Consider the following 57,671-nt stretch of genomic DNA (forward strand, 5'->3'; position numbering starts at 1 on the left):
CGGCCGGGCTTGGTCGTGTACGGACGTGGAGCCCGGCACCTGTGGGCTGCGAAGCGTCAACCACCCGGCGTGCCGCATGAGCGCCGCCAGGAATCTGCCCTCTTCAGGGGGCAGAGGAAGTCAAATCGCCCAGACGCTGCCCGTGTCGATCTACATGCTGCGCAACTACCTGTCGACCATCCCGGTCAGTCTGGAGGAGGCGGCGGCTGTCGACGGCTACACCCGGCTGCAGACCATCCGCAAGATCGTCCTGCCGCTGGCCGCGCCGGCGGTGATGGCCAATGCGCTGTACGTGTTCATGATAGCGTGGAACGAATTCCTGTTCGCCCTGCTCTTCCTGGTCGAGGACCGGGCGGACTGGACGGTCTCGTTGGGTCTCGCCCAGCTGTCCGGCGGCATTGAGGTGAGCAAGACGGTGTTGATGGCCGGATCGGTCGTGCTTACCCTGCCGATTGTGATCATCTTCTTCGCCGCCGAGCGCCTGTTGACCGAGGGACTGACCGCGGGTGCCGACAAGGGCTAGGCCGGCGGGCAGCCAGAGCTCCGCCGGCCATCTGCTCTGGCTGGTCCGTACGGGCCGGGCCCGCACCCGCGCCGAACTGCAGGGCTACACCGGCCTGTCCCGCTCGACCGTGACGCAGCGCATCGACGCGCTGCGGGCCGCCGGTTACCTGCGCGCCGCGGGCGTGGAGGGATCGACCGGCGGCCGACCGGCCGAGCTGCTCGAACTCGACACCGGCCACGGCGTGGTGCTCGTGGCCGACCTCGGCGCCAACCACGCCCGAGCGGCCGTCGTCGACCTCAACGGGCGTCTGCTCGCCGAGGAGCACGAGCCGATCAAGATCGGCGTCGGCCCGGAAGCGGTCCTGGCCTGGGTCGACGCCGCCTTCAGCCGGCTGCTCGACACGGCCGGCTGGCAGCCCGTGCAGGTACGCGGCATCGGCGTGGGCGTGCCCGGCCCGGCCGACTTCGAGGCCGGCCTGGTCGCCCAGCCCCCGATCATGCCGGGCTGGGACCGCTACCCGATCGCGGAGCGACTGCGCGACACCTGGAAGCGGCCGGTGTACGTGGACAACGACGCGAACCTGATGGCGCTGGGCGAGCAGACGACGCACTACCCCGACTGCCCGTCCCTCGTACTGGTCAAGGTCGCGACCGGGATCGGCGCCGGCGTCGTCGTGGACGGCCACGTCTACCGCGGCATCGACGGCGGCGCCGGGGACATCGGCCACATCCGCCTGCACGACCATCCGCAGGCCCGCTGCCAGTGCGGCCTCTACGGCTGCCTGGCGGCGGTCGCCAGCGGCCTCGCGATCGCCCAGCGCCTCACCGCCGGCGGCACCCCCACCTCGTCCGGCGCCCAGCTGGTCGAACGGATCCGCTCCGGCCACGCCGAGGCGGTGCACCTGGCCCGCACGGCGGGCAAGCTGGTCGGCGAGGTGCTGGCGACCGTCGTCTGCCTGCTCAACCCCGGCGTGCTGATCATCGCGGGCGACCTGGCCGACCTGCACTTCGTGGCCGGGGTGCGCGAGGTGCTGTACCAGAGCGCGCTGCCCCGCGCGACCCGCCGCCTCGAGGTCACCACCAGTCGGCTCGGCGCCCGCGCGGCGGTCACCGGCGCACACGCCATGGTCATCGAGCAGGTGTACGCCCCCGAGGTCGTCGACGCCGCCCTGGCGGCCGGACCGTCATGACCGACCCCGTCACCGCCCCTGCCCGCCGCGCCGCCGTCGCCGCCTCGTCCGGCGCGGCCGTGCCGCCCCCGAAGTGGAGAACGAGCCGTGGAACGCGACAGCACCCGTTACCTATCAGTGCGCTCTGGTGAGCATGTGATTGGTAGTCCTGCCTTGCGGTGGGACGGTCCCGGTCTGACCTGCTGGGGCGGTGCCGGGTTGACGTTTCACGGCCACCTGCCCCGTGAGCGGGGTCTTACGGTCGGCTCCACGTCCGTTTGGCGACTCCCGGCCACTCCGGGCGTCGACCACCTCATGCGCGAGCGCGGCGAGGTTGCGTGCGGCGTTCAGATCCCGGTCCAGAACCAGGCCGCAGGTGGCGCAGGTGTAGGTACGCTCGGCCAGGGCCAGCTTGGCTTTCACCGCGCCGCAACCCGAGCAGGTCTTCGAGGACGGATACCAACGGTCGGCCACGATCAGCCGACCCCCGTTCCATCCGGTCTTGTAGGTGAGTTGTCGGCGTAGTTCGGCGAACCCGGCGTCGGCGATGTGCCGGGCCAGGCGCCGGTTGGTCAGCATCCCGGACACGTTGAGGTCCTCGACCACGATCGTGCCGTGCTCACGGGCCAGCCGTGTGGTGAGCTTGTGCAGCCCGTCGCGGCGCAGGTTCGCCACCCGGGCGTGCGCGCGAGCGAGTCGGGCCTGCGCTCGTTGCCACCGCTTCGACGGCCGTGCTCCGGTGCGCCGGTCCGGGCCTGCCTTGCGGGACAGGCTACGGCCCAGCCGGCGCAGGACGCGCTGCGCACGGTGCAGGTGGCGCGGGTTGGGCACACACTCACCGGTGGACAACACGGCGAGATGGATGATCCCGACGTCAACGCCAACCACTGACCCGGGCTGGGCGGGCTGCAGGTCGAACCGCTCGACCTCCACCGTGAACGCCACATACCACCGCCCGCCGTCACGCCGCACGGTCGCCGACATGATCCGGGCGGTGCCCGCCTCCACGCGGCGGGCGAGTTTACGAGCCGACTCGTGCAGCTTCAGACGACCGAGCCGCGGCAACACAACATGCTTACGGTCCGGCTCGACACGGATGGCACCGGTGGTGAACCGCACCGACGGTGTCGTCCGGCGACGGGACTTGAACCGCGGGAAACCGACCGGTCGTCCAGCCCGCTTCCCGGTTCGGGAATCGGCCCAGTTGTTCAACCCGCGGGCGAGGGCGTCCAGACCGGTGTTGAACGCTTCCTTCGAGCATTCCGTCCACCACGGCGCGACGTCCTGCTTGGCGGCGTTCCATGCCTTGCGCAGCGCCGGAAGTGACCACGACACCGTCGGGGTCAGCTGGTCATCGGGCACACCGTAGGTGCGCTCGGCGGCCCGCTGGTCCATGACCGCCTTCACCCGGGCAAGCGCCCAGTTGTAGGCGACACGAGCCGCTCCCGCATGCGCGAGAACCATCCGCTCCTGCCCGGCAGTAAGATCCAACGCGAACCGGTACGCCTGAACCGTCCTCACGACACGTCACCCGCAGCGGCGGCCTCGACCGCCCGGCGGACACCAGCAGATCCTGCCCCGTCACCCACCCAATGACGCAGACGACCCGACGGCTCAGATCGGCGCGCTGACCCCCCACCAGACACCGACACAGACGACAAACTACCCAACCCTGACGGCCGAAGCCAGCGACTCACCGACCATGTTGGACCACCCGACCCGACAAGCCGGCCGCATACCGACGCCGAACGGCGACACACGAAACGCCCTCCGACGCCGCCCATTCCCTCATGCCAACGGACAACCACAGCATGCCCAAGAAGCTAAAGCTGCCTCGCTTGCCACCTGGTGGCATCCCCGCGGCGTACCCGATTGTGGACGCCGGGCCGACGGAGGCCGGCGCGACCTTCCGCGGATCCGGGTCGGGGGCCCGGCCGTAGAATCGCAGCCGTGCCCGAGATCGTCCAGTTGCTGGCCTCGCCCGTGCACCGCTACGGGGGCCGGCCGGCCGACGGTCCGGCCCCCGCGCCGCCCGACGAGATCGTCGAGGAGGTCGAGATCCGCGCCGGGTTGGGCATCGTCGGCGACCGCTACTTCGGCCGGCCGGCGCACCGCGACGCGAGCATCACGCTGATCGCGCGCGAGTCCCTGCCACCCGGCGCCGACCTGACGCAGGTGCGGCGCAACGTCCTGACCGTCGGCATCGCCGTGGACGAACTGGTCGGGTCGGTGCTGGTCCTCGACTCGGGGCAGGGGCCGGTCAGCCTGCGGGTGCGCCGGGCTGCCCCGCCCTGCGCCTGGATGGACGTCGCCGTCGGCCCGGGCACCTGGAAGGCGTTGCGCCGCCGTGGCGGGATCCGGTGCGCGCCGCTGACCGACGGCACGCTGCGGGTGGGCCCGGTCGAGGTCGCCGTCCTCCGCTGACCGGCGTCTGCCCCCGCTGCCGGTGACGGCCGCGCCCCGGGCGTTCCCGTCGGCGCGAAATCAGGTGTGACAGATGTGCGGGTATCGCCGACCAAGAATGTTATGCATCGACGTTTTGCCATTGGTCGATGGTGCACCGTAGCATGTGGACGGAGATGAACGTGCATGTTAAAGTCGGCCCTCGCGGATCATCCGGGGTCTGGTCGGACAGGAGACTGAGGGCTGACCGTGTATGAGACATCTCTTCCTGTGAAGAAAGTCCAGCTCGAATAGTCAACGCTTCCGGCGTGGCCACGATGCCGCCGCCGGAACAGTTCCGTGCCGTGTCGAACTCCGCGCCCGCGCCGGCGACCAGATGCGTTCGAGCCAGCCTGACGCTGCTCCCGCCCGTGCCCTGAGCAGGAGTTACTCCTACGGCTCGGGCCGTCGTTCCTTGCCACGGGCTGGTCACCGCCGCGGGCCGAGTGAAGGGCAGAGAAAGGCAATGGACACCTCCCTCTTCGCAAAACTGATCAACCGGAGCCGCCCCGCACTGGCGATCGCGACCGACGTGGCACGGGGACCCGGAATGTGGCCCGGAATGCAGTCCAGGGAGTACGCGCGGATCGACGTCGACCGGGTCAAGGATCCCGACCCGTGGCGCTGGGGTTCGACGCGAGGGGAATGAAGCGGCGTCGGGAGCGGTCGCGGCCGGTGCGGCGGGCCCGCGGGCGCAGCCGGCACCCGGGCCGCCGCGCGCGGTTCCCCGGGCCGTCGTCGCGTTCGGACCGTCGTCAGGCCATCGTCAGCAGGTCGTCGAGCTGGGGGATGGGGGCGGAGGCGCCGCTGTCGGTGAACGAGCCGATCCAGCCGTCCTCCTCCTCGAAGAACCGGATCACGCAGAAGTCCGGGACGGCGCCCATGTCGAACCAGTGCGTTGTGCCAGCGGGGACGGAGAGCAGGTCCCCGGCCTCGCAGACGGTGGCGTAGACCCGGTCGCCCAGGTGGAGGTAGAAACAGCCCCGCCCGCCGACGAAGAAGCGCACCTCGTCCTCGGCGTGGGTGTGCTCGTACAGGAACTTCTCCCGCGCGGCGCGGGCGGTCCGCTCCCACTCGGCGTTGTCCGGCTCGGGGCGCAGCGCCGCCACGTCGACCAGCCGGTACCCGCCGGCCGCGCAGATCTCGCCCACGTCCTCGCGGTACACGTCCAGGACGGTCTGGGCGTCGGCGCCGGCGGGCAGTGGCCGCACCGGGCGGCGGTGCAGGGTGATGCCCCGCTCGGCGAGTTGCCGGGCCATCACGTCGACGTCGGTGGTGCGGAGCAGGGTCCGCGTCCCGCTCTCGTCGAACACGTGCAGCAGGCTCATCTCGTTCTCCTCGTCGTCTCCGCGGGGTCAGTCCCGGACCACGTGCAGCGCCAGCACCGGTCGGTCGTCGAGGGTCTTCCGGCCGGCCAGCGCCGCCAGCTCCACCACCACCGCGTACCCGGCGACGTCGCCTCCGGCGGCGCCGACCAGCCCGGCGGCGGCGCGCAGGGTGCCCCCGGTGGCCAGGACGTCGTCGACGAGCAGCACCCGCTCGCCCGGCCGGATCGCGTCGACCTGCATCTCCAGCCGGTCGGTGCCGTACTCCAGGCCGTAGCCGACCGACCGCGTCGCGCCGGGGAGCTTGCCCGGCTTGCGGACCAGCACCAGCGGCCGACCGGTGAGCGCGGCGACGGCACCGGCGACCGGGAACCCACGCGCCTCCAGCGCGACGATCCGGTCGACCCGCCCCCAGGGATGGGCGCCGACGGCCTCGGCGGCGGCCCGGAGCAGGGCCGGGTCGGCGTAGAGGCCGGCGAGATCCTGGAACGCGATGCCGGGCGCGGGGAAGTCGGGCACCACCCGGATCCGTTCGGCGACGGCCGCGCCGATCGCGGCCGGCCCGGGCCCGGTCGCGGCGGGGACCGTGGGTGCCGTCCGCCGGGCCGGTCGGGCCGCCGCGCCCCCCGGCCGTACGGCGCGTTCGGTCACCACGGCGGTGACCAGCTCGTGCGGGGTGACGTCGAAGGCGGGATTGAAGACCCGGGTGCCCGGCAGGGTGATCGGGGTGCCGGCCAGCGCGTTGACCTCCTCGGCCGGGCGTTGCTCGACCACGATCGCGGCGCCGTTCGGCGTGGCGGGATCGACCGTGGACTCCGGGGCGACCACGACGAACGGCACCCCGTTGCGGGCGGCGGCGCAGGCCAGCGCGTACGTGCCGACCTTGTTGGCCACGTCGCCGTTGGCGGCGACCCGGTCGGCGCCGACCAGGACGCAGTCGATGTCCTGGGTGGCCAGCGCCGCCACGCCCGCCGAGTCGGCGCAGAGCCGGTGCGGGACCCCGGCGCGGTCGAGTTCCCAGACCGTCAGCCGGGCGCCCTGCAGCAGCGGCCGGGACTCGTCGACGAAGACCTCGGCGACCATTCCCGCCTCCGCGAGGTCCCGGATCGTGCCGAGCGCCGTGCCCCAGGCGACCGTGGCGAGGCCCCCGGTGTTGCAGTGCGTGAGCAACCGCAGCGGTCGGTCGGGGCACAGCGCCCGGACGAGGTCGGCCGCCCGGCGGGCGGCGGCCCGGTTGATCCGTTCGTCCTCCTCGAGGACCGCCAGGGCCTCGGCGAGGACGGCGTCCGGTCCCTCGGCCAGTCGCGCCGCCGCCCGCCGGGTGCCGACCTCCAGGTTGACGGCGGTCGGGCGGGCGGCGGCGAGCCGGTCGGCGTCGGCGCGCACGGCGGCGGCGAACCCGGCCCGCCGGTCGGGGGAGTGCCAGGAGTCCCGGTGCCGGTGGGCGGAGAGCGCGACGCCGAGGGCGCCGGCGACCCCGATGGCGGGCGCGCCGCGGATGGCCAGTCGCCGGATGGCGTCGATCACCTGGTCGACGGTGGTGAGGCGGAGCGTGCGGAACGCGTGGGGCAGGGCGGTCTGGTCCACGGCGACAATGGCGTCGTCGGCCCAGCGGATGCTCCGTCCGTCGAGCACGTCCGGTGCGTTTCCGGGGGTGTCGGCGGGCGTGGGGACGTCGTTTTCCACGGCGTGTTCCCTTTCGGCGACGGTGGTCACCACAGGCGTCCGGTCGTGGCCGGGGTGGTCACGGGTAGACATGGAAACCGCGTCCGCTCTTTCGGCCGAGCCAGCCGGATTCGACCATGCGCCGCAACAGCGGTGGGGCGGCGTAGAGCGGCTGCTGGAACTCGGCGTACAAACTGTCGGCGACGGTCACCAGGGTGTCGAGCCCGATCATGTCGGCCAATGCGAGTGGACCCATTGGGTGACCACATCTGGCCACCATCGCGGCGTCGATGTCCGCGGCGCTGGCGAAGCCGCTTTCCAGCATCCGCATCGCCGACATCAGATACGGCACGAACAGTACGTTGACCACGAAGCCGGCGCGGTCCGGGGTCCGGATGACCGTCTTTCCGAGTCGTTCGGTGAGGAACTCGGCGGTGCGGGCGCAGGTCTGCTCGGCGGTCAGCAGCGAGCCGGTCAGCTCCACCAGTGGCATCACGGGGACCGGATAGAAGAAATGGGTTCCGACCACCTGCCCGGGACGGCCGGTGGCGCGGGCGAGCCGGGCGATCGGAATGGACGACGTGTTGGAGGCGATCAGCGCGTCGGCGGCCAGGGCGCGGTCGAGTTCCTGGAGCACGCGCAGTTTCGTCGGCTCGTCCTCCACGACCGTCTCCACGACGAGATGACGATCGGCCAGGGTGTCGAATTCGGTCTCGAACGCGATCCGATCCAGGGCCTGTGCGGCCTCGTCGGCGGTGATCCGGGATTTGTCCGCCGCCCGGGCGAACGCGCGTTCCAACCGGGCCCGCCCGTTCTTCGACGACTCCGGGCTGGACGAGACGATGACGACGTCGAGCCCGGCCAGGGCGCACGCCTCGGCGATGCCCGCGCCCATCTGACCGCAGCCGACCACGCCGACGCGTTCGACGCCGCTCATCGGCCGACCTCGCCCGCCGGGGCGTGCGGGGCCGCCCAGCGCAGCAGGCACGCGCCGATGGACATGCCGCCGCCGAAGCCGGCCAGCAGCAGCAGGTCCCCGTCGGCGAGGTCGCCGGCCCGGTTCGCCCGGTCCAGGGTCACCGGCACCGAGGCGCTGCCGAGGTTGCCGAAGTCGGTGTACGTGCGGTGCAGGCGCGCGTTCGGCAGGCCGAGCCGTTGGTCGAGGTCGGTCAGGAGCACCCCGTTGGGCTGATGCGGAATGAAATGACGGACCTCCTGCGGGGCGGTGCCGGTCCGACTCAGCAGAGTCGCCACCGCCGGCGGGACTTCGTCGATAACGAACTCGCGTACCGCCCGCCCTTCCATCCGGAACAGATGATCACCGCTGGTGATCGCGTCATGTGTTATGGGTGACCGGGTGCCGCCGGCTTCGATCCGGATCAGCCGGTGTGCGTCGCCCCGACTGCGGAGTTCGAAATCGATCACCCCGTACCGGTCGGGGACGGCGCCGACAACCGCCGCGCCCACCCCGTCACCGAGCAGAATTGCCGTGCGCCGGTTGCTGAAGTCGAGGCTGCGCGAGTAGAGATCGGCGGAAGCGATCAGGACGCGGGCCTCCGGGCGGGTCAGCAGCAGCCCGCGCGCCAATGCCAGCGCGTAGACGAAGCTGCTGCACGTGACGTTGATGTCGAAGCACGCCGCCCGGTGGGCGCCGAGCAGATCCTGCACGAGGTACGAAGTCGGGGGCAGGGGATGGTCCCCGGTCGACGTCGTGACAATCAGATAATCAATGTCGGCGGCATTTGTGCCGGCCTGGGCGAGGGCCGCGACGGATGCTTTTGCCGCAAGGTCGGAGGTGGCCTCGTCCGGGGCCGCGAAACGGCGATTCCGGATGAGCGTCTTCCGTATTATCCATTCCGGGTCGACCCCGACGCGGGCCGCCAGATCCTCATTTCCCACCTCCTCTTTCGGAAGGTAGGAACCGGTGCCCAGTACGCCGACTGAAATGTGAGCCACGGATTTCTGTTCCTCTCGCCTGTCGAGCCTGCGTGACCCGGGGTCGGGTGGGAGCGCAGGTCTGGCCGCCCCGCCCGGCTGCTGGCCGGGCGGGGGCGTGCGCGGACGTGGATGCCGAGCTCGTGGCCCGTTCCGGTTCCGTACGCCAAGGGTGGAACACATCTGGAGCGTTATCCAGTGCAGCGTCATCCTGGTACTTCGGAAACCCCCAATCCGCGATGTACCTGATGCGCGGGTCAGCCGTCGGCGGGTCATGTGGTATAGGTTGCCGGCCCGCGCCGATAACTACCCTCCGTATAGACCAGTGTTAGTGGCACACCTACCCCCGAGGTTGCATAATGAGGCGTGGCATATCCGGCTCACGGCTGGGTAGGATCCGATTCGCCGCCTGGCTGCAGAGCTGCTTGCGGGGAAATTGGAGGTTTTCGAGTGGAAATCGACAGCGGTGAACGTCTGCGATTCCCGGACCAAGCCAGGGCGGGGCATATTGCCGACGCGGTGAGCAGCGACGTCGTTTCCGGCGAGCCCGTCTGGATCATCCTCGACGTCGAGGGCACCGTCGTGCCCACCGAGTACGTGCACGCGACCCTCTTCGACCACGCCCGGGCGGGGCTGGCCGGTTGGATCACCCGGAACCTCGACACTCCGGCGGGCCGCGACGCCCTCGCCGCCGTCCGCCGGGCGGCCGGGCTGGCCGACTCGGCGGGCCCTGACGAGATCATGACCGTCCTGCTCGCCTGGATCGACCAGGACCGCAAGGAACCGGCGCTGAAGGTCCTGCAGGGCCACGTCTGGCAGGAGGGCTACGCCAGCGGCGAGCTGCGTACGCCGCTGTTTCCGGACGTGATCCGCGCGCTGCGCCGTTGGCGGGCGGCCGGGCATCGGCTCGGGATCTTCTCGTCCGGATCTGTCGCGGCCCAGCGCGCGGTCCTCTCCCGCACCGACGCGGGCGACCTGCGGGACCACTTCGCCGTCCACTTCGACCCCCTCGGCGTCGGGGCCAAGCGCGAACCCGACGCCTACCGCGCCATGCGCGCGCGGCTCACCCCGGCCGGCCGCGCCGGCGACGGCGGAGCCGACGGTGCGCCCCCACCCGTCTTCCTCTCCGACGTGCCGGCCGAACTCGACGCCGCCGTCGCCGCGGGCTGGCGCGCGGTCGGGGTGGCCCGCCCCGGCGAGCCCTACGGGAACGCCGACTTCGGACCGCACCAGGTCGTCCGGGGCTTCGACGACATCGACGGGGTGCGGCGGTGACCGCCGTGCCGGTCCGGGCGCCCGAGGTGGGCGACGCCGGACGGATGCTCGCCGCCGAGTCGGCCCGGTACGCGGCGCTGGGCTGGATGCGGGGCACCTCGGGGAACCTCTCCGTGCGGCTCAGCGCCGACCCGCTGGTCCTGGCGGTCACCGCGAGCGGGCTCGACAAGGGCGAACTCACGGCGGCGGACATCGTGCTGGTCGACCGGGACGGCGCCGCCCTGCCCGACCAGCCGGGGCCGGCGCGGCGACCCTCGGCCGAGGCCGGGCTGCACGCCCGGATCGCCGCGGTCACCGGGGCCGGGGCGGTCGTCCACCTGCACGCCCTCCCGGCGGTGCTCGCGGCCGAACGCTGGCCGGCCGGCGTCCCGCTGCGGGACCACGAACTCCTCAAGGGCCTCGGGCGGGGGGCCGACGGTGACCTGGTCACCGTGCCGGTCGTCCCGAACTCGCAGGACATGCGGGTGCTCGGGGACGCCTTCCAGAAGGTGTGGCGGCCGGACGTACCGGCGCTGCTCGTGGCCCGGCACGGCGTCTACGTGTGGGGCGACGATCTCCGCGCAGCCCGCCAGTACCTGGAGAGCCTCGAGTGGCTGCTGCGCTTCGTCACGGCGGCCGGATAGGGCAGACAACGATGGCCGAATGGTGCGAGGAGAAACCGATGTCTGATGCGTTTCCGTCGTGGAAGGTCCATCCCGCCGTCCCCGCGACCCGACGACCGCCGTCCCCGCGCCCCGCGCCGGCCGCCCAGGGCGGCCTGCGATGAAGGGCGCCGAGGGCGGTCGGCGCTTCTGGCGGCCGGACCTGTACATGCACGAACTCGGCCGGTTCCTCAGCGTTCGGCGGCAGCGCACCACCCCCGAGGTGGTCGGCCTGCCCACCGGGCGTCGCCGCCGCACGCCGGGCCTGCGGCGGGAGGAGGTCGCCGTGTTGGCCGGGGTGAGCCCGACCTGGTACACCCGCCTGGAACAGGGGCGCACCGCGGCACCGTCGATGGATCGCCTGCAGCGGCTCGCCGAGGTGTTCCGGCTCTCCGAGGACGAGTGGCGCTACCTCTACAAACTGCGCCGCCGCAACGAGTACCCGGAGCAGGAGCCGCCGCCGCGGCAGGTCGTGGAGCGGATGGCCCGGCAGGTGAACCAGTCGGTCGACCCGTACCCGATGCTGCTGATGAACGAGTACCAGGATCTGCTCGGCTGGAACCCGGCGGCAGTCGAGTGGTACAGCGACTTCGCGCGGCTGCCGCCGGCGCGGCGCAATCTGCTGTGGTGGGTGCTCACCGCGCCCGAGGCGCGGGAGAAGATCGTCAACTGGGCCGAGAACGCCGCGTGCATGGTGGCCCGGTTCCGGGTGGAGACGGCGAACTGGCTCGGTGAGCCGCGGCTGACCGAGCTGGTCGGCGTGCTGCGCGAGGTGAGCCCGCTCTTCCGCCGGCTGTGGGACGAGCACCACGTCACCACCGGCTCGACCCGCCGCTACACCGCCCGTCACCCCGAGCGGGGCGTCGTCGACATGCAGGCGGTGGTGTTGCAGGAGGCGCACGGCTCCTTGAACATCACGTACTTCCTGCCGGTCGACGAGAGCGCTCTGGCCGCGGACGAGAGTGGGTGGACCGCGCCGGCGCGGCTGGTCGCGTCACGCTGAGCGAGCCGCCGGTGGGGGGCGTCGGGCACGGGCCGGCCGCGCGGAGGGGCCGGCCCGAACCCGACGGTCGGGTCAGACGAGGCTGCCGTTGTTGCTGCCGATCTGCGCGGCGTTGGAGATGACGTGGTCGATCATCCCGTACTCCTTCGCCTCCTCCGCCGTGAACCAGCGGTCACGGTCGGAGTCGCGCTCGATCTCCTCGTAGGTGCGCCCGGTGTGGAAGGCGATGCGCTCGATCGTGGTCCGCTTGACGTAGAGCATGTTCTCCGCCTGGATCGCGACGTCGGCGGCCGTGCCGCCGATGCCGCCGGAGAGCTGGTGCATCATGATCCGGGTGTGGGGCAGCGAGTACCGCTTGCCCGGGGTGCCGCAGCAGAGCAGGAACTGCGCCATCGAGCCGGCGAAGCCCATCGCGATCGTGGCCACGTCGTTCTTGATGTACTGCATGGTGTCGTAGATCGCCATGCCGGCGCTGATCGAGCCACCCGGCGAGTTGATGTAGAGGTGGATGTCGCGCTCGGCGTCCGCCGCGGCGAGCAGCAGCATCTGGGCGCAAATGGTGTTGGCGGACGCGTCGTCGACCTGGGTGCCCAGGAAAATGATTCGCTCCTGGAGGAGCCGGTTGAACACCTGGTCGCCGAAGGACGACTGCTGCTGCTCGGCCCGCATCTGGTAGTCAAGCCCGGTCATGAACCCTGCCTTCTCGTTCGTCGCGTCACTGCTGGTTTCCCGAACGTTATGCTGCCGTACGTCGAAACCAATTCCCAACAGGTTCTGCTGACGGGAGATCTGCTGACAGCAGAAGCCGCCGCGCCCGAGGCGGCGCGGCGCGTCCGGATGCCGCGCCGACAGCGAACCGGCCGCCGCGGGCCCGGCGGGGCCCGAGCGGTCGGTCCGCCCGGCCGGGCCGGTGGTCAGCGGTGGACGGTGCCGCCGCGCCGCCGCCTCCCCACGGCGCACCTCCGCGCCGACCTGGTCGAGCAGGTCGTCGAGGGTGACCGCGAGAGCGCGGCAGACCGCGGCCAGGACCTCGGAGGACAGCTCCTTACGCCCCAGCTCCACCTCGGACAGGTACGGCACGGAGACGTCCGCGGCCGTCGCCACGTCGCGGAGCGTACGCCCCTGGGCCAGCCGGATCCGGCGCAGGACGGTGCCGATGGCCTGGCGCAGCAGGGGCATCTCGTTCCGCCCTTCCGCCGAAAGGTCATGGGCCGGCGCCTGCGGTAGCCGGCCGGCAGCGCCGCACGCGGGCAGGTCGCACTCTAGCACGCTTCGATCGATGGAATGCCTTCTCCTGCTGTTCCGTCCGATCGGTTTCCCGTCCTGGTAACGCCCAGCATGGTCGCGGAAAGACCAGGTTTCCTGTGCGCTGGATAGGAATCCCGGAATGGCCGAGTCTTGCAACATCCAGGCGGCGCGGGGCGTCAGCCCGCCGATTCCGGATTCTGGCCAACGACCTTGGGAGCCCTTTTTGTCTGCCATGCTTCCTGTTCCGCTGACGGCCCACCAACAGGACATCTGGGCGGCTCACTCGCGTTTTCCGGAACTCAACCAGTTCAACTGCTTCATCTACGACCGGTACACCGGCGAGGTCGACCTGGCGCTGCTCGCCGACTGCCTGGTCCGGGCCGTCGAGCGCAACGACGCCCTCCAGCTCCGCTTCGACGAACGCGACGGGGAGCCGTACCAGTGGCGCCAGGCGTGGACCCCCGAGGTCGAGGTGGTCGACCTGCGCGACGCGCCGGACCCGGCCGCGGCCTGCGCCGAGTGGATGCGCGAGTCCTTCTGCCACCCGTTCGACCTGCGCCGGGACCCGCTGATCCAGCTCCGCATCCTGCGCGAGACCGACACCGTCACCTACGCCTACGTGCAGTACCACCACATCCTCACCGACGCGTGGGGGATCAACCTCTACATGTGGCAGGTCCGCACCGACTACGCCCACGTGCTGCGCACCGGCGCGCCGGCGCCGCTGGACCCGCCCTCCTACCTGGCGTACGCCGAGCGGGAGCGTGGCTACCCGGACAGCCCCGAGTACGGGGCGGCCAGGGACTTCTTCCGCACCTACCTCGACGGCGCCGAACCGGCGCTGTTCGGCCGCCGCGCGCCGAACGGGGCCCGGCGTTCGGTCACCGAGACCTTCCTGATCCGGCGGGAGGTGATCGACCGGATCCGGGCCCGGGGCGAGTCCCCGTTCGGGTTCGTCTCCGCGGCGATCTCCCTCTACCTCTCCCGGGTGCTCCGGGCCGACGAGGTCATCCTGGGCGTGCCGGTCGCCAACCGGCTCGACGCCACCGAGCGGGACGTCGTCGGTCACTTCGCCAACACCCTGCCGATGCGGCTCGCGCCCAGCCCCGACAAGACCATGCGCGAGCTGGTCGCCGAGGTCCGCTCGGCCACCCGGGCGCTCAAGCGGCACGAGCGCTTCTCCCTCGGCTCGCTCCTGCGGGCCCTGCGCCGCCACGGCGCCGGCCACCCGCAGCTGTTCGACGTGACGCTGTCGTACATGCGCTGGTCGCCGCCGGTGGAGATCCCCGGCCTGCGCTACCGGACGGTGGCCCAGAACCCGCCGCACGACCTGGACACCCTCGCCGTGCTGGTCAACGAGATGGACGAGGTCAGCGACGTCGCCGTCGAGGTCGGGTACGCCGTCGACGTCTTCGACGACGACCTGCCGCCCGCGGCCGTGGCCGGGCACCTGAGCGCGATCATCGAGCAGGCCGCCGCCGCGCCGGACGCGCCCCTGCGGACCATCGACATGCTCTCCGACGCCGAGCGGCACACCGTGCTGCACGCGCACAACGACACCGCGGCCCCCTTCCCGGACCAGGCCACCCTGCCCGGGCTGATCGCCGGGCAGACCGCCCGCGCCCCGGAGCGGGTCGCCCTGGTCGACCAGTTCGGCGCGGAGACCACGTACGCCGAGCTGGACGCCTGGACCGGGCACCTGGCCGCCGCCCTGCGGTCCGCCGGGGTCCGGCCCGGACACCGGGTGGCCGTGCTGGCCCGGCGCGGCCCGCAACTGGTCGCCGCCGTGCAGGCCGCCCAGCGGGCCGGGGCGGCGTACGTCCCGGTGGACCCGGACCACCCGCCGGCCCGCGTCGCGTACCTGCTGGCGGACAGCCGGCCCACCGCGGTCCTGGTCGGCGACGACGTCGCCGTGCCCGACCTGCCGCAGGGCTGCGCCGTGCACCGCGTCGGCCGGCCCGGACCGGCGGCCGGCCCCGCCGCGCCGACGGGCCCCACCGCCGACGACCTCGCGTACGTCATCTACACCTCCGGCTCCACCGGCCGTCCCAAGGGGACGATGGTGGAGCACCGGTCGGTGGTGAACCGGCTGACCTGGATGCAGCGGAAGTACCCGATCGGGGCCGACGACGTTCTGCTGCAGAAGACGCCGGCCACGTTCGACGTGTCGGTGTGGGAGCTGTTCTGGTGGGCGCTGGCCGGGGCGCGGCTGGCGCTGCTGCCGCCCGGCGCGGAGAAGGACCCCCGGGAGATCCTGCACCACGTCGCCGAGCGGCGGGTCACCGTCATCCACTTCGTGCCGGCGATGCTCGGCCCCTTCCTCGACCTCCTCGACGGCTCCCCGGAGCTGGCCGCCCGGGCGGCGAGCCTGCGGTACGTCTTCTGCTCCGGCGAGGCCCTGCCCCCGGCCCGGGTGGAGCAGTTCAACCGGATCTTCGCCGGGGCGTCCGCGCCGCTGCTGGTCAACCTGTACGGGCCGACCGAGGCGACCGTCGACGTCTCCTGGTACGACTGCCCCACCGGCGCCGGGCCGGTCGAGCGGGTGCCGATCGGGCGGCCGATCGACAACATCCGGCTCTACGTGCTCGGTCCCGGTGACCTGCCGCAGCCCGTCGGCGTCCCCGGCGAGCTCTGCGTCTCCGGCGTCGGGGTGGCCCGGGGCTACCTGGACCGGCCCGAGCTGACGGCCGAGCGGTTCGGGACCGACCCGTTCGTCCCGGGGCAGCGCCTCTACCGCACCGGGGACCTGGTCCGCCGGCTCGCCGACGGCACCCTGGAGTACCTGGGCCGCCTGGACGGGCAGGTGAAGATCCGCGGCAACCGGGTCGAACTGGGCGAGGTCGAGCAGGCGTACGCCGCGCTCCCGGCGGTGCGGGACGTGGTCGTGGTGGACCGGCAGGCCCCCGGCCGGGGCACCCACCTCGTCGCGTACTACCAGGCCGACGAGGAGCTGGACCCGACGTGGCTGCGCGAGCAGGTCGCCCGGGTCCTGCCCGAGTACATGATCCCGGCGTACGTCCGGCGGCTCGACCGGATCCCGCTGAGCGCCAACGGCAAGGTCGACCGGCGGGCCCTGCCCGAGGTCGTGGCGGCCACGGACCGGGCCGGCGCGGACGCGCCCCGCAACGCCGTCGAGGCGACGCTGCTGGAGGTCTGGACCCGGGTGCTGAACGTCGGCGCCGTCGGCGTGCACGACAACTACTTCGCCGTCGGCGGCGACTCGATCCTCATGCTCCGGGTCCGGGCCGAGGCGGAACGGCGGGGCCTGTACGTGCGCCTCGGCGACATGGTCCGGTACCCGACGATCGCCGGGCTCGCGCCGCACGTCGGCACCGCCCCGGCCGAGCCGGTCACCGGCGTTGCCCCGTTCGCGCTGGTCTCCGACCGTGACCGGCCCCGGCTGACGGGGGCGGCCGACGCGTACCCGACCGGCCAGGTCAGCCTCGGCATGCTCTACCACAGCCGAGAGCACGAGGTGTCCGCCGTCTACCACGACGTCTTCCGGTACACCGTCAAGGTGCCGTGGGACGAGGCGGCGTTCCGGGCCGCGTTCGCCGCGCTGCGCGAGCGGCACCCCGTCCTGCGCGCCTCCTTCGACCTCGCGGGCTACTCGGAGCCGCTGCAGGTGGTGTGGCCGGACGCCGACCCGGGGCTGGAGATCGTCGACCTGCGCGAGACGGCCGAGGACGTCGCCGAGCGCGCGGTGCTGGCCCACGTCGAGCAGCGGCGCTTCCACCGGTACGAGTTCGAGCGCCCGCCGCTGTACCTGTTCCGGGCCCACGTCCGCCCCGAGCACGTCGACCTGGTGTTCAGCTTCCACCACGCCCTGCTCGACGGGTGGAGCGCCGCCAGCCTCGTCACCGAGCTGCTCACCGACTACCTGCGCCGGACCGGCGTCGAGGTGGCCCCGCCGCCCCCGGCGCCGACGGTCTCCGTCGCCGACCACGTGGCCGCCGAACGGCGGGCCCTCGCCGCGGAGGGCACCCGCGCCTACTGGCGGGACCTGCTCGCCGACACCGAGCCGACCCGGCTCGACGGGTGGCGGGCCCACGAGGCACCCGCGCCGCCGGAGCTGGTGATGCTGCACGTCCCGCTGCCGCCGCGGACGGAGAAGGCCGTGCGGGAGCTGTCGGCGAGCCGGGGCCTGCCGGTCAAGTCGATCCTCTTCGGCGCGTACTGCCTGACGCTGCGGCTGTTCGGCGGACGCGAGGACGTGGTGACCGGGATGGTCACCCACGGCCGCCCGGAGCTGGCCGAGGCGGAACGCATCGTCGGGATGTTCCTCAACACCATCCCGGTGCGACTGCGCCCCGGGCAGGACACCTGGCTGGCCGCCGCCCGGGACGCCTTCCGGCAGGAACAGGAGAGCCACCCGCACCGCCGGTACCCGCTCGGCGCGATCCAGCGCGACCGGGGCGGCTCGGTGCTGGAGACCGCCTTCAACTACGTGCACCTGCACGTGCTGGCGCCGCTGCTCCGGCTGCCCCAGGTGGAGCTGCTGGACCTGCGGGTCTGGGAGGAGACGAATTTCAGCCTGCTGGTCAACGCGATCGTCGACCCGGTCGACGACCAGATCACGCTGCGGTTCGACGCGGACGGGGCCACGGTCAGCCGGGCCCAGGCGCAGCTCTTCGCGGACACGTACCTGCGGCTGCTGGACCGGCTGACCACCGCGCCGGACGAGGCCCCCGACCTGGGCTTCCTCGCCGCACCGGCCCCGCTGGCGGAGCCGGGCGAGCCGCTCGACGTGGTCACCCGGTTCCGCGACCAGGCGCGGCGGACGCCGGACGCGGTCGCGGTCAGCGGGTACGACGGCGCCTGGACCTACCGCGACCTGGCGCTGCGGGTCGACCGGGTGGCCCGGCGGCTGCTCGCGGCCGGCGTCCGGCCGGACGAGGGCGTCGGTATCGTCATGGACCGCTCCCCGGAACTGGTCGCGGTGCTGATGGGGGTGGCGCGCTCCGGGGCGGCGGCCGTCCCGCTCGACGTCACCTACCCCCGCGACCGCCTCGCCGTGATCGTCGGGGACGCCCGGCCGCGCTTCGTCGTCGCCGACGCCGGCTACGCCGACCTGGCGACGGAGCCCGGGACGCTGATCCCGGCCGACGAGATCCTCGCCCCCGACGCGGCCGACGGCACCGAGGTGCCCCCGGTCGCGGTGGACCTGGAGAGCGTCGCCTGCGTCCTGTTCACCTCCGGCTCCACCGGGCGGCCCAAGGGCGTGCAGCTCACCCACCGGCTCTGGGCGAACTACGTGGACTGGCAGGTGCGCGCGACCACCGGGGCGCCCGGCGCGGTGACGTTGCAGTTCGCGCCGCTGAGCTTCGACGTGTCGTTCCAGGAGATCTACTCCACCCTGGCCGGCGGGGGCAGCCTCCGGATCGTCTCCGACGCCGACCGGCGGGACCCCACCGTCCTGCTGCGCCTGCTCGACTCCGCCGGGGTCGGCCGGGTCTTCCTGCCGTACGTGGCGCTGCAGCAGCTCGCGGAGGCCGGCGACGCGCTCGGCGTCCGGCCGCGCGAGCTGCGGGTGATCATCTCCTCCGGCGAGCAGCTGCGGGTCACCGACGAGATCCGCCGGTTCTGCGCCGCCCTGCCCGGCACGGTGCTGGAGAACCAGTACGGCCCGACCGAGACGAACCTGGCCAGCACGTACCTGATGAGCGGCGATCCGGCGACGTTCCCGGCGCTGCCGCCGATCGGGCTGCCGATCGACGGGACCGAACTGCACGTGCTCGGCCCCGACCGCCGGCCCCGCCCGGTGGGCGCGGCCGGGGAGATCTACCTCGGCGGGGACTGCCTGTCCCGGGGCTACCACGACCGGCCGGACCTGACCGAGGAGCGGTTCGTGCCGCACCCGTTCCGCCCCGGCGCCCGCCTCTACCGCACCGGCGACCTGGGCCGGCTGCTCCCCGACGGCAACGCGGTCTGGCTGGGCCGGATCGACACCCAGGTGAAGATCCGGGGCTTCCGGGTCGAGATCGCCGAGGTGGAGCTGGCGGTGCTGCGGGCCGCCGAGGGGCACCCGGGCGTCCGCGAGGTCGCCGTGGTCGCCCGGCGGCGGGAGGGCCTGGACGCGTACCTGGTCGCGTTCCTCGTCGGCGAGGCCACCGACGAGGAGCTCGACGACATCCGCCGGCGGACCCGCGCGCAGCTGCCCGAGCACATGGTGCCCAGCGCGTTCGTGCCGCTGGCCGGGCTGCCGCTGACCCCGAGCGGGAAGCGCGACGACGCGGCCCTGCGGGCGATCCCGCTGACCGCCACCGCCGCCGGCACCGGGCGGGCCCCCCGCGACGGGTACGAGCGGGCGCTCTGCGAGATCCTCGCCGACATCCTGGAGCTGCCCGAGGTGGGCATCGACGACAACTTCTTCGACGTCGGCGGCACCTCCGTCAGCGCCATGCGGCTGGTGGTGACCATCGAGAAGCGGTACGGGGTGAGCGTCCCGCTCGCCGCGCTGATCACCACGCCGACCGTGGCCGAGCTGGCCGAGCGGCTACGGGAGCGGTCGGCGCACCTGACCTTCGACCCGGTGGTGCCGATCCGGACGACGGGGTCGCGCCCGCCGCTGTTCCTCGTCCACCCGCTCGGCGGGAACGTGCTCTGCTACGTCCGGCTCGCCCGGCACCTCGGCCCGGGCCAGCCGGTGTACGCGCTCCAGGCCGCCGGGGCCGACCCCGGGACGGAGCCGCTGGGCAGCGTCCCGGAGCTGGCGGCGAGTTACCTGGCGGCGATCCGCCGGGTCCGGCCCGACGGGCCGTACGTCCTGGGCGGCTGGTCGTTCGGCGGCTTCGTCGCCCTGGAGATGGCCCACCAGCTCCGCCGGGAGGACCCGGCCGCCGTCGACCGGATCCTCCTGCTCGACTCGATCGCGATGGGGCCGGACGCCGCCACGCACGCCCCGGAGAGCTCCCTGCTCGAGTGGTTCTTCTGGGAGCTGCTGTGGTTCGAGCGGGGGGACACGCCGACCGAGACCATCCCGGCGGAGCTGACCACCGCCGAGGAACGGTTCGACTTCATCGTCCGCCGGGCGGTGGAGACCGGGGTGCTGCCCCGGGGCAGTTCCCGGGGTGCGGTCCAGCGCCTCTACGACATCTTCCGCGCCAACTGGAACGCCCTGCTGGCGTACCGGCCGGAGCCGATCGACCAGGACGTCCTGCTGCTGCGCGCCACCGGGACGCTGCCGGACGCGCTGCTGCCGATGCACCGGGCGGGGGACAGCCAGCATTCCGACCCGAGCAACGGACTGAGCGGGTGGACCACCCGTGAGCTGCGGGTCGTCGACGTACCCGGAGACCATCTCGTGCTCTTGGAGGAACCACACGTGAACGTCACGGCCAACATCCTCGCCGACCTGCTCGACGCGGGCGGGCGGCAGCCGTCCGGGACGGGGCGGCCGGCATGAGCGGGCACCGGGCGATCATCGCCGGTGCGGGCATCGGCGGGCTCACCGCGGCGGTGGCCCTGCAACGCCTCGGATACGAGGTGGAGGTCTACGAACGGGCCGCCGAGCTGCGGCCGGTCGGCAGCGGGCTCGCCTTCACCTGCAACGCCCTCACGGCGCTGCGCTCCGCCGGCATCCACCTGGACCTCGAGCGGACCGCCCGCCGATGGAACGCGCTGACCTTCAAGACCCGCCGGGGCCGGCCGATCCGGACCATCCACTACCAGCACTTCGTGGAGCGGTTCGGGGTGCCGATGCTGGCGGTGCACCGGGCCGACATCCAGTCGTCGCTGCTGGCCCAGCTCGACGGCAGCCCGGTCAGCTACGGCGCCACCGTGACCGGCTACGCCCGGGACGGCGCCGGGGTGCGGGTGACCTTCAGCAACGGCATGGAGAGCAGGGGAGACCTGCTCGTCGGCGCCGACGGGTTCCACTCGGCGGTCCGGCGGCAGGTGGTGGGCCCGGAGCAGCCCCGCGACGGCGGCTACATCTGCTGGCTGGCCACCCCGACCTTCGCCCACCCGGTGGTCACCCCCGGCTACGCGGCGCACTACTGGGGGCGCGGCGAGCGGTTCGGCCTGGCCGACATCGGCGGCGGGCGCGTCTACTGGTGGGGCACCAAGAACATGCCCCCGGACCGGGCGCGGGACTGGAAGGGCGACAAGGCGGAGATCGCCCGCACCTACGCCGGCTGGGCACCGGAGATCGGCGCGGTCATCGCGGCCACCCCCGAGGACGGCATCATCAACGTCCCGGCGCAGGACCGGCCGTTCGGCGAGCGCTGGGGCGACGGCCCGGTGACGCTGCTCGGCGACGCCGCCCACCCGATGATGACCAGCCTCGGGCAGGGCGCGAACATGGCCATCGAGGACGGGGTCGTCCTCGCTCGCTGCCTGGCGGACGCGCCCGACGTCGAGTCGGGGCTGCGCCGCTACGAGGACGCCCGCCGCCCGCGGACGAGGGCGATGGTCGAGGCGTCGCTGGCGCTCAGCCGCGTCGAGCAGCTGGACAGCCCGATCGGCACCCTGCTGCGCCGGCTCTACTTCCGGTTCGTCCCCGAGTCCACGTTGGACGCGCGGAACGCGCTCGCCCTCGACTTCGAAGGAGCGGCCCGTTGACATCCTCCCAGCCCTGAAGGGCCGGGATTCCCCTCGGTCGCCCGTGGGGTTTCCTGCTTCATCGCCGACTGCCCGCCCGGAGGGATTCCGTTGAGGTCTTACACCAGCTCCACAGGCGTTTTACCTGTCCGCCAGCCCGGCGGCCAGAAGGTTCCTCGCTGCGTTGACGTCCCGGTCATGGGTCACACCGCACGGGCAATCCCAGGACCGAATGCGCAACGGCAGGGACTCGGTCAACCGCCCACAGTCGGAGCACAGCTTGGACGACGGGAACCAGCGGCCCACCGCCACCAGGGTGCGCCCGTACCAGGCGGCCTTGTACTCCAACATGCTCCGCAGCTCCGACCAGGCCGCATCGGAGATCGCCCGGGCCAACCGGTGGTTGCGCAGCATGTTGCGCACAGTCAGGTCCTCGATCACGACCGTTTGAGTCTCACGGACGAGTCGAGTCGACAGTTTGTGCAGGTGGTCCCGTCGCCGGTCGGCGATCCGGGCGTAAATCCGGGCCACCCTCACGCGGGCTTTGGCCCGGTTGGCCGAGCCTTTCTCCTTGCGGGCCAGGTCCCGCTGGGCTTTGGCCAGCTTCCGCCGGTCGGCCCGCTCGTGGCGGGGGTTGGTGACCTTCTCCCCGGTGGACAATGTCACCAGGCTGGTCAGCCCCGCGTCGACGCCGACCGCCGTGTCCACCGGTGGAAGCGGTTGAACGGTCGGGTCCTCGACGAGCAGGGACACGAACCAGCGGCCGGCCGCGTCGCGAGACACGGTGACGGTGGACGGTATGGCACCGTCGGGCAGCGGACGCGACCACGCGATGTCCAGCGAGGCGTCCATCTTCGCGAGAGTCAGTTTCCCGTCCCGCCAGCGGAACGCCGACCGGGTGTACTCGGCGGTGGCCCGGGACTTCCTCTTGGACTTGAACCGGGGGTATCGGGCGCGCTTGGCGTGAAACGCCGCGTAGGCGGCCTGCAGATGCCGCAACGCTTGCTGCAGTGGAACGCTGGACACCTCGTTGAGGAACGCCAAATTCTCCGTGCGTTTCCATTCGGTCAGGGCCGCTGACGATTCTGCGTAGCTGATCGTACGGCGTTCCGTGGCGTATGCGCGGGTCCGCATCTCGAGGGCTTTGTTGTAGACCAGGCGCACGCACCCGAAGGTGCGGTTGAGTTGTTCGGCCTGCTCAACGGTGGGATAGAAGCGGTACTTGTATGCCCGCTTCACCGCCCCACCCATATTTCACATGCTACCAGTCCATTGTGTTCCACGATTATTGAGGGGAGGGAGCGGCGTTTCCTCCTGGCCCTGAACGGCCGGGTTTCCACGCCGCAACTCTGATGACGTCCAGCACCGGCATCCGTACCCTCGACCGCCCGCTCAGCCCCGTCGAGAAGTGGTACTGGATCTGCGACCAGCTCTCCCCGCTCAACGTGGTCGCCCGGGGCCGGGTGGACGGCGACCTGCCGGTCCGGCTGCTCCGGGAGGCGCTGGACCTGCTCCAGTCCCGGCACCCGCTGCTGCGGGTGGCGGTCGCCGACGCCGACGAGCGCGAGCCCCGCCTGGTGCCCACCGGCGCGCACATCCCGCTGCGCCAGGTCGTGGCCGCCGCCGACGACGACGAGGAACGCTGGGTACGCGAGCTGAACGACCACGAGCTGGTCGAGCACATCGACTGGCGGACCGGGCCGCTGGCCCGCGCGGTGGTGGTCACCCACCCCGGCGACGACGGCGAGCCGGCCCGGCACGACCTGCTCCTGGGGCTGGTCCACTCGATCGCCGACGGCACCACCGTCCTCGCCCTGGCCCGCCAGTGGCTGGAGCTGGCGGCGGCGCTGCGCGGCGAGCCGGCGGCGACGGGGCGCGGCGCGGAGCGGATCCTGCCGCCGCCGGACGAGCTGCTCCCGGAGACCCACCGGGGCGAGGCGGGGGCCCGGCTGCTGACCGAGAAGCAGGAACGCGACCAGGCGGAGTTCGAGCGGTGCCGGCCGGCCCGGATCGAGCCGGAGCAGCCGGTCCCGTTCGAGCGGCGGCGCACCGCCCTGCTGCACCGCGAACTCACCCCCGCCCAGCTCGACGCCGTGGTGGCGGCGGCCGCCCGGGCCGGCGCGACGGTGCACGGCGCGCTGGCCGCCGCGATCGTCGCCGCGGTGGCCCGGGACACCCCGGGCGGCACGGACCACGTCGCGATCGGCTCCCCGATCACCTTCCGCGGCGACCTGGCGCCGCCGGTCGGCGAGCACGAGGTCGGCACGTACGTCGCCACCGTCGGGTCCGTGGTGCGGACCGCGCCGTTCTGGGAGATGGCCCGGCAGGTCAGCGCGGACGTGGCCGCGCGCCGGGCGCGGGGCGAGCACCTGAGCATGGTGAACCTGCTGCTCGGCGGCGGCGGGCCGCAGACCCGGGCCGAGTGGCGGGAGTTCCTGGAGTTCATGGAGGCGAACGGGCCGATCAACCTCTGCCTGTCCAACCTCGGCCGCCTCGACTTCCCCGACCGGATCGGGCCGTGGCGGGTCGCCGAACCCCAGTTCGTCACCGGCCTGTCCGTCAACGGGTACTTCGTCGCCACGGCCAGCACCAGCCACGGACGGCTGTTCTGGAACTTCACCTACATCACCGACGCCGTCTCGCACGAGCGGGCGCGCCGGCTGGCCGACGGGGCGCTGGACGCCCTGCTGGCCGCCCTCGACGAGCCCACGTCCTGACCTCGCCGCCCCCGGCGGGCCGCCCCGGATCGGGGCGGCCCGGCCCCGGGCTGCCCGCCGCACCTCCCTCCCCTCGACACGAAAGGCAGCACCGTGACAAGAAAAGCTCCACCTCCGGGGCCGACCGACCGCTGGGTGGTCGTGACCGGGTCCTCCTCCGGCCTCGGCCGCGCCTGCGCCCTGGACCTCGCCCAGCAGGGCTTCCGGGTCCTCGCCGGGGTGCGCAGCGGCGCCGACGGCGAGGCGCTGCGTCAGGCCGCCCCCGGCGGCGCGGTCCACCCGCTGATCCTCGACGTCACCGACGACGAGACCGTCGCCACCGCCGCGGCGCAGGCGGCGGACCTGGTCGGCCCGACCGGGCTCTGGGGCCTGGTCAACAACGCCGGCGTCGTCGTCTCCGCCCCGCTGGAGTGCGTGCCCCTCGACGAGTTGCGCCGGCAGTTGGACATCAACGTCGTCGGCCAGGTCCGGGTGATCCAGGCGTTCCTGCCGCTGCTGCGGCGGGCCCGGGGCCGGATCGTCAACGTCACCTCCGGCCTGGGCTCGCTCGCGCTGCCCTACATGGGCCCGTACGCGGCGTCGCAGTTCGCCAAGGAGGCGGTCAGCGACGCCCTCCGTCGGGAGCTGCGCCCCTTCGGGGTCTCGGTCAGCATCGTGCAGCCCGGCGCGATCTGGACCCCGATCTGGGACAAGACCCGCGAGGGGGCGCTGGGCAACCTCGACCGGGCCGACCGTGGGGTGGCCGACCTGTACCGGACCACCTTCGTGAACTTCCTCGGCGGCAACGAGGCCCTCGCCCGGGCCAGCAGGACGACCACCGGCGACTTCGCCGCCGCCGTCCGGGAGGCGCTGACCGCCGCCCGCCCGAAGACCCGCTACCCGATCGGGGCCGACGTCAAGAAGGCGCGGCTGATGCTGCGCCTGCTGCCCACCTCGGCGTTCGACAAGCAGCTCGCGCCGATCGTGACACCCCCGGCCGCGACCGCCGGCGAGCCCGTCGCCACCACCAGGTGAGGAGCACACCGTGACCGACCACACCAGCAACAAGCTCGTCCTCGGCGAGGAGCTGATCTCACCGCTGCACCCGCTCTACGACGGGCTGCGCATCGAGGGGCCCGCCCGCCCGGCGTACCGGTCGCCGGACCACCCGGTCTGGGTGGTGACCAAATACCAGGACGCCAGGACCGTGCTCGCCAGCCCGCACGTGCGCCGCAGTCCGGGGGAGGCCGGGCGGCTCTTCGCCCGGACGATGGGGTACGAGCGGCCGGCCATCGGCGGCGCCCTGCTCGGGCACATGCTCAACGCCGACCCGCCGGACCACACCCGGCTGCGGGCGTTGATCGCCAAGGCGTTCACGATGCGCCGGGTCGAGCGGCTGCGCCCGGTGGTCGAGCGGATCACCGACCAGCTCCTCGACCAGATCGCCGACCAGGACCAGGTCGACCTGATGGCCGCCTTCTGCTTCCCGCTGCCCCTCATGATCATCTTCGAGCTGATCGGGGTGCCCGCCGAGGACCGGGAGAAGTTCCGGGAGTGGGGCGAGCGGCAGGGCACCCCGCTCACCTGGGCCGAGGCCGAGGAGCTGACCGGGGAGCTGACCGCGTACCTCGAACAGCTCATCGCCCACAAGCGGGCCCACCCCGCCGACGACCTGCTCACCGGGCTCATCCAGGCACGGGACAACGACGACAAGCTCAGCGACCCCGAACTCGTCGGCATGACCTATTTGATGATCATGGCCGGGTTCGAGACCACCATGAACCTGCTCGGCAACGGCCTGCTCACCCTGCTGCGCCACCCCGACCAGCTCGCCGAGGTCCGCGCCAACCCGGAGCTGCTGCCGCAGGCCCTGGAGGCGTACCTGCGCTACGACGGCCCGGTCGTGGCCTGCATGCTGCGCTTCACCACCGGCCCGGTCGAGCTGCGCGACGTCACCATCCCGGCCGACTCCTTCGTCCTGGTCAACCTCACCCTCGCCAACCGCGACCCGGAACGCTACGCCGACCCGGACACCTTCGACATCCACCGCCAGATCGAGGGGCACCTCGCGTTCGGCCACGGCGTGCACTACTGCATCGGCGCGCCGCTGGCCCGCATGGAGGGCCAGGTCGGCATCGCCCGCCTCCTCGAACGCTTCCCGCACCTCTGCCTCGCCGTGCCGCCGGAGGACCTCCGCTGGCTCGACACCACGTTCCTGCGCGCCCTCACCAGCCTGCCCGTCCACCTCAAGGGAGCCTGACTTGACCGACACGCCTATCGCCCGTACCCCCGCCGAGCAGGCCCTCCTGCGCAACCTCGACCTGCTGGTCGACGGCAAGATCTCCGACTGGGTGAACCTCTTCACCCCCGACGGGGTCCTGGAGTTCCCGTACGCCCCGCCCGGCTGGCCGGACCGGTTCCAGGGCCACGCGGCGATCCACGACCACATGCGCAAGTTCCCCGAGCACCTGTCGGTGACCTTCCACAACATCCGGTTCCACCCCGTCAGCGACCCGGAGCTGGTCATCGCCGAGTTCGACGGCGAGGGGACCGTGCTCAGCTCCGGGCGCGCCTTCCGGCAGACCTACATCTCCGTGATCTGGACGCAGGACGGGCGGATCACCCGGTACCGCGACTTCTGGAACCCCGTCCAGCTGATGGAGGCCCTGGGCGGCGCCGAGGCGGCGACCCGCGCCGTACAGAGCTGACCCCCGCCCCGACCGGCAGCCACGAAAGGCCTCCCCATGCCGTCGCGTCCCACCGTTGTCCACCACCACTTCGCGAACCCGCCCGCCGCGGCCGCGGCCGACCAGCAGCGGCTGCTGGCCCGGCGCACCACCCGGGGCGCCCGGCTGCGCGCCGGCGAGCCGGGTGACGGGCCGCTGCCGCACTGGGCGGCCCGTCGCTTCCCCGTGCTGGCCGCGCTCGCCCCGGTGATGACCTCCACGGAGGGGGAGATCACCTACCCGGGCGACCCGATGTGCCTCTACACGGCGCTCAGCGTCACCGTCGACGAGGCGCTCACCTCCGCCGCCCGGGGCCCCCGGCCGGACGCGCCGTTTCCGGACCTCTGCCCCGACTGGGGGCGCAGGCCCGACACCGCGTACCGGCTGGGCGCCGAGCACGGACCGCGCCCGTGGCGGCCGGACGACCCCAACACCGACACCACCGTCTTCGACCCCCGCGTCTGGGACGACCGGGCGCGGGCGGAACTACAGGCGGAGGTCCGCCGCCGGCAGCCCCGCGTCTTCCTGGTCAGCACCGTCTCCCCCGGTCACCGGTACGCCCTGGAGATGGCGCGGATCGTCAAGCGGGAGGTCCCCTCCTGCCTGGTCGTCTTCGGCGGCCGGCACATCGACGAGACGATCCGGTACGTCCCGCAGGGCGACAGGCTGGCCCTGGAGTACAGCAGCACGGTGCGGGCGATCGACGACGGCCGCTGCGACCCGGTGGTGGACCTGCTCGTCGCCGGGGACGGCTACTTCGCGCTGGCCCTGCTCATGCGGGCGATCGCCCAGGCGATGGACCTCGACGACCGGTCGGTGGGCGTGCCCGAGGTGGTGGCGATGCTCGACCTGCTCGGCTCCGCCGGCGAGCGGGTCCCCAGCACCTCGCTGATCTGCGCGCTCACCGAGGAGGCGGTGCACGCCTTCCCGATCAGCGGGCCCCGCTACGACCTGGGGGAGCTGCCCTCGCCGTACCAGGGCTTCGCCATCCGGGCCCGGTTCCCGATCTTCCCCCGCCCGGACGGCACCCCGTCCCGGACCGCGCACATGATGGTCTCCAACGCCTGCCCGTACCACTGCTCGTTCTGCTCGGAGGCGGCCACCCTCTCCGGCGGCCTGCGCCGCTTCGGCCGCGACCCGGCCGCCGCCGCGCTCGAACGGGTCTGCGAGTACGTCAGCTACGGCGCGGAGGCGGTCTTCTTCGACGACTCGATCTTCTGGAGCGGCAACTTCCCCAACATCCGCGCGTTCTGCACCGCCCTGACCCAGGCACGGTCGGCCGAGCGGATCGAGGACCTGCCGCAGCGGTGCCGGCACTGGATCACCACCGACGACGCGCTCGCCCGCCTGCGGCAACTGCAGTTCGGCTGCCAGGTCACCGCCGACCTGATGACGACCCTGCACAAGGAGTCCGACGTCCAGGAGATCCTGACGCTCATGCGCGAGGCCGGCTGCACGTACGTCTACATGGGCATCGAGAGCCTCTCGGCGCAGGTCATGGACAACGTGCACAAGAACGTCCGGCGGGTCGAGGGCTTCGGCTGGGAGAACAAGGTCCGCACCGCCCTGGAGCGCATCCGCGACGCCGGCATCCCCGTCGGCAGCTCCGTCCTGTTCGGGCTGCACGGTGAGGACCAGGCCAGCATCGCCGAGACCATCGAGGGGGTGGGGCGGCTCATCGACGACGGGCTGCTCGTGCTGGCCAGCCCCAACATCCTCACCTACCATCCGGCGACCGCCATCACCCGGATGCACGGCGTCGCCGACCAACTCGACTACCACTCCCCGAAGGTGGAGAACCGCCCGCCGTACACCTTCTTCGAGGAGGCGTTCCCCGGCGTCGTCTCCCGGCAGCTCGACGAAGCCGACATCTGGCACATCCACCAGATGACGGAGAAGAGATGGGGATCGCAGCGCAACTCGGCAGCCGCCGACGAGATGTACGCCGCTCCGACCGGAGCCTAGGAAGAACCGGACCTGCCGAGAAAGGAACCCCTCGTGGACTCCATCCTGGACGACCTGCGGGCCATCGTCGCCGAACGGGGACGATCCGTGCCCGACGAGGACTTCGCCATCCGCAGCCTCTGGCGCGTCGACCACCGCTCCCAGCCGACCGTGTACGAGCGGTTCATGGTCTACAGCTTCGTCATGGCGCAGACCGTCCGCCAGGGCTGCTCGTACGCGGACTTCGGCTCGGTGCGGATCGGCCCCTGGACCGACGCGCTGATCGGTCAGGACGCCCGGGAGGTGCGTGGCCTCAGCGTCGAGGAGGACATCGCCATCCTGGACGCGGCCTTCGGCGCGCTGCCGCGGCGGCCGGCCGAGACGCACGTCATCGACGGCCGGCCCGAGCAGAAGGCGCTGCGCCGGGCCGAGCTGATCGTGGGGGAGACGATGCGGCTGCTCGCCCACGGCGGCCGGCGGGTCGCGCAGATCGGGGTGATGGGCAACCTCATCCACCACCTGCGCGGCGAGGACGTCGATTTGACCGCCAGCGACTTCGACCCCGACCTGATCGCCAACGGCATCCTGGGCGTGTCCGTGGTCTCCGGCGACGAGAGCCCCCGGCTCGTCGCCGAGAGCGACGTCGCCCTCGTCTGCGGCGAGACCCTGGCCAGCCAGACCCTCGGCGAGCTGGTCTCCGTGGCGCGCGAGCACGGGACGAAGCTGGTCGTCTTCGCGGTGACCGGCTGCCACTTCGCCGAGGAGTACTGCCGGACCTTCGGCATCGACACGGTGATCAGCGAGCCGCAGCCACAGTACCTCTTCCAGGGCCCGTCGACCCTGGAGATCTACCGATTTGAGGCGAGAGGGCTGCCGTCTTCAGGCGGCAGGTGAATCGCTGCCCTGATGCTGCTCTGTTAGTTACGTGCCGTGCGTATACTGCGGCTGGAACGCAAGGCCGCCCGGCAGAAGCGGGCCCGCAATCCGTTCGAGCGTACGTCGAACCGTCTGCACCGCACCTACGACCAGATCGCAGGGTTACGCGCGAGAGCCAAGCGCCGCCGCTACGACTGGCAGCACAAAACCACCACGACTATCGCCGAGAGGCATCGTGGCGGTGGAAGAACTGCGGGTGAAAAACATGACCCGCTCTGCGAGAGGCACCATCGCCGAGCCGGGCCGCAACGTGCGGCAGAAGGCCGGGCTGAACCGGGTCATGCTCGACGAGGCCCACGCACGCACCGTTGAACTGCTGGCGTACAAGCTGGCCGAGCGGGGCGGGCAACTGCTGAAAGTGCCAGCAGCGTACACGTCGCAAACGTGCTCAACCTGCGGGCACCGTGACCCCCGCTCCCGTAACGGCGTCGCGTTCACCTGTACTTCGTGCAGGCACCTCGACCACGCCGATACCAACGCGGCCCTGAACATTCTCAACGCGGCCGGGCTTGGTCGTGTACGGACGTGGAGCCCGGCACCTGTGGGCTGCGAAGCGTCAACCACCCGGCGTGCCGCATGAGCGCCGCCAGGAATCTGCCCTCTTCAGGGGGCAGAGGAAGTCAACTGCTCGGGCTCGTCGGCTTCCAGCTACGCGTCCTCGGCACGCTGCTCTGGACCCGACTGATCACCATCGTGCTCGTGCTGGGGCTGACCCCCCTCGCCGTCCGCCTGCCGGCCCTGGCCTCCGTGGCCACCCTCGCCGCGGTCTGCCTGGCGCTCCTGTTCACCGAACTCGTCGTCCTGCGGCAGTCCCGGCACACGCTGCACGACGCCGTCAGGCGGGAGCGGGCCGCCCACGAGGCCCGCGAGACCGAGTGGAGACGCGAGCCGTACCGGTGACCGCTCTGTCGCGCGCGCCAGGCACACCAGCCGGCAGATTGTCCGGGGCAGACGTTAGCGTGCCCGCCATGGGAAGTGACAGCGACGCCGTCCCGGGCGAACCGCCGACGACCGGAACCGAGTTGACCACGTGGCGTACCTCGGGGCGGAGCCGGTCGGCTGGGTCGCGGTGGAGCCGCGGACGGCGTACCCCCGACTGCTGGGGAGCCGGACCGTGTGGAGCGGACGCCAGGAGGACAGGGCGGACGACGGAGTCTGGGCGGTGACCTGCTTCGTGACGCGCAAGGGTTACCGCGGGCGGGGGATCACCTACGCGCTGGCCGCCGCCACCGTCGGCTACGCGCGGGAGCGCGGCGCCCGGGCGCTGGAGGCGTACCAGATGCTCGCCCCGCCGGGCAAGGAGATCACCTGGGGCGAGCTGCCCGTCGGCGCCCGTCAGGTCTTCGCCGACGCCGGCTTCACCGAGGTGAGCCACCCCAGTCCGCCCCGCCCGGCGCGGCGCCGGCGCGAACTGGGCCGACGCCGCGCCGACACCCGGGCGAACTGGGTACGGTGCCGGTGTGGAGGTTGGATTCGCCCCGCCCGTGTCCGGCTCGTGGGCCACACCGGAGAACATGGTGCACGTCGCCCGCCGGGCCGAGCAGCTCGGATACCACTCGCTGTGGACGTTCCAGCGGCTGCTGGTGCCCGCCGACCTCGGCTGGAGCGAGACGTACCACAGCGTGCAGGACCCACTGACCACGCTGGCGTTCCTCGCGGCCCACACCGGGCGGATCCGGCTCGGCGTGGCGGTGCTCGACATGCCGTTCCTGTCCCCGGTGGTGCTGGCCAAGCAGGCCGCGACGCTGGACGTCCTCGCCGGCGGGCGGCTCGACGTCGGGCTCGGCCTGGGCTGGGCCGAGGAGGAGTACCAGGCCACGGGCGTGAGCCGGCAGGGGCGGGGCCGGCGGGCCGAGGAGTTCCTGGCCGTGCTGCGCGCCCTGTGGCGGGACGAGGTCACGGAGCACCGAGGGGAGTTCTACCAGGTTCCGCCGACGCGGATGCAGCCGAAGCCGGTGCAGCGTCCGCACCCGCCGATCCTGCTCGGCGGGCATGCGCCCGAGGCGCTGCGCCGGGCGGGTCGGCTCGCCGACGGCTGGGTCAGCGGCAGCCAGGCCGACCTGCGGGGCATCGGGGCGGCGGTCGCGACGGTCCGGGCCGTCGCCGCGGAGGCGGGCCGGGACCCGGACGCCCTGCGCTTCGTCTGCCGCGGCGCCGTCCGGGTACGCCCGGCGGGCCCGGCCGACCGCGAGCCGTTGACCGGCACGCTGGAGCAGATCCGGTCGGACCTCGGCAGGCTGGCCGAGGCCGGGATCACCGAGCTGTTCGTCGACCTGAACTTCGACCCGGAGATCGGCTCGCCCCGGGCGGACCCGTACGGGTCGCTGCGCCGGGCCGACGAGGTGCTCGACGCCCTCGCCCCGAACGGCTGACCCGGCACGCGCCGGACGGAACCGCCGCCAGCGGCCGGCGCGGTCAGCCCGGCGGGCCGAGCGTGCCCTCGGCGGCCGACCACGCCGACCAGCGGGTCACCGCGACCGCGACGACCGGCCCGTCCGGCGGCCGGTTAACGTACTGCGGGTACTTGGCGACCAACGCCGCGCGGGCCGCGTCCTCCTCCGCCGGGTCGTCCACGATCCGGCCGTGCCCGTCGAGCCGGACCCACCACAGCTTCGACCAGTCCTCGTCGTAGCAGTCGACGAGCAGGCACGCTCGCCCCGTCGCCCGGATGTTCTCCAGCCGGCGCAGCCGGCGGTGGCGCTTGGGCTTGTGGTCCACGGTGTGGTAGGCGACGTCGCCGAGCAGGGCGAAGCACACCGCCACCAGGTGGGGGCAGCCGTCGGCCCCGACGGTGGCCAGCCGGGCTACCCGGGCCGAGGCGACCCGGTCCCGCGTCGCGTCGCCGGTCACGACCGTTGCTAACCGCTGCTGCGCTCCACGTACGGCGCGCTCGGGTTGACGAGGTCCCAGAGTTTCGACGGCAGTTGGGCGACCGCGTCGGAGTACTGGCCCGGGGTGACGGCCTCGCGGAGGGTGTCGAACACCGCGCGCACGCCGGCCTCCGCCAGTGGCACGTCGACGCCGGCGCGCCCGCTGACCCGTTCCACGAACACGTCGCGCCCGAACTTCTCGGCGGTCTCGGTGGCCGCGAACGCGTAGCCCCGCAGGTCCTCGGGCAGCTGGTCGGCGAGGTCGCGGGCCTCGCCGCCGTCGATGCGTTCCGCCAGGGTCGTCAGGGTGGCCCGGGTGATGTCCGCCGCCTGCTCCGCCGACGTCCGTGCCCGCTTCGCCACCGAGCCGATGAAGTCCTCGCTGTTCACCTGTGGGGCCTCCTCGTCGGGCTGGGTGCGCACGTCTACCCGGGCCCCGCCGCCCCAAACGGCGACGCCCGCACCCCCATGGCCGGCAAATCGGTGGTTACGGGACAGGGCAGGGGTTTCCCTCGCTACGGTGGGTGCCGGAGGCGATGCCGGTGACGATGGAAGCAGAGCGGACCCTGGGCGAGGAGCAACTCGGCCAGCTCCGCGAACTCGCCGCCCAGCTCCGGGTGGACGCGATCCGGTGCAGCACCCGGGCCGGCTCCGGGCATCCGACCTCCAGCCTGTCCGCCGCCGACCTGCTCGCGGTGCTGATCTCCCGGCACCTGCGCTACGACTGGGCGGACGCCTGCCACCGGGGCAACGACCACCTCGTCTTCTCCAAGGGCCACGCCTCGCCGCTGCTGTACTCGGTCTTCAAGGCGGTGGGCGCGATCACCGACCAGGAGTTGGTCGACACGTACCGGCAGTTCGGCTCGCGCCTGCAGGGACATCCCACGCCGGCGCTGCCCTGGGTCGACGTCGCCACCGGGTCGCTCGGCCAGGGCCTGCCGGTCGGCGTCGGGATCGCGCTGGCCGGCCAGTACCTCGACCGCCTGCCGTTCCACGTGTGGGTGCTGTGCGGCGACAGCGAGACGGCCGAGGGCTCCATCTGGGAGGCGCTGGACAAGGCCGGGCACTACGGGCTGCGCAACCTCACGGCGATCGTCGACGTGAACCGGTTCGGGCAGCGGGGGCCGACCGAGCTGGAGTGGGACCTGGACACCTACCGACGGCGGGTCGAGGCGTTCGGCTGCGAGGCGATCGTGATCGACGGGCACGACCTCGCCGCGATCGACGACGCGTTCGCCCGCGCCCGCCGAGCGACGGGTCCGACGGTGGTGCTGGCCCGGACCGTCAAGGGCAAGGGGGTGCCCGAGGTCGAGAACAAGCCGGGCTGGCACGGCAAGCCGTTCAAGCCCGACGCGGCCGAGCGGGCCGTGGCGGCCCTCGGCGGGGTGCGCCGGATCCGCGTCGACGGGCCCCGACCCGAACCCGTCCCGCCCGCACCCGCCCGGCCGGCGGGCCAACGGCCCGAACTGCCCCGGTACGACAGGGGAGCGAAGGTGGCCACCCGCAACGCGTACGGCGACGCGCTGCGCGCGCTGGGCGTACGCCCGGACGTGGTGGCCCTCGACGGCGAGGTCAGCGACTCCACCCGCGCCGACCGGTTCGCCGAAGCCCACGCCGACCGGTACTTCGAGATGTTCATCTCCGAGCAGCAGTTGGTCGCCGCGGCGGTCGGGCTGCAGGTGCGCGGCTACCGGCCGTTCGCCTCGACGTTCGCCGCGTTCCTCTCCCGCGCCTACGACTTCGTCCGGATGGCCGGCGTCTCCGGGGCCGACATCGCCCTGTCCGGGTCGCACGCCGGGGTGGAGATCGGTGCGGACGGGCCCTCGCAGATGGGACTGGAGGACCTGGCCGCCATGCGCGCCGTCCAGGGATCGACGGTCCTCTACCCCAGCGACGCGGTGTCCTGCGCCGCGCTGGTCGCCGAGATGGTCGACCGGAAGGGCGTCAACTACCTGCGCACGACCCGGGGCGGGCACCCCGTGCTCTACGACAACGACGAGGCATTCCCGGTGGGGGGCAGCAAGCTGCTGCGCGGCGGGTCCGACGACCGGGTGGCGCTGATCGGCGCCGGGGTGACCGTGCACAACTGCCTCGCCGCGGCCGAGGAGCTGGCCGGGGAGGGGATCGCCGCCCGGGTCATCGACGCGTACTCGGTCAAGCCCCTGGACGCCGACCGGGTGCTCGCCGCCGTCCGCGACACCGGCGGCCGGCTGGTGATCGTCGAGGACCACTACCCGGAGGGTGGGCTGGGGTCGGCCGTACTCGAATCGCTGGCCGACCTCGGTGAGCCGGTCCGGGTGAAACACCTGGCGGTACGCGGGCTGCCGACCTCGGGGACGCCCACCCAGCTGATGGACCAGGCCGGGATCGGGGTGGGCGTCCCCGATCGTCGCGGCGGCCCGCGCCCTCACCTGACGTCGGGCCGGGTTCGGCCGGGGCCGGGCCCTGGCGCGCGGCTTTCGGAGGAACCGCGCGCGTGGGGGCGCGAGCCCGCCGGGATGCGCGGCCCGCCTACGATGCGGGGCGTGGCGGACTTCGATGCGCCGGTCGTGTCCCGGGCGTGGCGGCAGCAGGGTCTCTGGTCGCAGGCGGCTCAGGCCGCGAAGCAGCGGATCACCCGGGCGCGCCGGGGCGTCGCCGCGCTCACCGTCGTCGCGGCCGTCGCCGGCACGGTGGCGGCGCGGCTCGCCGGTGCCGCCCCGGCCGCCGGCCGGGCGCTGGCGATCGTCGCGGCCGCCGCGCTGCTGCTGGTGCCGCTGCTGGCGCGGTCGGCCTCGCCCGCCGCCGTCCGCGGGTGGACCAGGCTCCGATCCGCCTCCGAGGCGCTGAAGGCCGAGGTGTACCGGTACCTCGCGGGCACGGCACCGTTCGCCGGGGCGGACCGGGACGCCGTCCTGCTGCGCCGGTTCGACCGGCTCATGGACGACGCCGGCGACCTGGTCGGGCACACGCTCGACCTCCCGCCGGTCCAGCGGCCCCTGCCGCCGGTCTCGGACGTGCCGACCTACCTCGCCGAGCGGGTGCGGCGCCAGGTCGACGACTACCTCCTCCCGGCGGCCCGGCGGGCGGGCCGGGCGGCGGCGCGGATCGGGTACGCGGCGACGGTCCTGACGATCGTCGCGGCCCTGCTCTCGGCGACCGTCGGCGTGCTCGGTGACGGTCTCGGCCTGAGCGCGTGGGTGGGCGTGGCGGCGGCCGTGACCACGGCGCTGACGGGCTACGGCGCCGCCCAGCGGTACGAGCAGCAGCAGATCGAGTACGCCCGCGCGGCCGACCAGCTGACCCGGCTGTGCCTCGCCCGGGAGGCGGGACAGGGGTGGGGCGACAACGACGCGTTCGTGGCCGAGGCCGAGCAGATCATCGCACTGTCCAACGAGGGCTGGATGGCGAGGATGATTGAGGAGGATGGCGCGGCGCTACCGTGACATCACCCATCGCACCATATAGGATCGTCGATAACCTTTTGTTGACTGTCACCGCGATCGCGGCCGCCGGGGTGCCGGAGGCGGTGGCACTCGGACCTCCGTCCATCTTCGACCCACATGGAGGACTCGACGTGGACACCACCGCACGTCAACCCGATCCGACCTCGACCCCTGCCCCGCTCGGCGACGTCCGGCACACGCCGCTCGGCCGCATCCCGCTCGACCGGGCCCGCGCCGTGGCCCGCGTGGACGACCGGAGGGCGGAGCACCCTGCCCGGGTCGATGTCGCAGCCTTCGCCTCCTCGATCTGATCCCGCCGCGCCGGCCGCGCCCGTCGCCCCACTGAGCCAGTACGTCCTCAAGCTCACCAGCCGGTGCGATCTGGCCTGCGACCACTGCTACGTCTACGAGCACCCCGACCAGTCGTGGCGGCACCAGCCGCGGGTGATGACGCCCGCCACGGTGGAGGCCGCCGCGCACCGCATCGCGGAGCACGCCGCGGCGCACGGGCTCGGCACGGTCCGGGTGGTGCTGCACGGCGGGGAGCCGCTGCTCGCGGGGGCCGCCCGGCTCGACCGGACCGCCGCCACCCTGCGCCGCGTCGTCGGCCCGGTCGCCCGGCTCGACCTGCGCATGCAGTCCAACGGCCTGCTGCTCACCCCGGCGGTCTGCGACGTGCTCGTCGCCCACGACGTCAAGGTCGGGATCTCCCTCGACGGCGACCGCGCCGCCAACGACCGGCACCGCCGGCACGTCGACGGCGCGAGCAGCCACGCCCAGGTGCTGCGGGCCCTGGCGCTGCTGCGCCGTCCCGCGTACCGCGGCGTCTACGCCGGCATCCTGTGCACCGTCGACCTCGCCAACGACCCGATCCGGGTGTACGAGGCACTGCTCGCCGAGCAGCCGCCGCGCATCGACTTCCTCCTGCCGCACCACAACTGGGACCGGCCCCCGGTCCGCCCGGACGGCGTAGCCACGCCGTACGCCGACTGGCTGCTCGCGATCCACCGGCGCTGGCTGGCCGACGGCCGTCCGGTGCCGATCCGGGTGCTGGAGTCCCTGCTCGCCACCGCGGCGGGCGGCGCCAGCGCGACGGAGGCGGTCGGGCTGGGCCCCGCCGACCTGGTCGTGATCGAGACCGACGGCAGCTTCGAACAGGTCGACTCCCTCAAGTCGGCCTACCACGGCGCCGCCGTCACCGGCCTGGACGTCTTCCGGCACCGCGTGGACGACGCCGCGGCCCACCCCGGCATCGCCGTCCGGCAGTCCGGCCTGACCGGCCTGTGCGACACCTGCCAGGCGTGCCCGGTGGTCGAGGGCTGCGGTGGCGGCCTCTACACCCACCGGTACCGCTCGGGCAGCGGCTTCGACAACCCGTCGGTCTACTGCGCCGACCTCGCCGCGCTCGTCCGGGAGACGGCACCGGCGGCGGCCCCGGCCCCGGCCGCCGAGGCGCCGTCCGGGCCGGCCGACGCGCTGAGCCCCGTCGTCCTCGACGACCTCGGCACCGGCCAGGGCACCGGCGAGTCCGTCGGCCACCTCGCCTCGGTCCACCTCGGCGTGACCCGCGCCCTGGTGGTCGCGCTCAGCCCCGCGGCGGCCGGCGACCCGCTTGCGGCGGCCGGCTGGGACCTGCTCGTCGACCTCGACGTCGGTGCCCCCGACGCGGTGCACACCGTGCTCAGCCATCCCTTCGTCCGGCGCTGGGCGCAGCAGTGCCGGGCCGGGGCGACCGACCACCTGCCCCACCTCGCGTGCGTCGCCGCCGCCGCCGCGGTGCACGCCCGCGCTGACGCCGAGCTCGCCGTCCCGGTCCGCGACGGCGTGGTCCACCTGCCGACCCTCGGCGTGCTCGCCCTCGACACCGACGCGGGCACCGCCACGCTGTCCGTGTCGCGGGGCGCGGTCGAGGCGCGGGCCGGGGGACGGTCGGTCCGGATCCGGCCGGACGAGCCGGAGAATCCGGACGGGTGGCGGCCGGTGCGGCGGGTCCGCCCCGGCGGGCGGGACATCCTGCTGGAGGACACCGACCCGTACCGGGACTGCTTCGGCCTGCCGCCGACTGGCCGGCTCGCCCCCGAGGCGGCCGGTCGGTGGGCCGCCCAGGTGCGGCGGGCGGTCCGGCGCGTCGACACCGAGGCCGAGGACTACTCCGCCGGGGTCCGTACGCTGCTGCGGGCCGTGGTGCCGCTGCGTCCGGACCCGACCGGCCGGTCCCGTAGCGCCGCCGCCCGGTCGGCGTTCGGCGCGGTCGCCGTCACCCCGGCGGCCGACGACGCGGCGCTCGCGGTCCTGCTCGTGCACGAGGTGCAGCATCTGAAACTGGGCGCGGTGCTCGACGTCTGCGACCTGTTCGACCCGGCCGACTCCCGGATGCTGCGGGTGCCCTGGCGCGACGACCCACGCCCGGTGGAGGGTGCCCTGCACGGGATCTACGCGCACCTCGCGGTCGCCGACGTGTGGCGGCGGCGGCCGGGCCGGGCCGCGATGGGCACCTTTCGCCGCTACCGGGACTGGACGACAGGGGCGACCGACGCGCTGCTCGACCTCGGCGCGCTGACCGAGGCGGGCGAACGGTTCGTGCGCCGCATGCGGGCCACGGTGGACGGCTGGCCGTGACCGCCGCGCCGACCACCCGCCCCGCCCGGCGCCCGCGGCGGGTCGGGCAGCACGGGTTTGGCGGCGGTGGTTACTGTGGTCGTCCTCAGGGGACGGCGCCGGGCGGGAGCGGCAGGTGGCGGAGGAACAGTTCTGGGAGGACGAGGGCGCCCCCGTGTTCTTCCTCAGCTATGCCCGCACCCGCAACCGGGTGTCGGCGCCGCCGCGGGACACGAACCAGAAGGTCTTCCAGCTCTTCGTCGACCTCTCCGACCACGTCGTCGAGCTGCTCGGCCTCGGTGCCGGACGGACGGCGGGCTTCATGGACCGGATGCTCGACGGGGGGCAGCTGTGGACCGAGGACCTCGCGTTCGCCGCCGGCCACTGCCAGGTGTTCATCCCGTTGATCTCCCCGCAGTACCTGCGCAGCCAGTGGTGCGCCCGGGAGTGGGACGCGTTCACCCGCCGGCGCACCCTGCCCCGGCCGGGCGCGGAACCGTCGGCGGGGGAGACCCCGGTCATCCCGGTCAACTGGTCGGTGGTGGACCGGCGCGACGTGCCCGAGGTCGTGTCGCGACGGCAGATGTTCACCCCCACCCGGCTACCCTCGGACATCGCTCCCCAATACCACGACGAGGGCATATACGGCCTGCTGAGCCTCGGCCGCAACGGCAAGGACGCCTACGACGCGGTGGTCTGGCGACTGGCGCAGCGCGTCGCCCGGGCGTACCGGACGCACTGGGTCGAGGCCGGGGTGCCGACCGACATGCGCCAGCTGCGCGACAGCTTCGAGGAGGGCCGGCATGACCTGGTCTGACACCTCCCTGGCACGCCGCCCGGCCGGACGCGAGACGTACTTCTTCCTCAGCTACGCCCACTCCGTGCCGCTGTCGGCCGCCGCCCGCCCCGACACCGACTACTGGGTCAGCCGGTTCTACCAGGACCTGGCCGCCGCCGTCCGCACCCGCGCCAGCCGAGCCAGGGAGCTGGAGGCCGGGTTCTTCGACGGGCAGGTCAACCCCGGCGCCGACCTCAAGCAGGCGCTCACCGACGCGCTGAGCCTCACCCACGTCTTCGTGCCGCTGTACTCGCCGAACTACTTCCGCAACGCGTGGGCCCTCGGCGAACGCGAGTCCTTCCGCAGCCGGCTCGCCCGGCTGGCGCCCGGCCGGGCCGAGCGGCACATGCTGCCGGTGCTCTGGATGCCCCTGCCGTCCTGGGGGGACCGCCCGGAGACGACCCGGGCGCTCGAGCTGGTGCGCGACCCGGACGAGCGCGCCGACTACGCCGAGAACGGGCTGCGGGCGCTGTGCAAGCTCAGCGCGTACCACCGGCAGTACGAGAGCCTCCTCGCGGCGCTCGCGGACCGGATCGTCACGGTCACCGAGGCCGAGCCGCTCGCCCCGTCCCGGGCCGCGACCCTGACCACCAACCCGGTCACCGACACCGGGGGGCAGGCGCTCGTGGTCACCGCCCTCACCGTGGCCGGCCCGCCCTGGCGGCCGTACGGGAACCAGCACGAACTTGCCGTGGCCGACTACGTCGCCGCCACCGCCGAGCGGCTGGGCCTGCCGACCCGGGTCGTCGACCTGCCCGAGGCCCGGATCCGGGCGCCGCACAGCCCCGTGGTCGTGCTGGTGGACGCCGCCGTCGGCGCCGAGGCCGCCCGCGCGGCCCTGGCCGGCCTGCCGCAGTGGGTGGTCCCGCTCGTCATCGCCGTCGACCACGCGCGCGTCGAGCCCACCCCGGAGGCGATCGCCGGTACGTTGCAGGACGCCCGGTTCCCCCGGGTGCTGCCGGTGCGCACCATCGAGGAGTTCGAGCGCTGCGCGCCGCTGCTGGTGACCGAGGCGCGCAAGCAGTTCCTCAGGCACGGTCCGGTCGATCCGCCGGACGGCCCGCACGCCCCGAGGCCGAGCCTGGGGCCGGTGCGGGCGTCCGACGTACGGCGACGGAAGGAAGATCGATGACGCCACCCCGTGACGGTCAGGTCGTCACCTTCTACTCCTACAAGGGCGGCACCGGCCGCACCATGGCGCTGGCCAACACCGCGTGGATCCTCGCGGCGAACGGCCAGCGGGTGCTCGTCGCCGACTGGGACCTGGAATCCCCGGGCCTGCACCGGTTCTTCGCCCCCTTCCTCGACCCGGAGCAGGTCGCCACCACCGGCGGCGTGATGGACCTGATCCTCGAGTACGAGTGGGAGAACGCCCGGCGCGAGGAGACCGGCGACGCCCGGCCCGGCGACTGGCACCGCGAGTACGCCCGGGTGCACACGTACGCCTTCTCCGTGGGCTGGGACTTCCCCGGCGGCGGCAGCCTGGACCTGCTGCTGGCCGGCCGGCACAACCCCGACTACGCCACCAGCGTCACCGGCCTGAACTGGGACAACTTCTACAACCGCCTGGGTGGCGCCCAGTTCTTCGACGCGCTGCGCGCGGACATGAAGCGCAACTACGACTACACGCTGATCGACAGCCGCACCGGGATCAGCGACGTCGCCGAAATCTGCACCATCCACCTGCCGGACGTCCTCGTCGACTGTTTCACCCTCAGCGACCAGGGCATCGACGGCGCCGCCAGCGTGGCGGCCCGGGTCCGCGGCTACGAGGGCCGGCGGGCGCGCCGGGTGCTGCCCGTGCCGATGCGCGTGGACGAGGGGGAGAAGAGCAAGACCGACGCGGGCCGGTCGCTGGCCATGCAGCGCTTCGCCGGGCTGCCCGCCGGCATGACGGAGGCCGAGCGGCAGGAGTACTGGCTGACCGTCGAGGTGCCGTACCGGGCGTACTACGCCTACGAGGAGACCCTGGCGACCTTCGGCGACGTGCCGGGCAGCCGCGGCCTGCTGTCGGCGTACGAGTCGCTGACCCGGCACGTCACCGGCGGGCGGGTCACCGCGCTGCCCCGGATGGACGAGGGGCTGCGGCGGCAGACGGTCCAGCGTTTCGAGCGCAAGCCGGTGGTCGTCGAGGAGTTGATCGTGCTGCGGTACGTGCCCGAGGACCAGGCCTGGGCGGAGTGGGCCCAGACCGTGCTCAACGCCGTCGACCTGCGGGTGCTGGTCGCCCCGCTGGACACCCCGGCCGCGGTGCCGGCCGGTACCGCCTCACGCGAGCTGCACCTGGTCTCCCGGGCGTACCTGGCGGCCCGGCGCGAGCGCGGCGGCCGGCAGGTGGGCTCGCCCCCGCTCGTCCTGCACCTGGACGACACCACGCCGTCGGTCGACACGCCGCCGGGCAACTGGGCGACCGTGTACGAGCGCGGCGCGGCCGCCGCCGCGGAGCAGGTGTGGGAGCTGGTCGGGCGGGCGGCGGACGGGCGTACCCGCGGGCTGCCGGCCACCCGGTACCCGGCGGCCGAGCCGATGGTCTTCTACGCGCCGGCGCGCAACGTCCGCTTCACCGGCCGCGAGCGGCTGCTGCTGGCCCTGCGGGAGCAACTGAAGACGGCGGCGCGCGAGCGGGTGCCGGTGGCCCTGCGCGGCGGCGCCGGCATCGGCAAGACGCAGCTGGCCGCCGAGTACGCCTACCGCTTCCGCGGCGCGTACGACGTCGTCTGGTGGGTCGACGCCGACCCGCCGCAGTTCGTCGACGTGCGCTTCGCCGACCTGGGCCGGCGCCTGGGCCTGCCGGAGCAGCCGACCGTGCCGGAGAACACCCGCGCCGTGCGGCAGTGGCTCGGCCGCGGCGGCGGGCGCGGCGAGGACGAGCCGCCGCTGCGCTGGCTGGTCGTCTTCGACAACGTCGACCAGTACGAGCACGTCAAGGAGTACCTGCCGCAGGGGGACGGGCACGTGCTGGTCACCACCCGCAACCCGGACTGGGGCGACCTGGCCCGGGCCGTCGACGTCAGCGCGTTCCAGCGCGACGAGAGCGTCGCCCACCTGCTGGGCCGCACCCGGCAGCGGGGCATGTCGATGGCCGAGGCCGAGCAGGTGGCCGAGGCGGTGGAGGACGTGCCGATCCTGGTCGCCCTGGCGGGCGCCTGGCTGGCCGACAGCGTCGAGTCCGTCGCCGACTACCTGGCGGGGCTGCAGCGCACCGGCCCGGAGCGCGACGTGTGGAAGCGGTCCCTGGAGCGGCTGCGGGAGCGTTCGCCGGGGGCGTACCGGCTGCTCCAGCTGGCCTCCGTGCTCGCCCCGGACATCGCGCTCGACCTGCTCTACGGCGACCAGGTGGCGAAGGTCGTCGCCGCCCACGACCCGAGGGTCGCCGCGCAGGTCGCCGACCGGGTCGCGGAGCGCGACATCGCCGCGGCGCTCGTGCAGCGGATCAACCGGCTGGCGTTGATCAAGGTGGACCTGCACGCCCAGCGGGTGCAGGTCCACCGCCTCCTGCAGGCGGCACTGCGGGCCCGGATGTCCCCGGACGAGCTCAACGAGGCCAAGCACGACGTGCACCGGATCCTCGCCGGCTCCCGCCCCTCCGGCGAGGTGGACGACCCGGCGCTCAACGACCAGTTCCGCATCCTCTGGCCGCACCTGGACGGCTCGGACGCCATCTTCTGCTCCGACCCCAGCGTCCGGCAACTGGTGATCGACCGGGTCCGGTACCTCTTCCTCAGCGGCGGCTACGAGCAGGGCGAGCGGTACGCCCGGCAGGCGGACGAGACCTGGTCCGAGGCGCTCAAGGGGCTCTCGGGCAGCAAGGACGCGCACCGGGCGCTGCTCGTGCAGCTGCTGCACCTGCGCTTCAACCGGGCGAACCTGCTGCGCAGCCTCGGCCGCTTCGAGGCGGCCCGGCAGATGGACGCCGACACGCTACGCCAGCAGGAGGAGCTGCGCCCCGAGAACATCTCGTACACCCTGATGACCGCCGGCGGGTACGCCGCCGACCTGCGCGCCCTCGGCCGGTACCAGGAGGCGCTGGAGCGGGACCTGCGGACGTACGCGGCCTCGGTGGAGGTGTTCGGCGAGGACCACCGGCGCACGCTGAACGCGGCCAACAACCTGGCCGCCTCGTACCGCCTGATGGGCCAGTTCGACAAGGCCCTCGACGGTGACGAGGCGACCTACCGGCGGCTTCGCCTCGTCCTCGGCCCCCACCACCCGCGCACCCTCAACTCGGCCAACAACCTTGCCCGTGACCTGCGCGAGACCGGCGACTACCAGGCCTCGGTGACGCTGCTGGAGGACACCGTCGAGGGGTACCGGCGGCTGCTCGGCGAGCAGTCGCCGGCCGTCCTGCCCGTGCAGGCGAACCTCGCGGCGTCGCTGCGCAGCCTCGGGCGGGTCACCGAGGCGGCCCGCCTGCTCGACGACGCGTACGAGCGGCTGCGGTCGAGCATGGGGCCGGCGAACCCGGAGACCCTGTTCAGCCGGCTGAGCCGCAGCGCCAACCTGATGCTCCAGGGGCGGGCGGAGCTGGCCCGGGCGGAGCTGGCCGAGGTCGAGCAGGCGCTCGCCCAGGTGTTCGGCGGCGAGCACCCGTACCCGCTGGTCTGCCGGGTCAACAGGGGCGTGGCCTGGTGGGACGCGGGGAACACGGGCCCGGCGTACGAGCTCACCGCGGCCGCGGCCGGGGCGCTGCGGGCGGCCCTGGGCGACCGGCACCCGTTCACCCTGGCCGCGGCCAACAACCAGGCGGTCTTCACCGCGCTCGGCGGCGACCCGGCCGCCGGGCGGGACCAGTTACGGGCCGTCGTCGACGGGCTGATCGACGTGTTCGGCCCGGACCACCCGGACACGCTGCGCAGCCGGGGCAACCTGGAGATCGCCGACCAGGCGGCGTCCGGGGGGTTGGTCAGCATCGGCTGGACGCGCGTCGCCGACCGGCTCGCCGACCGGGTCGGCCAGGAACACCCGAGCGTCGTCCTGCTGCGCGCCGGCCGGTACGTGCGTCGCGTCCTCGATCCGCACCCCTACTGACCGGGACGGGCGCCGATGAGCAGGTTCCCGCTCACCGGCGCCTCCGCGCCGGTGAGCCAGCGCAGGATGCGCGGCAGTTGCTGCATGGCGTCGAAGTGGGCCGCGCCGGGCTGCACCTCGATCTCGGCGCCGGGGATGCGGGCGGCCAGCCACTGGCCGTGGCTGGCCGGGGCGAAGGTGTCCTCCGCACCGTGCCACAGCCGCACCGGCGTCACCCGGGTGTCGATCGCGCCGAGGTCGAACTTCCAGCTCCGCCGCAGCGCCAGCACGTCGTCGATCCACCCGTACGGCCCGGCCCGCAGCGCCTCCTGGTAGGTGTCGAAGATGATCCCCCGCAGCGCGGCGTCGTTGATGGCCCGGCGATCCGGCAGGCCCATCTGCGTCATCAGGTCGCGCAGCAGGAAGCGCGGATCCTCCGCGGCCCGGGCGGCCCGCTGGCGGATCTCCTCGATCACAGCGTCGGTGTCGGGGCTGCCGGCACCGAACCCGCGCACGTTGTCGTTGTTCATGCCGTCGAACCAGTCCCGTTCCATGGCGTCCGACGGGGCGAGGCTGACCAGCACCGCCACCCGGCTGATCCGACCCCGCAGCCGCTCGTCGGCGGCGCAGGCGAGCGCGTGCGGGCCGCCGCCGGAGCGGCCGGCCACGGCGAACCGGGTCAGCCCCAGATCGTCGGCGATCGTCTCGACGTCCCGGGCGGCGTCCGCCACGTCCCGGCCCTCGAAGCGCTCGGAGTCGCCGTATCCGGGACGGTCGTAGGTGACGAGCCGGACACCCATCCGGTACAGCACGATGCCGCGGGGCTTCGGCCCCCGCCGGCTGCCGGGCGTGCCGTGCATCAGGAAGACGGGGAACCCGTCGGGAGCACCGGTCACCTCGTACGCCACCCGCTTGCTGTCCGCGCGGTGGGCGAATCGCGGCCCTGGCCCGCCGTCTCGGGTCACTCCAGCCTGCCTTCCGGTGCCGTAACCAGCCGATACGCGTAACCCGGCATTGAGCGAAGGCGATGGTTCGGTGGCTCCGCCCAATGATTCGAGCCTAACGGTCCGGACCGGGGCGCCGCTATGCGGCGTCGGGACAAGCGGCCGATCCTGTCGGAAACGACACCGATCGTGGTGGTCGAGGCGCAACTTCCATCGGTTCGGCTTCACGATAGTGGCAATTTCCGGCGAGCGGCGGCGCGGCCGGCCGTGGGACAATCCGCCTATGGCCGACCAGCCGTTCACCGATGCCGAGTTCGCCTTCCTGCGCCATGTCCGTTTCGGTGAGCTGCCGGCACGGGTGAGGCCCGACGAGACCGTGGAACTGGTCGAGACCGAGCCCCGTCGGGGTCGACCGGAGCCGGCCGGCGGCGAGGAACAGGCGCTGGCCCTGCACGCGGGCGGCTGAACCAGCGGCTCGCCGCCCCGGCGGTGTGTCGGCAATGGACCGAGCGGCCACGGTCGCGCGGCGCTTCGCGCCGTACGACTGGCGGGTCACCCCCTTCCGTAGCAAGATCTTCGCGCATAGGCTCTCGGCGACCGTGGGTCGGATGGACCCGCGGCGGCCGAGCAGATCCACCCGCCGCCGCCGAACTGCACCCCCCTCGGCGGCGCACCGGCTGCCTCGGCCACGTCATCGGGCACAGGAGGCAACCGCTCGTGTCGTTACCACAACCAGCCGGGCGTCGGCGCCCGGCGAGGAAACTGTTCACCGCGACGGTGCTGACAGCACTGGCGGTGGCCACCGTTCCCGGTTCGGGCGCCGCGCAGGCCGCCGCCGAACCGGCCCACACCGACCTGTACCTGGTGCAGCTCGCCGACGCGCCGGTCGCCTCGTACGCCGGCGGCGTCGCCGGGCTGGCGGCGACGAAGCCGGCCCGCGGCGGCAAGGTGGATCTCGACTCTTCGTCGACGCGCGCCTACCGCGGCCACCTCGCCGCCAGGAAGGGCGACGTCCGGCGCAAGGGCGGCGTGGGCGCCACCCAGACCGTCCGCGACTTCGACGTGACCTTCAACGGCTTCGCGGCCAACCTCACCGAGGCGCAGGCCGGCAAGCTGCGGCACACCGCCGGCGTGCTCAACGTGTGGAAGAACGAGATCCGCCAGGCGGACACCGTCGGCACACCGCAGATGCTCGGCCTCGAGGGCCGCAAGGGCGTCTGGGAGAAGCAGTTCAAGGGCGACGAGCACGCCGGTGAGGGCGTCATCGTCGGCATCATCGACAGCGGCATCTGGCCGGACAACCCGAGCTTCGCCGCGCTGCCCGAGCCGCGGCCGGACGCCGCGACCGTCGCCGGCAAGTGGCGGGGCGTCTGCGACCAGGGCGTCACCGGCATCGTCAGCTGCAACAACAAGCTGATCGGCGCCCGTTACTACAACGCGAGCGGGCTCGGCGACCGGTGGCCCGGCGAGTTCAAGTCGCCGCGCGACTACAACGGCCACGGCTCGCACACCGCGTCCACCTCGGCCGGCAACCACGGCGTGGCCGCCACCATCAACGGCCTGTCGGTCGGCGAGGTGTCCGGCATGGCGCCGGCCGCCCGGATCGCCGCCTACAAGGCGCTGTGGCACCAGCCGGGTGGCGGCGCGAGCGGCGGCACCGTCGACCTGGTCGCCGCGGTCGACGACGCGGTCGCCGACGGCGTGGACGTCATCAACTACTCCATCTCCGGCTCGCAGACCTCCTTCGTGGACCCGGTGGAGCTGGCGTTCCTGAGCGCCGCCGACGCCGGTGTCTTCGTCGCCGCGTCCGCCGGCAACAGCGGCCCGGGGGCGAGCACCGTCGCCCACAACTCGCCGTGGATCACCACGGTCGCCGCGAGCACCCACGACCGCGCGTCCATCAAGACCGCGACCCTGGGCAACGGCGCGAGCTACACCGGCGTCGGTGTCGGCGCGGCGGTCGCCTCCACCGGTCTGGTCGACGCGGCCACCGCCGGCAGGTCGGGGGTTCCGGCCGGCGACGCGGAGCTGTGCCTGCTGAACTCGCTCGACCCGGCCAAGGTGACCGGCAGGATCGTGCTGTGCAAGCGCGGCGTCAACGCCCGCACGGAGAAGAGCCTGACCGTTCGCGACGCCGGCGGCGTCGGCATGATCCAGTACAACGACCCGGACAACTCGCTCAACGCCGACTTCCACTTCGTACCGTCGGTGCACGTGGACCGGGCCGCCGGCCTGGCCATCAAGGCGTACGCGGCGACGGCCGGCGCCACCGCGTCCCTGTCCGCCGGCGTCGCGGTGACCGCCCGCGCGCCGGAGATGGCGGCGTTCTCGTCGGCCGGCCCCGCCCGGGCGGGCAATGGCAACCTGCTCAAGCCGGACATCACCGCCCCGGGCGCCGACGTCATCGCGGCGGTCGCCCCGCCGGGCAACAACAACAACCGGTGGGACGCGCTCTCCGGCACGTCGATGTCCAGCCCGCACATCGCCGGCCTGGCCGCCCTGCTGATCGGCAAGAACCCCACCTGGTCGCCGATCTGGGTCAAGTCGGCCCTGATGACCACCGCCGGGCAGACGGACAACAGCGGCGCGCCGATCCAGCGCGCCGGCCGCGACGCGAACCCGCTGGACTTCGGCGCCGGGCACGTGCGGCCGGCCGTCTCGTTCGAGCCGGGCCTGGTGTACGACAGCGGCTACGCCGACTGGGTCCGGTTCCTCTGCGGCACCGGCCAGCTGACCGGGCAGGCCTGCGCCACGTACGGCACCGTCGACCCGAGCGACCTGAACTACCCGTCGATCAGCGTCGGCGCCCTGCCGGGCCGGCAGACGGTGACCCGTACCGTGACCAACATCGGCAAGGAGGACGGCGAGTACGCCGCCAGGGTCGAGGCCCCGGCCGGCTACACCGCGACCGTCTCCCCGTCCCGGATCAAGGTCAAGAAGGGCACGTCGGTCACTTTCACGGTGACCATCACCCGCACCACCGCGGCGCTGGGCCAGTGGTCGTTCGGCTCGCTGACCTGGGTGCCGGAGGATCGCGACGAGTTCACCGACGTCCGCAGCCCGATCGCGGTGCGCGCCACGGCCATCTCCGCGCCGGCCTCGGTCAACGGCAGCGGCAGCACCGGTACGGCGGCGGTGAAGCTGCGCCCCGGCTTCACCGGCACGCTGACCGCGAACGTCAGCGGCGCCGTCCCGGCGAACGTCACCGCGCTCGACCTGGTCGGCACCAACACCTCGTTCAACACGGCCGCGCCGGCCACCGGCCCGGCGGCCGGCAGGGTGGACGTGGCCGTGCCGGCCGGCAGCAAGCTGGCCCGGTTCGCCACCTCGGACGCGGACTACGCGGCCGGGACGGACATCGACCTGTTCGCCTACGACGCGGCGGGCCGGCTGGTCGGCACCAGCGCCGGCGGCACCGCCGAGGAGACGATCACCCTCACCGCGGCCGGCACGTACTCGGTGTACGTGGTGCAGTTCGCGCTCCCGCCGGGCCAGACCCAGGCGACCGTCAGGCACTACGACTGGGTGCTCGGCCCGGCCGCCGGCAACCTGACCGCGACGCCGGCGAGCCAGTCGGTGACGACCGGCGTCGACGCGACGGTGACGCTCGACTGGACCGGCCTCACCGCCGGCACCCGCTACCTCGGGCTGGTCGCGTTCGGCAACGGCACCGCTGAGATCGCCCGGACGGTCGTGTCGCTGCGGCCCTGACCGTCCCCGGAACCTGGCCGGCAGCCTCCGCATCGCGGAGACTGCCGGCCAGGCCCTTTCACGGGGCTACACGATCGGCCGCCGGTCCGGTCAGCGGATCGCGGCGAGGATGCCGTCCCAGAGGCGGACCCGTACGTCCAGCGCGTCGATGATGGTCGCGGCGCACTGCTCCCACTTGGCCTCGTCGTCCTGGCACAGGTCGGCGAGCATCTGCATGGCCATCGGGGTGTGCTCCTCGCCGTCCACCTCGATGTGCCGGGCCAGGTAGTCCACGAACGTGTCCAGCCTGCCGCCGGCGTTGGCGTTGACCTTCACGACCTGTTCGAACATGTCCGGGATGAGGTCCTCGCGGCCGAACGCGAACGCGGCCGCCTGGCAGTGCACGGGTGCGGAGGTGATGAACCGCCAGGTGGTGTCGACGAACTCCACGGACGGCGTCGGGACGCCCGCGGCGGCCAGCGCCTCCGGCACCCCGGTGCCGCGGCGCAGCAGGTCGATGAAGGCGTCGACTGCGGTCCGGTCGGCGCCCGCCTCGGTCATGCCCTCCAGGTACAGCTCGAAGTGGCTGATGAAGCCGCCGCGCAGCTCGTCGCTCTCCTCGACCAGCGTGATGTCGTTGATCAGCCGGCGGCTGCCGGTCGGCCCGGTCGGCACCCACGGCAGCTCGACGCAGGTGAGCTGGCGCTGGAGGGACTTCAGCAGCGACATGAAGTCCCAGACCGCGTAGACGTGGTGGGTCATGAACGTGGTGATCGCCTCGTGCGAGTCCAGCGCCGCGTACAGCGGGTGGGTGACCACCCGGTCGCGGGCCGGGGTGATGCGCCTCTTGAGCCGCTCGATGCCGGGGTGCGTGTCGCCCCAGTCGTACCGTGACATGTGCTCTCCCTCGGGTTGTCGCCGCTCCTGCCACCGGCCCGCCCGCCGTCGGGCGGGCCGGTGGCCGGGTCGTGATGGGTGTGGCGGACCGCTGCCGGTCGGCGGGCTCAGGCCGCCACGGGCGCGTCGGCGAGCAGCCCCGCGTGGCGGGTCCGCAGCTCCCGCTTGAGCACCTTGCCGGTGGGGCCGAGCGGGAGGTCCGCCGGCTCCCGGGCGATGACCACCGCCGCCAGCCGGGCCAGCCCGGCCGTGGCCAGCTCCTTGTTGGCCTTCTCGAGGATCGCCGCCTCGCCCCAGTCCTCGGCGTCGGCCTGGAGTTGGACCACCGCGATCGGCGCTTGGCCGCCGTCGGGCGCCGGCACGCCCACCACGGAGCAGTCCCGGATGACGTCCGCGCAGTCGGCGATCAGCACCTCCTCCAGGGGCAGGCTGTAGACCGGCCCGGCGCTGGTGTCGATGACGTCCACCGTGCGGTCCAGGTGGTAGAAGTTGCCGTCCGCGTCGCGGCGGGCCACGTCGCCGGTCAGCCAGTACCCGTTCAGCTCGAAGCTGCTGGTCAGCCGCGAGTTCTTCCAGTACCCGGGGGTCCGCGACGGGGTGATGACGCCGAGCAGGCCGACGGTCCCGTCCGGCACCTCCTCGCCGTTGGAGTCGAGTACGGCCGCCTTGATGACCGCCTCCTGCGGCCTGCCCACGCAGCGGTCGTTGCGCGGCGTCTCCGGGGTGGTCAGCCCGCCGAACAGGGCCATGCCCATCTCGGACGAGCCGAGCCCGTCGACGAACTGGGAACCGGGCAGCGACTCGCCGGCCGACCGGTCCGGCGGGAGCAGCCACGCGGCGATCAGCCCGGCCGGGCGCTCGCCCAGCCGGACCAGCCGGCGGACGTGGCCGTAGTGCGCCGAGTCGCCGGTGTTGAACCAGGAGTGCACCTTCGCCGCGCCCCTGACCGGCAGCTCACCGGTGGCCAGCTCCACGAACGTGCGCGGGAACGAGGCCAGCATGGTCGGCTGGAACGCCTCCATGACCGGCTCGACCACCACCCGGCGCCAGTCCGACATCACCACGGTCGGCAGGCCGAGCAGGACCGCGGTGAGGAAGTAGCTGAGCCCGCCGGCGTGGGTGTGCGGCATCAGCGACATCAGCCGGTCGTACGGCTCGGCCGGAAAGCGGACCATCCGGGGCTGCTTGCCGTCCCAGAAGCTGCGGTGGCCGAGGATCGTCGACTTCGGGGTGCCGGTGGTGCCGCTGGAGTGGATCAGCGCGCACACGTCGTCGGGCGCGTGCTGGTACGGGTACTTCTGCGGCGGCAGGGGCGCGCCGGCCGCGTCGAACGCCTGCACCTCCGCGGTCAGCGCGAGGAACCGGGGCCGCCGGGCAGGGTCCGCCCGGTACGCGGAGGCCAGCCGGGTGGTGTCGTCGGCGACGATGCCGACCACGCCGACGTGGTCCAGGTAGCGCTTCATCACGTCCGGGCGCATCGCGTCGTTGACCATCGCGGGGATCGCGCCGAGCGCGGTCAGCGCCAGGTAGTGCAGCAGCGGCTCCAGGCCCTCGGCCACCACGATGCCGACCGGCTCGCCGGGGCGCACCCCGTTGGCCCAGTACCACTTGGCGTACCGGTCGCGCAGGTCGGCCAGGTCCTGCAGGCTGTACCCGCGCAGCACCACCTCGCCCCGGTGGTCCGTGCCGTGGGTGTGGACGAACGGCACGCTCCGGTTGGGGTTCATCCGTACCGCGTAGTCGAGGAAGTTGCCGGCGCCGAGGCCCGGCTCGGTCATGAACCGCTGCCGCACGGGCAACGGCGCGAGGGACGTGACGGTCATCGTGTTCTCCCAACGGCTGGAACGGACAGGATCTGGTTGGCCACCCGGTGGCCGGCGCGGATGGCGCCCTCCATGAGCCCGAAGAACTCCGTGCTCGTCTCGGTGCCGGCCCAGTGCACCCGGTGGTGCGCGGCGGTCAGGTGCGGGCCGTTGCGGACCCAGTCGCCGGGCCCGGACAGCGCCGCGTAGCAGCCGCGGCTGTACGGCGCGGACACCCAGTCGGTCACGTGCACCCCGATGGGCGCCGGCAGGTCGGGGAAGAGCGCCGCCACCTGGTCCACCGCCTCGGCCCGCTGGGCGGCGGGGTCGAGCGCCGCGAAGCGGAGCGCCTCGGCGCCGGTGACGAATCCGGTGAGCACGCCCACCGCGCCGTCGGCGGGGGAGTCGTCGACCGTGGACAGCAGCGGGCCGCGGGCGCTGACGGACCAGCCGGACAGGCCGGCGTCCCGCCACAGCGGCGCGGCGTAGACCAGGTGGACCTTCACCGCGCAGCCGGGCCGGGTCCGCCGCCCGGCCCGGGGCGCCGGCAGGCCGGGCCGGTACTCGATGGCGTCGGCGAGCAGCGGCGGCACCGCCACCACGACCGCGTCGCCCCGGTACGCGGCGTCGTCGGTGTGCACCACCGCGGCGTCGGAGTCCTGGTGGATGGCCTGGACCGGGCTGCGCAGCCGCAGCCGGTCGCCGAGGCCCGCGGCGAGCGCCTCGCAGAGCTGGTGTGCGCCGCCGTCCACCCGGTCCTGCTGCGCGCCGCCCTCGAACGCGTTGAGGTAGTTCAGCCCGCCGCCGGAGCGCAGGTAGAAAGCCATGTGCAGGACGGAGACGGCGGCCGGGTCGGCGGCCATCATCTCGCCGAGGAACAGCGGGAAGAACAGCCGGGCGTCCGGGTGCCGCAGCGTCCGCTCCGCCCACTCGGCCGCGGTGAGCGCGTCCAGGTCGGCCGCGCCCGGCGTCAGCCACGGCGCGTCCGGCCGGACCCGGGCGGTCACCGCGTCCAGCTCGTCGAACAGCTCGCCGAGCGCGACCGCGTTCAGCGGCGGGAAACGCCCGTCGCGGGTCCGTGTTCCGCCGCCCAGCGAGAAGCGGCTGGCGCCGAGCATGGTGGTCGACGTGGTCTTCAAGCCGAGCCGGTCCAGCATGGCGTGCAGCGCGGTGTGCCGGTCGCCGAGGTAGGCGGCCCCGGCGTCCGCCCAGCTGCCCGGCGCCACCTCGATGCCGCGGGTCCGGCCGCCGACCCGGTCCCGGGCCTCCAGTACGGTCACGTCGGCGCCCGCGGCGGCCAGGTCGGCCGCGGCGGTCAGCCCGGACAGGCCGGCCCCGACGACGATGACCCTCATCGGCCCGCACCCGCGATCGTCCGCGCGAGCCCGGCCGGGGTGGGCGCGAGCAGGAAGTCGTCGATGGTCAGCTCCACCCCGGTCTCCCGGGCGATGGCGCTGAGCACCCGGGTGGCCAGCAGCGAGTCCCCGCCCTGGTCGAAGAAGTCGGTCTCCGGACCCACCTGCGGTGCGTCCAGCACCCGGCTGAAGATGCGCTCGACGGTGTCGACGGTCATGTCATGCTCTCCCTGGTTCGGCGGCGGTCGATCTTGCCGCTGGGCGTGTGTACGAGGCCCGGGACGACGCGGATCCGGCTCGGCACCAGGTGCGCGGGAACGCGGCCGCGCAGGTGCTCGGCGATGCCGGCGGCCAGCCCGGCGGTGTCGGTCGGGGAGTGGGGCACCACCCAGGCGGCCAGCACGGTGTGGTCGGCGACCGCGAGCCCGGTCACCATCACCGCGGCGACGCCGGGGTGGCCGGCGATGTGCGCCTCCACCTCGGCCGGGTGCACCCGGATCCCCCGGATCTTGATCTCGTCGTCGGTCCGGCCCTCGTGCCGCAGGACGCCGGCTGGGTCGCGGCTGACCCGGTCGCCGGTGCGGAAGAACCGGCGACCGTCCACCGTGGTGAAGCGTTCCGCGGTGGCCTCGGGCAGGCCCCGGTACCCGGCGGCGAGCGACGGCCCGCCGACGAGCAGCTCGCCGTCGGCGGTGACGTGCTCGACGACGTGCGGCAGCGGCCGCCCGATCGGTACCGGCGACGCCGGTTCCCGCAGTTCGACCGCGTGCGTGATCAGCGTGGTCTCGGTGCAGCCGTACGTGTTGAGCAGCCGGGCGTGACCGGTGCGCAGCGCGAACCAGTCGGCCAGGCGGGCGGGGTTGGCCGCCTCCCCGCCGATCACCACCAGGCGGACGCTCGCCGGCAGCGCCGCGCCCTCCTCGACCAGGTAGGTGACCAGCTCGTGCCAGAACGCGGTCGGCAGGTCCAGCACGGTGATCCCCTGCCGCTCGACGGCGCGCAGGAAGCGCGGGAACGAGCCGGTGTACGCCTCGTCGTCGAAGACCAGCCGGGCGCCGCCGGTGAGCGCCGGCAGGATCTCCTCGAAGCAGGTGTCCCAGTTGAGCGAGGCGAACTGGAGGACCCGGTCGGTGGGGGTGATGCCGAACAGCTCCCGCAGGGCGTCCACGGCCGCCGCGATGGCGCTCCTGGGCGTCAGCACGGGCTTGGGCGCGCCCGTGGAGCCCGAGGTGAACAGCACGTACGCCAGGTCGTCGGCCGGCTGGTCCCCGGCCGGGCGCCGGGGCACCGGGTCCGCCGGCCGCGGCGGCACGCCGAGGAGGACGCCGCAGCCGGCGGCGGTCAGCATCGCGTCCCGGCGCTCGGCGGGGAACCTCGGGTCGACCGGGCAGTACGCCCCGCCGGCCGCCCAGGCGCCCAGCAGGCCGACGACCGTCGCGGGCGTGTGGGTCGCCTCGACGGCCACGACGCCGGGGCGCGGGCCGAGCCGCCGCGCCGTCGCCAGGGCCGCCGCCTCCAGCTCCGCGTACGTCACATGGTGTTCGTTGTGGACGAGCGCGGGACGGTCGGCGTACCGGCCGGCGGCGACCCGGAACCGGTCGAGGACGCCGGCGCTCCAGTGCGGGTCGCGGCCGAGGAAGGCCAGGAGCCGCTGCGCCGGGGGTGCCTCGGCGCCGGCCGGCAGCGGCGGCGCGAACGTGGCGCCGGGGCGGTGCCGGCGTGGCCCGTCCGGCACGTCCCGCACCGCGATGTCCCAGACGGCGGCCAGCACGTCCTCGTCGAACCCGAACGCCTGGCCGGTGGCGACCGCCAGGTCCCAGCCGTGCACCAGGTAGTCGAGCAGGTGGAAGCCCACGGCGGTCACGCCCGGGTACGTCACGGCGTCGTTGAGCTGCGGCAGCCAGAACTCCCGGTCGGGCACGCCGCCGGCGCCGAACGCGGCGACCACGAGCCGCGCGGAGGCGGCGTAGTCGGCGCGCGGGTCGGGCCCGATGGGCGACGTCCACGACGACCGGTCGACGGTCTCGCCGCCGGCCGCCGCCGCGAAGCCCCGGTTCTCCCGGATCATGTGGGCGAGCAGGTCCCGGACGGTCCAGCCGGCGCAGGGCGTCGGGGCGTCCCACTGGTCGTCGCGGATCGCGGCGACGATCTCCACGCTGCGGCGCATCGTCCGCCGGTGCAGCTCCAGCATGGTCAGCCCTCCACCCACGAGCGGGTCATCGCCGCTACCGCCCGGCCGTCGGCCTCGACGAGCTTGTGCCGCGCGTACTGCTCGCCCCACTGGCTCGTCATCACCCGGAACGGCGGGTCCGGGTCGTCGAGCGTCTTCACGACCACCTCGGCGACCTCACCGGCGGTCTGCGCACCGGGCCACCGGCCGCGCGCCACCCAGTCCAGGTACCGCTCCAGCACCTCGGCGTACGGGCCGGCCTCGGCGAGCAGCGACTCCCGGGTCACCCCGGAGTTCGCGCCGAACGAGGTGTTCAGCACCGGGCCGGGCGCGACGACGACGACGGTGACCCCCATGGCGGCCGCGGTGGGCGCCAGGCTCTCCAGGAACCCCTCGACCGCGAACTTGGCCGCCGAGTACGCCTCGTTGAACGGCTGGCCGACGATGCCCCGGGTACTGCCGATCGTCACGACGCGGCCCCGGCTGGCCCGCAGGTGCGGCAGCGCCGCCCGGGTGGTGGCGACCACGCCGAGGAAGTTGACCTCGATGTTCGCCCGGTAGGTCGCCATCGGGCAGGTTTCGATCGTGGCGAACGTGTTGGCGATGCCCGCGTTGTTGACCAGCACGTCGAGCCGCCCGTGGTCGGCGACGACCCCGGTCACGCACTCCTCGATGGACTCCTCGTCGGTGACGTCCAGGCGCCGGACGTCCAGCGCGACGCCCGCCTCGTCGGCGGCGGCCCGCAGCCCGTCGGCGCGTCGGGTGTCGCGCACGGTCGCCACGACGGTGTATCCGGCCCGCGCGGCGGCGACCGCGATCTCCTGGCCCAGCCCCGAGGACGCGCCGGTGACCAGCAGCACCCGGCTCACGACGGGCTCCCCACCGGCGCGCCGGCGGCCTCGGCGGCGGCCCGCTCCCGGTCCAGCCGGGCCTGTGTCGGCGCCAGCGGGATCCAGGCGACCAGGGCCCCGATGAGGGTGGCGCCGACCATGGTGGTCTGGGCGGCGTCCAGGATGCCGAGGCGCGGCACGAACAGTTCGACGATCACCCCGCCCAGCAGCGCCGAGACCGGGATGATGCCCCACGTCACGGTGCGGAAGTAGGCGTGCGAGACGGCCTGGTCGGCCGGGTCGACCCGGGCCTGGCGGATCGCCGCCGTGCTGACGTTGTACCAGACCATGAACAGGCCGTAGAGGGACAGCGTCGCGCCCAGCACGACCGACGCGGGCAGCGCCGGCGCGGCCAGGACGCCCAGGCCGACCAGGCTGTGCAGGAAGGCGGACCAGGGCATCAGCCGGGCCGCCCCGACGAGCCGGCTCACCCGCGGCGCGACGACCGCGCCGACCACGGCGGCCACCGCGGCCACCGACATCACCGTGCCGAGCGCGCCCACGGACATGCCCAGCCCCCGGTACGCGAGGATCGGCATCACCGTGACGAACACCGGGCCGCCCACGTTCAGCAGGGTGGTGCCGAGCACGGTGCCGCGCAGGACCGGATCGTTCCAGTTCAACCGCGCGCCCGCCTTGAGCCGGGTCCACATCGGGTCCCTGCGGGCCGGCGCGCCGCCGTACGGGCGCATCGCGCGGATGCTGCCCGCGGAGAACAGGTAGGTGGCGGCGTCCACCAGCAGCGACGCCACGCCCATGAGCTGGTACAGGCCGCCGGCCAGGGCCGGCCCGACGACCTCGGAGGCGGTGCGGCTGCCCTCCATGTTCGCGTACGCCTTCACCCGGCCCTCGCCCGGCACGATCGCCGCGATGGTGGCGGTGTAGCCGATGTTGAAGAACACCGACGTCGCGTTCGCGACCGCCACGCAGACGAACACCAGCGGGATCGACAGCGCGTCCAGCCAGTAGGCGATCGGCAGCACCGCGATCACCGCGCACCGGATCAGGTCGCACCAGATCAGCGTCCGCCGCAGCGTCCACCGGTCCACGAGCACGCCGGCGACCAGGCTGAGCAGCGGGATCGCCAGGTACTGGGCCATGCCCACCAGGCCGACCTGGAACGGGGAGGCGTGCA

The 57,671-nt window shown here is 73.3% G+C and carries 42 protein-coding genes and 3 pseudogenes (1 of these 45 running past the window's edge); 26 read left to right on the forward strand and 19 right to left on the reverse strand.

What is annotated here, in order from left to right:
* Both ABGB16_RS14285 and ABGB16_RS14290 read left to right on the forward strand, forming a co-directional pair.
* Positions 1-523 (forward strand): carbohydrate ABC transporter permease (locus ABGB16_RS14285; protein ID WP_347668517.1); only part of this gene is annotated, 523 nt, incomplete at its 5' end.
* Positions 507-1,694 carry an ROK family protein gene (locus ABGB16_RS14290; protein ID WP_347668518.1) on the forward strand — a complete coding sequence of 396 codons (1,188 nt, stop codon included), beginning with the start codon at positions 507-509 and terminating at the stop codon, positions 1,692-1,694. The genes ABGB16_RS14285 and ABGB16_RS14290, both read left to right, overlap by 17 nt.
* A gap of 114 nt (positions 1,695-1,808) precedes the next feature.
* On the opposite strand, the gene tnpB is transcribed toward ABGB16_RS14290, so the two are convergent.
* Positions 1,809-3,194 carry an IS607 family element RNA-guided endonuclease TnpB gene (tnpB, locus tag ABGB16_RS14295; protein WP_347668519.1) on the reverse strand — a complete coding sequence of 462 codons (1,386 nt, stop codon included), beginning with the start codon at positions 3,192-3,194 and terminating at the stop codon, positions 1,809-1,811.
* A 429-nt stretch (positions 3,195-3,623) separates the two neighbouring features.
* On the opposite strand from tnpB, the gene ABGB16_RS14300 reads away from it, so the two are divergent.
* Positions 3,624-4,097: a molybdenum cofactor biosysynthesis protein gene (locus ABGB16_RS14300; protein WP_347668520.1), complete on the forward strand. Its 474-nt coding sequence runs from the start codon at positions 3,624-3,626 to the stop codon at positions 4,095-4,097.
* 773 nt (positions 4,098-4,870) lie between these two features.
* Here the strand turns inward: ABGB16_RS14300 and ABGB16_RS14305 are convergent.
* The 5 genes and pseudogenes from ABGB16_RS14305 to ABGB16_RS14325 form a co-directional block, all read right to left on the reverse strand.
* Positions 4,871-5,443, reverse strand: coding sequence for a hypothetical protein (locus ABGB16_RS14305; protein WP_347668521.1), 573 nt, complete (start codon positions 5,441-5,443; stop codon positions 4,871-4,873).
* Positions 5,444-5,470: 27 nt separating this feature from the next.
* On the reverse strand, positions 5,471-5,992 hold the full coding sequence (locus tag ABGB16_RS14310) for an adenine phosphoribosyltransferase (protein WP_347668578.1): 522 nt from the start codon (positions 5,990-5,992) through the stop codon (positions 5,471-5,473).
* A gap of 90 nt (positions 5,993-6,082) precedes the next feature.
* Positions 6,083-7,198: pseudogene (gene mtnA, locus ABGB16_RS14315) on the reverse strand (S-methyl-5-thioribose-1-phosphate isomerase); the annotation flags it as partial.
* Positions 7,185-8,042, reverse strand: a complete 858-nt coding sequence (locus ABGB16_RS14320) for a 3-hydroxybutyryl-CoA dehydrogenase (protein ID WP_347668522.1) — start codon at positions 8,040-8,042, stop codon at positions 7,185-7,187. The pseudogene mtnA and the gene ABGB16_RS14320, both read right to left, overlap by 14 nt.
* Complete coding sequence (locus ABGB16_RS14325) at positions 8,039-9,250, reverse strand: ketoacyl-ACP synthase III (RefSeq protein WP_347668523.1); 1,212 nt, start codon at positions 9,248-9,250, stop codon at positions 8,039-8,041. Before ABGB16_RS14325 ends, ABGB16_RS14320 begins: the two co-directional genes overlap by 4 nt.
* Positions 9,251-9,559: 309 nt before the next feature.
* Between ABGB16_RS14325 and mtnC the strand changes: the two genes are divergently transcribed.
* From mtnC to ABGB16_RS14340, 3 genes are all read left to right on the forward strand, one after another.
* On the forward strand, positions 9,560-10,315 hold the full coding sequence (gene mtnC / locus ABGB16_RS14330) for an acireductone synthase (RefSeq protein ID WP_347668524.1): 756 nt from the start codon (positions 9,560-9,562) through the stop codon (positions 10,313-10,315).
* Positions 10,312-10,938, forward strand: coding sequence for a methylthioribulose 1-phosphate dehydratase (gene mtnB, locus ABGB16_RS14335; protein WP_347668525.1), 627 nt, complete (start codon positions 10,312-10,314; stop codon positions 10,936-10,938). The genes mtnC and mtnB overlap by 4 nt, the downstream gene beginning before the upstream one ends.
* Before the next feature lie 139 nt (positions 10,939-11,077).
* Positions 11,078-11,959: a helix-turn-helix transcriptional regulator gene (locus ABGB16_RS14340; protein ID WP_347668526.1), complete on the forward strand. Its 882-nt coding sequence runs from the start codon at positions 11,078-11,080 to the stop codon at positions 11,957-11,959.
* A 72-nt stretch (positions 11,960-12,031) separates the two neighbouring features.
* Here ABGB16_RS14340 and ABGB16_RS14345 read toward each other — a convergent pair whose 3' ends face one another.
* A complete protein-coding gene (locus tag ABGB16_RS14345) occupies positions 12,032-12,628 on the reverse strand; it encodes an ATP-dependent Clp protease proteolytic subunit (protein WP_347668579.1) in 597 nt (198 codons plus the stop codon).
* A gap of 321 nt (positions 12,629-12,949) precedes the next feature.
* Positions 12,950-13,477, reverse strand: a pseudogene (locus ABGB16_RS14350) (helix-turn-helix transcriptional regulator); the annotation flags it as partial.
* Between ABGB16_RS14350 and ABGB16_RS14355 the strand changes: the two are divergent.
* Both ABGB16_RS14355 and ABGB16_RS14360 read left to right on the forward strand, forming a co-directional pair.
* Entirely contained in the window at positions 13,440-20,612 is a 7,173-nt protein-coding gene (locus ABGB16_RS14355) for an amino acid adenylation domain-containing protein (RefSeq protein ID WP_347668527.1), read from the forward strand. The pseudogene ABGB16_RS14350 and the gene ABGB16_RS14355 sit on opposite strands and share 38 nt — an antisense overlap.
* Entirely contained in the window at positions 20,609-21,769 is a 1,161-nt protein-coding gene (locus ABGB16_RS14360; protein WP_347668528.1) for an FAD-dependent monooxygenase, read from the forward strand. The genes ABGB16_RS14355 and ABGB16_RS14360 overlap by 4 nt, the downstream gene beginning before the upstream one ends.
* A 120-nt stretch (positions 21,770-21,889) precedes the next feature.
* On the opposite strand, the gene ABGB16_RS14365 is transcribed toward ABGB16_RS14360, so the two are convergent.
* Entirely contained in the window at positions 21,890-22,999 is a 1,110-nt protein-coding gene (locus tag ABGB16_RS14365; protein ID WP_347668529.1) for an RNA-guided endonuclease TnpB family protein, read from the reverse strand.
* Between the two features lie 101 nt (positions 23,000-23,100).
* Between ABGB16_RS14365 and ABGB16_RS14370 the strand changes: the two genes are divergently transcribed.
* The 10 genes and pseudogenes from ABGB16_RS14370 to ABGB16_RS14415 all read left to right on the forward strand — a co-directional run bounded on the left by ABGB16_RS14370 (position 23,101) and on the right by ABGB16_RS14415 (position 32,422).
* Entirely contained in the window at positions 23,101-24,465 is a 1,365-nt protein-coding gene (locus ABGB16_RS14370; RefSeq protein WP_347668530.1) for a hypothetical protein, read from the forward strand.
* A gap of 141 nt (positions 24,466-24,606) precedes the next feature.
* On the forward strand, positions 24,607-25,479 hold the full coding sequence (locus ABGB16_RS14375; protein ID WP_347668531.1) for an SDR family NAD(P)-dependent oxidoreductase: 873 nt from the start codon (positions 24,607-24,609) through the stop codon (positions 25,477-25,479).
* A 10-nt stretch (positions 25,480-25,489) separates the two neighbouring features.
* Positions 25,490-26,704 (forward strand): cytochrome P450, encoded by a 1,215-nt coding sequence (locus ABGB16_RS14380; RefSeq protein WP_347668532.1) that lies wholly within the window; start codon positions 25,490-25,492, stop codon positions 26,702-26,704.
* Position 26,705: 1 nt separating this feature from the next.
* Positions 26,706-27,152 carry a nuclear transport factor 2 family protein gene (locus ABGB16_RS14385; protein ID WP_347668533.1) on the forward strand — a complete coding sequence of 149 codons (447 nt, stop codon included), beginning with the start codon at positions 26,706-26,708 and terminating at the stop codon, positions 27,150-27,152.
* 36 nt (positions 27,153-27,188) lie between these two features.
* Positions 27,189-29,135, forward strand: coding sequence for a B12-binding domain-containing radical SAM protein (locus tag ABGB16_RS14390; protein ID WP_347668534.1), 1,947 nt, complete (start codon positions 27,189-27,191; stop codon positions 29,133-29,135).
* 33 nt (positions 29,136-29,168) lie between these two features.
* Positions 29,169-30,008 carry a DUF364 domain-containing protein gene (locus tag ABGB16_RS14395; RefSeq protein WP_347668535.1) on the forward strand — a complete coding sequence of 280 codons (840 nt, stop codon included), beginning with the start codon at positions 29,169-29,171 and terminating at the stop codon, positions 30,006-30,008.
* 217 nt (positions 30,009-30,225) lie between these two features.
* The gene (locus tag ABGB16_RS14400; protein WP_347668536.1) at positions 30,226-30,630 is read left to right on the forward strand and encodes a transposase; all 405 of its coding nucleotides are present in this window, start codon (positions 30,226-30,228) and stop codon (positions 30,628-30,630) included.
* Positions 30,627-30,950 carry a hypothetical protein gene (locus ABGB16_RS14405; RefSeq protein WP_347668537.1) on the forward strand — a complete coding sequence of 108 codons (324 nt, stop codon included), beginning with the start codon at positions 30,627-30,629 and terminating at the stop codon, positions 30,948-30,950. The genes ABGB16_RS14400 and ABGB16_RS14405 overlap by 4 nt, the downstream gene beginning before the upstream one ends.
* 130 nt (positions 30,951-31,080) lie before the next feature.
* Positions 31,081-31,311, forward strand: a pseudogene (locus tag ABGB16_RS14410) (GNAT family N-acetyltransferase); the annotation flags it as partial.
* Between the two features lie 199 nt (positions 31,312-31,510).
* Positions 31,511-32,422 (forward strand): TIGR03619 family F420-dependent LLM class oxidoreductase, encoded by a 912-nt coding sequence (locus ABGB16_RS14415; RefSeq protein WP_347668538.1) that lies wholly within the window; start codon positions 31,511-31,513, stop codon positions 32,420-32,422.
* Between the two features lie 43 nt (positions 32,423-32,465).
* On the opposite strand, the gene ABGB16_RS14420 is transcribed toward ABGB16_RS14415, so the two are convergent.
* A complete protein-coding gene (locus tag ABGB16_RS14420; RefSeq protein ID WP_347668539.1) occupies positions 32,466-32,900 on the reverse strand; it encodes a TIGR03668 family PPOX class F420-dependent oxidoreductase in 435 nt (144 codons plus the stop codon).
* 8 nt (positions 32,901-32,908) lie between these two features.
* Positions 32,909-33,310 carry a DUF2267 domain-containing protein gene (locus ABGB16_RS14425; protein WP_347668540.1) on the reverse strand — a complete coding sequence of 134 codons (402 nt, stop codon included), beginning with the start codon at positions 33,308-33,310 and terminating at the stop codon, positions 32,909-32,911.
* Positions 33,311-33,468: 158 nt separating this feature from the next.
* On the opposite strand from ABGB16_RS14425, the gene ABGB16_RS14430 reads away from it, so the two are divergent.
* The 6 genes from ABGB16_RS14430 to fxsT all read left to right on the forward strand — a co-directional run bounded on the left by ABGB16_RS14430 (position 33,469) and on the right by fxsT (position 44,809).
* Entirely contained in the window at positions 33,469-36,345 is a 2,877-nt protein-coding gene (locus ABGB16_RS14430; protein WP_347668580.1) for a transketolase, read from the forward strand.
* A 41-nt stretch (positions 36,346-36,386) separates the two neighbouring features.
* Positions 36,387-36,656: a hypothetical protein gene (locus tag ABGB16_RS14435; protein WP_347668541.1), complete on the forward strand. Its 270-nt coding sequence runs from the start codon at positions 36,387-36,389 to the stop codon at positions 36,654-36,656.
* Entirely contained in the window at positions 36,628-38,964 is a 2,337-nt protein-coding gene (locus tag ABGB16_RS14440) for an FxsB family cyclophane-forming radical SAM/SPASM peptide maturase (protein WP_347668542.1), read from the forward strand. The genes ABGB16_RS14435 and ABGB16_RS14440 overlap by 29 nt, the downstream gene beginning before the upstream one ends.
* 115 nt (positions 38,965-39,079) lie before the next feature.
* A complete protein-coding gene (locus ABGB16_RS14445; RefSeq protein WP_347668543.1) occupies positions 39,080-39,760 on the forward strand; it encodes a TIR-like protein FxsC in 681 nt (226 codons plus the stop codon).
* A complete protein-coding gene (locus ABGB16_RS14450) occupies positions 39,747-40,913 on the forward strand; it encodes a TIR-like protein FxsC (protein WP_347668544.1) in 1,167 nt (388 codons plus the stop codon). Before ABGB16_RS14445 ends, ABGB16_RS14450 begins: the two co-directional genes overlap by 14 nt.
* Entirely contained in the window at positions 40,910-44,809 is a 3,900-nt protein-coding gene (fxsT, locus tag ABGB16_RS14455; RefSeq protein WP_347668545.1) for an FxSxx-COOH system tetratricopeptide repeat protein, read from the forward strand. Before ABGB16_RS14450 ends, fxsT begins: the two co-directional genes overlap by 4 nt.
* Here fxsT and ABGB16_RS14460 read toward each other — a convergent pair.
* Positions 44,803-45,753 (reverse strand): alpha/beta hydrolase, encoded by a 951-nt coding sequence (locus ABGB16_RS14460; protein ID WP_347668546.1) that lies wholly within the window; start codon positions 45,751-45,753, stop codon positions 44,803-44,805. The two genes, fxsT and ABGB16_RS14460, sit on opposite strands and share 7 nt — an antisense overlap.
* Before the next feature lie 262 nt (positions 45,754-46,015).
* Between ABGB16_RS14460 and ABGB16_RS14465 the strand changes: the two genes are divergently transcribed.
* On the forward strand, positions 46,016-46,198 hold the full coding sequence (locus ABGB16_RS14465; RefSeq protein WP_347668547.1) for a hypothetical protein: 183 nt from the start codon (positions 46,016-46,018) through the stop codon (positions 46,196-46,198).
* Between the two features lie 311 nt (positions 46,199-46,509).
* On the forward strand, positions 46,510-49,443 hold the full coding sequence (locus tag ABGB16_RS14470) for a S8 family serine peptidase (RefSeq protein WP_347668548.1): 2,934 nt from the start codon (positions 46,510-46,512) through the stop codon (positions 49,441-49,443).
* 90 nt (positions 49,444-49,533) lie between these two features.
* Here the strand turns inward: ABGB16_RS14470 and ABGB16_RS14475 are convergent, their stop codons facing one another.
* The 7 genes from ABGB16_RS14475 to ABGB16_RS14505 all read right to left on the reverse strand — a co-directional run.
* On the reverse strand, positions 49,534-50,319 hold the full coding sequence (locus tag ABGB16_RS14475) for a DUF3050 domain-containing protein (RefSeq protein WP_347668549.1): 786 nt from the start codon (positions 50,317-50,319) through the stop codon (positions 49,534-49,536).
* 107 nt (positions 50,320-50,426) lie between these two features.
* Complete coding sequence (locus ABGB16_RS14480; RefSeq protein ID WP_347668550.1) at positions 50,427-52,142, reverse strand: class I adenylate-forming enzyme family protein; 1,716 nt, start codon at positions 52,140-52,142, stop codon at positions 50,427-50,429.
* Positions 52,139-53,476 carry an FAD-dependent oxidoreductase gene (locus ABGB16_RS14485; protein ID WP_347668551.1) on the reverse strand — a complete coding sequence of 446 codons (1,338 nt, stop codon included), beginning with the start codon at positions 53,474-53,476 and terminating at the stop codon, positions 52,139-52,141. Before ABGB16_RS14485 ends, ABGB16_RS14480 begins: the two co-directional genes overlap by 4 nt.
* The gene (locus ABGB16_RS14490) at positions 53,473-53,694 is read right to left on the reverse strand and encodes an acyl carrier protein (RefSeq protein ID WP_347668552.1); all 222 of its coding nucleotides are present in this window, start codon (positions 53,692-53,694) and stop codon (positions 53,473-53,475) included. Before ABGB16_RS14490 ends, ABGB16_RS14485 begins: the two co-directional genes overlap by 4 nt.
* Positions 53,691-55,667 (reverse strand): TIGR03086 family metal-binding protein, encoded by a 1,977-nt coding sequence (locus tag ABGB16_RS14495; RefSeq protein ID WP_347668553.1) that lies wholly within the window; start codon positions 55,665-55,667, stop codon positions 53,691-53,693. The genes ABGB16_RS14490 and ABGB16_RS14495 overlap by 4 nt, the downstream gene beginning before the upstream one ends.
* 2 nt (positions 55,668-55,669) lie before the next feature.
* Positions 55,670-56,515 (reverse strand): SDR family oxidoreductase, encoded by an 846-nt coding sequence (locus ABGB16_RS14500; RefSeq protein WP_347668554.1) that lies wholly within the window; start codon positions 56,513-56,515, stop codon positions 55,670-55,672.
* A protein-coding gene (locus tag ABGB16_RS14505) for an MFS transporter (protein ID WP_347668555.1) crosses the window boundary here: on the reverse strand, positions 56,512-57,671 show its 3' portion. The gene runs 154 nt beyond the window's last position; the window shows 1,160 of its 1,314 coding nt (coding positions 155-1,314); the start codon falls outside the window, past its right edge; the stop codon is at positions 56,512-56,514. Before ABGB16_RS14505 ends, ABGB16_RS14500 begins: the two co-directional genes overlap by 4 nt.

The sequence above is a fragment of the Micromonospora sp. B11E3 genome, from assembly GCF_039871625.1.
Taxonomy (GTDB): Bacteria; Actinomycetota; Actinomycetes; order Mycobacteriales; family Micromonosporaceae; genus Micromonospora.

What these genes read in the sequence shown, in the direction of transcription:
- ABGB16_RS14305 (WP_347668521.1), bottom strand. Translation starts at nt 5,443, where the DNA reads ATGAGCCTGCTGCACGTGTTCGACGAGAGCGGGACGCGGACCCTGCTC.
- ABGB16_RS14320 (WP_347668522.1), bottom strand. Translation starts at nt 8,042, where the DNA reads ATGAGCGGCGTCGAACGCGTCGGCGTGGTCGGCTGCGGTCAGATGGGC.
- ABGB16_RS14325 (WP_347668523.1), bottom strand. Translation starts at nt 9,250, where the DNA reads ATGACGCTGCACTGGATAACGCTCCAGATGTGTTCCACCCTTGGCGTA.
- ABGB16_RS14340 (WP_347668526.1), top strand. Translation starts at nt 11,078, where the DNA reads ATGAAGGGCGCCGAGGGCGGTCGGCGCTTCTGGCGGCCGGACCTGTAC.
- ABGB16_RS14345 (WP_347668579.1), bottom strand. Translation starts at nt 12,628, where the DNA reads ATGCGGGCCGAGCAGCAGCAGTCGTCCTTCGGCGACCAGGTGTTCAAC.
- ABGB16_RS14355 (WP_347668527.1), top strand. Translation starts at nt 13,440, where the DNA reads ATGCTTCCTGTTCCGCTGACGGCCCACCAACAGGACATCTGGGCGGCT.
- ABGB16_RS14360 (WP_347668528.1), top strand. Translation starts at nt 20,609, where the DNA reads ATGAGCGGGCACCGGGCGATCATCGCCGGTGCGGGCATCGGCGGGCTC.
- ABGB16_RS14365 (WP_347668529.1), bottom strand. Translation starts at nt 22,999, where the DNA reads ATGGGTGGGGCGGTGAAGCGGGCATACAAGTACCGCTTCTATCCCACC.
- ABGB16_RS14370 (WP_347668530.1), top strand. Translation starts at nt 23,101, where the DNA reads ATGACGTCCAGCACCGGCATCCGTACCCTCGACCGCCCGCTCAGCCCC.
- ABGB16_RS14390 (WP_347668534.1), top strand. Translation starts at nt 27,189, where the DNA reads ATGCCGTCGCGTCCCACCGTTGTCCACCACCACTTCGCGAACCCGCCC.
- ABGB16_RS14405 (WP_347668537.1), top strand. Translation starts at nt 30,627, where the DNA reads ATGAGCGCCGCCAGGAATCTGCCCTCTTCAGGGGGCAGAGGAAGTCAA.
- ABGB16_RS14430 (WP_347668580.1), top strand. Translation starts at nt 33,469, where the DNA reads ATGGAAGCAGAGCGGACCCTGGGCGAGGAGCAACTCGGCCAGCTCCGC.
- ABGB16_RS14440 (WP_347668542.1), top strand. Translation starts at nt 36,628, where the DNA reads ATGTCGCAGCCTTCGCCTCCTCGATCTGATCCCGCCGCGCCGGCCGCG.
- ABGB16_RS14450 (WP_347668544.1), top strand. Translation starts at nt 39,747, where the DNA reads ATGACCTGGTCTGACACCTCCCTGGCACGCCGCCCGGCCGGACGCGAG.
- fxsT (WP_347668545.1), top strand. Translation starts at nt 40,910, where the DNA reads ATGACGCCACCCCGTGACGGTCAGGTCGTCACCTTCTACTCCTACAAG.
- ABGB16_RS14465 (WP_347668547.1), top strand. Translation starts at nt 46,016, where the DNA reads ATGGCCGACCAGCCGTTCACCGATGCCGAGTTCGCCTTCCTGCGCCAT.
- ABGB16_RS14475 (WP_347668549.1), bottom strand. Translation starts at nt 50,319, where the DNA reads ATGTCACGGTACGACTGGGGCGACACGCACCCCGGCATCGAGCGGCTC.
- ABGB16_RS14480 (WP_347668550.1), bottom strand. Translation starts at nt 52,142, where the DNA reads ATGACCGTCACGTCCCTCGCGCCGTTGCCCGTGCGGCAGCGGTTCATG.
- ABGB16_RS14485 (WP_347668551.1), bottom strand. Translation starts at nt 53,476, where the DNA reads ATGAGGGTCATCGTCGTCGGGGCCGGCCTGTCCGGGCTGACCGCCGCG.
- ABGB16_RS14490 (WP_347668552.1), bottom strand. Translation starts at nt 53,694, where the DNA reads ATGACCGTCGACACCGTCGAGCGCATCTTCAGCCGGGTGCTGGACGCA.
- ABGB16_RS14495 (WP_347668553.1), bottom strand. Translation starts at nt 55,667, where the DNA reads ATGCTGGAGCTGCACCGGCGGACGATGCGCCGCAGCGTGGAGATCGTC.